The organism is Sulfurimonas sp. (assembly GCF_018698455.1).
In the GTDB taxonomy this organism is placed as follows: Bacteria; Campylobacterota; Campylobacteria; order Campylobacterales; family Sulfurimonadaceae; genus Sulfurimonas.
Genome location: NZ_JABIOQ010000006.1, coordinates 1 through 56,537, shown reverse-complemented (window position 1 = coordinate 56,537; position 56,537 = coordinate 1). Strand labels below are relative to the sequence as shown.

The window sequence follows — 56,537 nt, the reverse complement described above, 5'->3', positions numbered from 1 at the left end:
TTAAATTCAATAGTCCAAGTATGTCCATTAGTAGAAAGCTCTACTTTTTTAAATAGTGTTTTAGATTTATTATTAGTATCTGAGTTGTATAGAAGGGTCTCATCAGTAGTTATACTACCATCATAAATAGCAAAATCAACAGTATGTAACTCGCTTCCTAAAATACCATTCATTAGGTCATCTACACGAAATGGAGCACTGATAAGACCTTTAATGGCTAAGGTTCTTTGGGAAGGAGTATCTACTTTAAAATGTTTTTTATAGACTGGCAAATACATTAAAAATCCAGCTTGAATGTCTTTAGCATTTTCTTGAACAAGTTTTACTTTTTCGGTAATAGTGGCTTTAGCACTTAGAATAGCTTTCGTTATAGCTTTCTTACGTATTTTTTCCGAGAATACATCATATCCAAGCACTTTTTTATTGCGTTTATCAAATGGCTCAAGATATACTACAGGAGTATAAAACTCTCTTTTTCCTTCTGGTTTTATTCTATAGTTAGGAAAGCCTTCTTTTTGTATGCGTCTTTCATGCTTTGTCTTATTTTCTGGAAAAACCACTTCTGAATAACCAAAGCCTTGTATCCCTTGGAAGTTTTCATTGAGTTTATGTGCATCTACAAATATAGCCCATTCTTTACGAGATACATTATTAGAAGCCATAAATAAACCAACAGCACTTTTTAAAATTTGCTCATACCCTGCCATGCTTTTTTTTATGAGGATAACTACTTCACTACTTTTGAGTTCTGCATCAAGATTTTTTTCTTGATCATAGTAATTATATGTATACCAACCCGAAAAAATAGTTAAGAAAAAACCAATAAAGAGAATAAGATTTAATACTTTGTTGTTATGTGTCTTGAACATGGCCACCCTTGGATTAATTTAACTATTTGTTAATATAAGAATAAGTATAAGTATAGCTAATTTTTAAAAAAAATCAAAATATAATTTTAGATAATAAATTTATGGAATAATTAAGCTTATATTTTAATATAGGTATGTGCAGATTGGAAACCTATAGTTAACCCTTAAAAAAAGAAACTTTAATTAATTTTGACAGAGGATTGGCTGCTGTTTAATGGCTTATGGAAGTAGTCTGCATCAATTGATTGATAGGAGTTTAAAAGAGGAAGGAAAGTCTCGAGAAAAGTGTCACCGTAGAACAGTTGTATTTATAATAAAACTGTTACAAAAAGTACATAAAGCCCTATATTAGGGCTTATATGAAACCTATCTAAGGTTTTCGAATGGAGCAGTTACAACTGTTTTACGAGTTACAGTATATGGCACTAACGCAGCTGCACGAGCACGTTTGATCACTACTGAAATCATGTCCTGGTGACGTTTACAGTTACCTGTTAAACGACGTGGCATGATTTTATATCTTTCTGAAAGAGAGAAACGTAAAGCTCCTGCATCTTTATAATCCATGAAGTCAACTTTAGCTTCACAATACTTACAATATCTTTTTTTATATTTTCTTTTTTCTGCCATGTTAATACCTTTGTTGTATATTTTTTAAAATGGAATTTCGTCTTCGTCTATGTCAATCGTTGGGATTGACTCGCTACTCGGCATTTGGCGATTCTGTGGTGCTGCTTGATTATTGTTATAACTTGGCTGTTGCTGTTGTTGATAACTTGGAGCTTGCTTCTGCTCTTGCGCTGGAGCGTAATAGCTCTGTTGCTGTTGCGGTGCTTGATAACTCTGCTGTTGTCCTTGGGCAGGTGCATTATATCCACCTTGATTGTCCGCGGGAGCATTAGCTGGTGGAGTATATCCACCTTGGTTATCACCCTTTGAATCTAGCATTTGCATAGTTTCAGCCGTTACTGAGTGCTTAGAACGTTTCTGTCCATTTTGGTCTACCCATTGTTCAAAGTTTAATCTTCCCTCTACTAGGATTTTACTCCCTTTTCTGAGGTATTGGTTAGCAACTTCAGCACTTCTTCCGAAAAAAGTGATATCTACAAAACATACTTCTTCTTTCTTCTCACCATTACTAGTGAACTTACGGCTAGTAGCAAGTGCAGTTTTTGCAATTCCCATTCCAGCTTGAGAGTATCTGAGTTCGATATCACGTGTTAAGTTACCAACTAAAATTATTTTATTGAACATAAGTTTTCCTTAAATTTCTTAGCGCTAGCTAATTACTCTGCTGCTGCTTCAGTTGTTTCAACTGGAGTTACTGCTTCTGCTACTGGAGCTTCTGCTTCTGCTGGAGTTTCTTCAACTGCTGGAGTTTCAACTTTCGCTGGAACTTCGGCCGCTTTTAAAGCTTTTGCAACAAGACCGTTGTAAGCAAGTATTTCACGATTTGAATCGTATTTAATTGTTACAAAACGAAGTAAATCTTCGTTAATACGGAAACGTCTTTCAATTTCTGAAATTGCTGCTGGAGCAACTGAATAATATACAACATGGTAATAACCACGTTCGTTTTTATCTATTGGGTATGCTAATTTTCTCATTCCCATAGGACTTGTAGCTGCTATTTCGCCACCGTTTGAAGTAATAACTTCTTCGATTGCTTTAACGCTAGCTTGAATTTCCTCTGCTGTAAATGTAGGTTTTACGATTACTAAGTTTTCGTAGTTTCTCATATAGTATGATCTCCTCTTGGTATTTGCCTCTCGGCGTTTGTTTCCCCTTTGGATCTAAATATAGCATCACAATCGATGTTACAAAGAGAAAGGAACTCGGGATTATACAGAAATTTTACTTAAATAATGTTTTAACCTTTAAGCAGGTATAGTTACATAAAATATGAAAAGAGCAGAAATAGATGGCAAAAAGAAAGAGTTCTAAAAAGAAAAGTAATTCTAAAGTATTAGTATATATTGCTTGGGTACTTGCATTTATCGCATTTATACTCAGTACTTTAGTAGCTGGGTATTATTTTGGTTATAAAGATGCTAAAACTGATGTGTCTAAGACTATACATAGTGATAAAGAAAGAAGACTGGAACTTATAAAAAAGTTAGAAAAAACAGTACAAAAAAAACCAGAAAATATGACTAAAAGACTACAAGAGGTACTTAAAAAAGCCACTAAAACTGATGTTTCGGCTTTGCACGAACTCGATGATGTGAAATTAGTACAGGTGAAACGGAAAATAAAACGCAAACCAAAGCTTTCATCAAAGAAACCAAGACTTTCTATAATTATAGATGATGTAGGGACTCGTTCTCAAGTTGCTGCTATTAAAAATTTAAAATTACCTTTGACTATGTCTTTTTTGCCCCCAAGTAAAGCTAGACCAAACACACCAAAGTTGGCAGAAAAAGAAAATTTCTATATGATTCACCTTCCTATGGAAGCAAAAAACTTCAGTGCAGAAGAACCGAATACTTTGAGGGTTAGTGATTCTCAAAATACTATAAGTTGCCGGATAAAAGAGATAAAAAAACTTTTTCCTAAAGTGTCTTATATAAATAACCACACTGGAAGTAAATTCACATCAGATGAAGTTGCTATGAATAGACTGATTTTAGCCTTAAATGATAATAAAATACATTTTCTTGACAGCAGAACAACAGCTGAAACTAAAGCACCTAGAGTACTTAAAAACTTTGGGCTAGAATACATAGCCAGGGATGTTTTTTTAGACCATCATATGGAAAAAGAGTATGTGTTAGGACAGATAAAAAAAGCTATAAAAATAGCAAAAACTCATGGAACGGCAGTGGCGATTGGGCACCCTCATAAAAATACACTTCAGGCTATCTATGAGTCAAAAAAGCTCTTTAAAGATGTAGAGCTCATTTATATAAATAAAATCTTTTAATTACTATGATAGAAGAAGTAAATTTCCATATTGGCGAGTGTGAGTCTATGAAAAAATACCCTACAAAACTTTTCTATATTGGCAACACAAAACTTCTGACAAACAAAAAGATTTCTATTATAGGAAGTCGGAAACCAAACCAATATGCAAGACATAAAACACAAGAGTTAGCACAAAAACTCTCAAATGCAGGAGTTTGTATAGTTAGTGGTGGGGCAATAGGTGTAGATGCAATCTCTCATAAGGCTGCGGGCTCATCAAACACTATCCTTGTCTCTGCAACAGGGTTGGACAAACGCTATCCAGCTATTAATTCGACTCTTATAGCAGAAGTTGAAAGAAATGGTCTTGTCATGAGTCAGTTTGAAAAAGGCTCTCCTTCTACAAAGTATAATTTTGTGCTTCGAAATGAGCTTGTCGTAGCACTTGGAGATGTTTTAGTAGTTACTTATGCAGATTTGAACTCAGGAAGTATGAGAAGTGTTGAGTATGCTCTTAAGATGGGAAAAGAGATATATGTCTTAGCTCATAGAATAGGGGAAAGTGCGGCAACAAATAAACTTCTAGAAGAGGGTAAGGCAAAAGCTATTTATGACATTGACACTTTCGTATCAATGTTTGGCAAGAGTAGTATTATGGTAAATAAGAGTAGTGATGATTTTCTAGAGTTTTGTAAAACAAATCCTACTTATGATGAGGCACTTGCAAAATTTCCAAGTAGAGTTTTTGAGGCTGAACTGAGTGGAGAAATAGATGTGCGAAACGCGAGAATTTATTTAGTATAAATTACTATATAATCAACATTGCATCGCCATAAGAGTAAAAACGATACTCTTCTTTTATAGCCTCTGCATATAATTCCTGAGTTTTTTCTAGTCCTACAAATGAAGCAACTAACATAAGAAGTGTAGACTTTGGTAGGTGAAAATTTGTTAGTAGATGATTGACTCGACTAGGTTTGTTTTGTGGATGCAAAAAAAGATTTGCTTCGCCTTTTTGAATTTTTCCATGTTTATCATAAAATTCTACCGTTCTTGTAGACGTTGTCCCTATACTCAAAACTGGTATGTCTGAGTCAAGTACATCTTTGGCCGCGTTTGATATATCGTAATACTCTGAGTGCATTGGATGCTCAGTAATGACTTCGGCATCAACAGGTTTAAAAGTACCACTTCCAACATGAAGTGTTACATACGCATGCTCAAAATTTTCACATACTCTTTTATGTTGTTCCTCAGTAAAGTGAAGAGAAGCTGTTGGAGCAGCTACTGCACCTTCTTCTTTGGCAAATACACTTTGGTATTCACTAGCATCTTCGTCTTCGTCTTCTCTCTGGATATAAGGAGGAAGAGGTATGTGACCGATTTTATCTATTATAGGGAGTAAGTCTTCAAAACGTAGGTCTATACTATTTTGAGAAAAGTTTACATTGCGGCTTCCATCACTGTTTAAATCTTTCACTTTTGCAACTAAGCCCTCATCGAATAAGATAGTAGTCCCAACTTTGATTTTACCACGAATATATACATTGATATCTACTGCATTTAGGGCTCTATTTATAAGAAGTTCTAGTTTTCCACCACTGGGTTTCATTCCAAAAAGTCTTGCTTTTATAACCTTCGTATCGTTAAAAATAAGGGCACAGTCTTTGGGAATATACTTCTCAAAATCATAGAAAAAACTATGTGTTATAGTGTCTGTTTTTCTGTCATATACGAGAAGTTTTGCATGGTCACGAGGTGAGGCAGGATGGGTTGCTATGAGATTCTCTGGAAGAGTGAAATCATAGCTGGCAGTTAATAGTTCAGGATTTTCCATTTAAGAAGTCTGCTGCTCTTCTTCATCTAACTCATCTTCATCATCCTCTTCTTCTTTGTAAGGGTTAACAGCCTTTACTATAAGAATAGAAAATCCATAAAGTATGATAAGTGGACCGGCCATAAGAAGTTGAGTAAGAACATCTGGCGGTGTTAAGAGTGCTGCAACTATGAAGATTATAACAACGGCATATTTAAAAAAGTCACTCATCTGTTTATCGTTTACAAGACCTAACAGAGCGAGAAAGTAGGCAAATACTGGAAGCTCAAACGCGACACCAAAACCAAAAAGAATCTTTGTGAAAAAGCCCACATAATCTTCAATGTTTATAAGTGGGGTAAATTTAAAGCTACCAAAAGTAATAAGAAAGTCAAAACCAAAAGGTGTCACAATATAGTATGCAAATAAAACACCTAAGAGGAACATCAGTGTTCCTCCTATAACAAAGGGAATAATCATCTTCTTTTCACTAGCATATAGACCTGGCGCGATGAAAAGCCAGATTTGTGAAAGAACGATAGGAAGTGAGGCAATGATAGCCGCAAAGAACGAAACTTTGAGTGCGACAAAAAATGCACCACCTACTTGGGAAGTTGTTACCATTCCCTCTGCTGCATGAAGGGACTTTTTACCAACTTCTATAAGTGCTACATTTAGAGGTTCTACCATCCAGTTAAGAATGATTTCATGAAAGTAAAACATAGCAAAGAACATAACTATAAGACTTAAAACAGAAATCCCAAGTCTTTTTCTTAACTCTACAAGGTGTGGTTTTAGTTCATCAAACATCAGTTATCTCTTCTTGTTCTATATTCTTCTTTTTCTTCTTGAAGGTTACTTCTTGAGGTGTAGTATCAGCTTTTTTAACTGTATCTGTGGGTAATTCATTATTTGTTACACTCTGTGCCATACTTGTAATTTCTTTACTAACAGTTCCTTTGATATCTTTGAAATCATCTAGACCTGAAGCAGCTTTTTCTAGTTTGGCTTTGTATGCTAAAGCTTCTTGTTTGATGTCACTGACATTCATCTCTTGTTCAAGAGAGTCTTTGACCGATCCTACTGTACTTTTAACATTTTTGAAAAATTTTGCTATATCAACTAGGGTTCCCGGAAGTTTATCTGGACCGAGAAATAGTATGGCGATAACAGCGATGATAAGTATCTCAGTAAATCCCATACCAAACATAGTAAACCCTCATAATTATTTAATAAATGTGATTTTAGCTAAACAATACTTTTATGAGGTTAAAAAGAGAACAATTTCATCTGCTAAGAGATAGTCGTTATTGTAAAATATATTATTTTTAAACTCAAGTTTTTTTTCATCTAAAAGTAATTGTGCACGTTCTAATTCTTCTTTGCGAAGTAGTGATTCATTTACCCCTATGACTGAACGCAGACCTAATAGTAATTTTTCAACATGAATGTCTTCATCGCTTAACTCTTCAGTCTCCATAACGGTAGGATTTTTTATATACTCTTCAATAATGGGGTTTGGATAAAAACGCTGATTTGTTAGTTTTCCAACAGCTCCAGCCCCAGCCCCAATATAATCTTTGTATAACCAGTATCCTTTGTTATGAGAAGATTGGTATTTTCCAAAGTTGCTTATTTCGTATTGAGGAAGTCCTTTTTTCTCAATGGCCTCAAAAATCCACTCAGTAAGTTCTAGGTGTTCTGAACTCATATGTGGTTTGTTTTGAAATGCAGTTCCTTCTTCAATAGTAAGAGCATAAGCACTAAGGTGGTTAATAGGGAGAGTAAATGCAGTCTCAATGTCATTTTGGATAAGTTCTTTCGTGTCTCCAAGTGTCGCATATATAAGGTCAAGTGAAAGATTTTTAAAGCCGACTTTTTGAGCATTTAAAAGAGCTTCTTTTGCCATCTCTGGAGTATGGGCACGGTTAAGTACTTTTAGTTTATCAGCATTAAAACTTTGCACTCCAAAACTGATTCGATTTACACCAAGTTTATGCATTCCCTCTAGCCATGCGTAAGTGGCACTATTTGGGTTCGCTTCACTTGTTATTTCAATATCTTTTTTAAGATATGGCTGTAAAAGTTGGAAAATAGGTTCGTAAAGTTCGGGTGAAACGGTAGAAGGTGTTCCTCCACCTATAAAAACTGTTTCAATTGAATTTTCTTTAGTTTTAAAACGTTTAAGTTCGTATTCTAGTTGGCATTTAAGTGCAACCATGTAATCGCGTTTGAGATGGAACTTGTCTACATAAGAGTTAAATGCACAGTAAGAACATTTTGAGTCACAAAAAGGGATATGAATATATAATAGCATGGCCGAAGTATAGCTATATATTTTTAAATTATATTACTTTAATCACTATTTTTGTATAATCGCGATAATTAATAGACAGGTTTAATGAATGAATAAAAAAGATTCCTATCGTCCAAATGTGGCGATGATTATTGTTTCACATCACTACCCAGAGAAAAAAGAAATTTTTATTGCCCAGAGAAATGACTTAGCCGATATGTGGCAGTTTCCTCAAGGTGGGATTGATAAGGGTGAAGAAGTAGAAGAAGCACTTTTTCGTGAAATGGAAGAGGAAATTGGAACTGCTGATGCAAGTATAGTCGCTCAGTACCCAGAATGGATCTCTTATGACTTTCCCGCGAAAGTAGCAGAGAGAATGAAGCCTTTTAAAGGGCAAATACAACGCTATTTTTTAGTAAAACTTAGTGAAAACGCGAAGATTAACTTAGATACAGAGCACCCTGAGTTTATCTCACATAAATTTGTAAGTGTAGAAGATGCATTAAATGTAACAGCTCATTTTAAAAAACCTGTGTATGAAAAAGTGATAAAGTATTTTAAAGAAGAAGGATTATTGTAGATGTTAATAGTGCAAAAATTCGGTGGAACAAGTGTTGGGGATTTAGAACGAATCCAAAATGTGGCAAATCGTGTAAGTGAATCGAAAAAAGCTGGTAATGATGTCGTAGTTGTTGTTTCAGCAATGAGTGGAGAGACAAACAAACTTGTTGGATATGCAGAAAGTTTTTCTAAAAATCCAGCACAACCTGAAATGGATATGCTTTTAAGTGCGGGTGAACGTGTAACAGCTTCTCTTCTTGCTATTTCACTTCAAGAGATGGGACATAGTGCTACTGCAATGACTGGAAGAAAAGCAGGAATAGTAACAGACATGAACCATACAAAAGCTCGTATAGAAGAGATAAACCCTGTAAATATGCACAGCGCTCTTAAAGAGGGAAAGATAGTTGTAGTAGCTGGTTTTCAAGGTGTTAATGAAAAAGGGGATGTAACAACTCTCGGTCGTGGAGGAAGTGATCTCTCCGCTGTTGCAGTTGCTGGGGCACTCAAAGCAGACTTATGTGAAATATATACAGACGTAAGTGGTATTTACACTACAGATCCACGTATTGAACCAAAGGCTAAAAAACTAGATAAAATTTCTTATGATGAAATGTTAGAACTTGCTTCATTAGGGGCTAAAGTACTTCAAAATCGTTCTGTAGAGATGGCAAAAAAGTTAAATGTAAATTTAGTAACAAGAACAAGCTTTTCTCACGAAGAAGGCACATTAATTACCAAGGAAGAAAATATCATGGAAGCACCATTAGTAAGCGGAATAGCATTAGATAGAAATCAAGCACGTATCTCATTAATGGGTGTTAAAGACAGACCTGGAATTGCTTCTGATATTTTTAATAAATTAGCAACCGCTGAGGTAAATGTTGATATGATTATCCAAAATAAGGCACATGATGGAACTACTAACATCGACTTTACTGTTCCTGTAAGTGATCTTCATGATGCAAAATCTGTTGTAGATTCATTTGTTAAAAGTGGAGAAATCGAAGCTGACTCTTATAACGAAGACATTTGTAAAGTTTCTGTTGTTGGTGTTGGTATGAGAAGTCATGCCGGTGTTGCAGCAAAAGCATTTTCAACAATGGCAGAAAATAACATCAATATAAACATGATTTCTACATCTGAGATTAAAGTTTCTATGGTTATAGATGAGAAGTATGCAGAACTCGCTGTTCGTGGACTTCATGAAGCTTATGAGCTAGAGAAGTAGAACCTTATGCCAACAACTCAGACATCTAATTTTGCACATTGGAGTTTAGATGCTATACGTGATGAGGGTGCAAGTCTTTCTTGGTTGGAAGAGTATAGGTTTGAGTGGGCAAAAACTACTGCTCTTGCACTTGAACAAGTTCTTCAAGGTCGGACTATTATTCTCATTACAGATGAGAAAAGAAAATGGCTTGAAAACTATATAATTACCTCATTAAATGCTAGCACAATTGAGAGACCTCTTATTCCTATTATTAGCATTGACCATATTTATCCACATTATGACAATGTAAGTGGCGGAGAGATGATAGATACCGTGGATGATATAATCTCACTTTCATACAAAGAAGACTTTTTCTTTTGGTACATTGGCAAGGGAAATGATAAACGTGCAGATATTGCAAAGAGAAAAGGCGATAGTTACTTTTGGATGTTTGACGAAGAGTTTAACAATGCTTTTACTCTTAAATCATATGACCCAATCTTGGATATTAAGCTTTTACAACTTTATAGACTCTTTAATAGTTCTCTTAATGCTTGTATGTTCGGAGAAGTAGATGCAAGCTCTTAGTCAGATAAGAAGCCATATAATTATCTCAGACGAGATAGAAGCTGAATTTGAGCGTTTAGAGACTGAGCTGAAGCCAAGCAGAGTAGTAAAATTTTTACTTATAGATGAGAGCTTTAAAATTGAACATGCCAAAGCAGTTCTCGCAGAAGCATATATAAGTGAGTCTCAGACTAAGTACATTGTAATTGGGTCTAAGGACATTACAGATATTGCACAAAATTCTCTTTTAAAACTACTAGAAGAGCCTCCTGAAAATATAGAATTTATTATTATCAGTCCAACTAAATCAAACCTTTTAGCAACTGTACGTTCGCGTTTACCTATTTTAAAACAAGAAAACTCACATAAGGTTGAGTCTTTGGATATTAATCTTACGAGACTAGACTATAAAGAGGTATTTACCTTTTTAAAAGATAACGCAAGAGTAAAAAAAGAGGATGCAAAATCTTTAGTGGAGTCTATCTTTCACAGAGCAACAGTCACAGATATGCTTATTCTTTCTCCTCTTCAGCTTGACAATTTTGATAAAGCCTATAGACTCCTTACTCTAAACTCAAGACCTCAAAGTGTTTTAGCAATGCTTCTTATGAGCTTCGCGCAGGATAGATAATGATTGTAGAAAAACTATCTTCAAGTATAGATATAAAAAGATATCTCAAAGAATTAAATGTAGATGGTGGTGGAGTGAGTATTTTAGCTTCAAAAGCGAAGGTACATATAATCCGTATCAAAAATCTCAATGTTGGTGGGGCAAATATTCTTAAACAAGATGCTCTCTCCATCGGTGCGGACTTAGCTGTTCCTCGTGGTACAGTCTTAGCTAAAACTCCTTTTGTAGATACTCTTCTTATAGCAACAACATCTCAGCTCAAAACTTTAGCAAGAAAAGAGTTAGCACAGCCTTTTGGTTTAAAAGAGTTAGCTCATAAGCTTGGAGAGTTTGTTAAGGACTTAAAACCAAGTAAGATAGATGTTATGGGAATTATAAATGCAAATGATGATAGTTTCTTTAGTGGAAGTCGTTTTGTAAATAATGATGCTCTGCATAAAATTGAGAGAATGATAGAAGAGGGTGCTACCATTATAGATATAGGTGGTGTTTCATCCCGTCCAAATGCTGATAGTGTGAGTGCAAGGCAAGAACTTCAAAGAGTCAAGCCTATTATTGATCTTATCAAAGTGAAAAAGCTTTATGATAAAGTGAAATTTAGTATAGACAGTTATGAACCGAGTGTTATAGAATATGCACTTAGTTCAGGTTTCTCTATTGTAAATGATATCACTGGATTGCAAAATGATGAAGTGTGTGAGTTATGTGCAAAGCATAAAGCAACTGTTATTATTATGCATATGCAAGGAGGACCTCAGAGCATGCAAGATAACCCATTTTATAAAGATGTACTAAGTGAAGTCTATACCTTCTTACAAGAGCGAATAAAGAAAGCACAAAGCTTTGGTATAGACGGTATCGTTGTAGATGTTGGGATAGGATTTGGAAAAAGACTAGAAGATAATCTTAGCTTGATTAAAAACTTAGAACATTTTACTACTCTAGGAAAACCTATACTTATAGGTGCATCAAGAAAGTCAATGATAAACAGTATTATTGAAGCTGAGGTAGAAGATAGATTGAGTGGGACATTAGCTATTCACTTAGAAGCTCTTAGGAATGGAGCTTCTATAGTGAGAGTTCATGATGTGAAAGAACATGTTCAAGCACTTAAAGTTCAAAATGCTTTGGACATGGTTTAGAATTAAACCATTATTCCTCTAATCATGTAAAAGAGTATAGCTGATAATGTGGCTGCGGCAGGAACAGTTATAATCCAAGCTGCAATTATTTTCTTTACAGCATCGCGTTTAACATACTCAACTTTTTTAGTTTGTTTAATATGTTTCTTTGTTGTTCTTATGAGTTTTTCTTCATCAGAAATAAATTTATACAGCTGTACAACTCTCTCATACTCTACTGCATCTTTATCACTTTTTGCTTCTAGTTTCTTAAGCTCAGCCTTGTATGCATTGAGTGTTGATTTCTCATCTTTGATTGTTTCTTTATCTTCCTCTATCGTTGTTGTGTCATTTAAATGTAGGTACTCTCTTAAAAAACCAACACCAAAAACGCCACCGATGGCAATATGTGTAGAACTTACTGGAAGTCCAAGCTGAGAAGCGATAATAACAGTGATAGAAGCCGCCATTGCAATGGAAAAGGCTCTTATTTGGTTAAGCTCAGTAATCTCACTACCAACTGTTCGTATAAGTGCTGGACCATAAAGTGCAAGACCAATAGCAATACCGATAGCTCCGACACCCATTACCCATAAAGGAATACTTGCTTTAGATGAAATACCACCATTTACAACAGCATCGTTAATAGCCGCTAATGGACCAATAGCATTTGCAACATCATTTGCACCATGAGCAAAACTAAGAAGTGCTGCTGCAAAAATAAGGGGAATAGTAAAGAGTGTGTTTACTGATTCTCTTGAATTCGCCAGTTCTTTTTTATCTGAGTTGAGTCTATTTCTTACTATAAAATAAACAGCAAGAGCTACGACAAAGCCTAAAGTAAGAGCTGTAAGTAAAGATGGTTTTTTAGTCATCTCTAAAGATATAAAAGGAATGAAGTTTAACATTTCAACAATCTCTGGCCATATCTTTTTGAGACCCTTAAGTGTTAAGTATGTTACAAAGGCTAATGCCATAATAGAAACAAAAATAGGAACATATGTTTTTGCAGCCTTGACCTTGTCTTCTTTAAAAACTATAGATTTTTTGATAGAGTAAAGAAAAGCAGCTGCAATTAGTCCACCAAGAACAGGTGAAATAACCCATGAAGCTGCAATCTTTGCCATAGTTGTCCATGAAACTATACTAAAACCGGCTGCAGCAATACCTGCACCCATAACACCACCAACAATTGAGTGTGTCGTAGAAACCGGAGCTCGCATCATAGTTGCAAAGTTAAGCCATAGAGCAGCCGCAAGAAGAGCTGCCATCATTGCCCAGATAAAAGGATCAGCATTTCCACCAAATGCAGAGATATCAATAATACCTTTTTTAATAGTTTTCACAACTTCGCCACCAGCGATGAGTGCACCAGACGCTTCAAAAATAACAGCGATAACAATAGCCATTGTCATTGTCATTGCTTTGGAACCAACAGCAGGTCCTACATTGTTAGCTACATCGTTTGCACCTATATTCATTGCCATATATGCACCAACTAAGGCGGCCACGGCTAAGAACATGTTATTTGGTATACCACCATTACTTAAAAAACTAAATGCAAGAACACCTATCATAAAAAATAGAGCAAAACCTAAACGTGTAAAGTCTGTTCTACTCTTTTTTAAAGCTTCTTTTTCTAGTTTTTTCATAGTTTGTATTTCCATCTACTTACCTTCATCTTTAATATATGCTTTTATGATTTCTTGGCGTTTAAGAGGTTTGTCACCATAGCCCGTTTGTGTGTTGTTAAGTCTCATTAATATTGACATACTAGAGGGTGCAATTTTCCCAAAAATTGTATGTCTACCATTGAGCCAAGGTGTAGGAATTGTTGTGATGAAAAATTGACTGCCATTAGTATTTCTTCCAGCATTAGCCATTGCTAAGATTCCAGGTTTGTCAAAAACAAGATTTGTAAACTCATCTTTAAAAGCTTTTCCCCAGATACTCTCACCACCACGACCACTCTCAGTAGGGTCACCACCTTGAACCATAAAGTCTTTTATTATTCTATGAAAAGCAATGCCATTATAGTAACCATTTTTTACATGTGTCAAGAAATTTTCAACTGCTAAAGGAGCAACATCAGGATAAAGTTCAAGCTCAATATTTCCCTGAGTTGTTTCTACAACTACATGAGGATTTGCTGCAAAAAGAGTAGTAGATAGTGTTAGTAGTAAGATAAAATATAGTTTTTTCATTATGCTTCCTTAAAGTCTAAACAGACTGAGTTTATGCAGTATCTAAGACCTGTTGGTTCTGGTCCATCGGGAAAGATATGTCCAAGGTGTGCATCACATGAGGCACAGGTAACTTCAACTCTTATCATTCCATGTGTAACATCTTTGATTTCTGTGATAGAGTCTTCAATAGACTCATAGTAACTTGGCCAACCTGTTCCAGAGTTAAACTTAGTAGATGCTTCAAATAGTGGTGCATCACAGCAGATACAGTGGTAAGTACCATCTTCTTTATTATCATTATACATACCAGAAAAAGGTGCTTCTGTCCCATGCTGACGACATACATTAAATGCTTCAGGGCTAAGTTGTGCTTTCCACTGGGCATCAGTTTTAGTTATTTTCATATTTATTCCTTAAATCTTTAATCTCTTGAGAATTTTTTTCATATATAACAGTTACACTTTTAAGTGCTAAATTTAATGCATATTCTATCTCATTTACACTTGCAGAATATAAATCCATTATAATGATATGATGTGGAGATAAAGAATTTATATCTTGAGCATGACTGAGTAATACATTTGTAAAATTTTGATTCATGAGGCTAATGTGAGATTGAAGTACACTTACCTCTCTTTGCATCGTTCTCATCTCTGCAAGAAGTTTTTCTCTATTTTTTTCATTAGATATTATAAGTATTTTTTCTTCATTTTGATTGAGTAGTTTTTGGATTAGAGAAATGGACTTTTTTAAAGGAGTTGATTTTATAAAGGTAACTCTCTTTTTTTGATTTTTAAATGTTTGAAGGGGAGTATCATCTTTTATATTTTCATCGTTTACTAGAAGAAGTTTAGACTTGTTACACTTTTCTTTGAGTGAAAAGATAAATTCTTTTTCAAATAAATGAGCATCGTCACACATAACTATTTCAAAAGTATTAATCTTTTTTGGATTCATTCCTTTTAGTTGACTCTTAGAAATGATGTTAATTGAGGTTAAATCTATACTTAAGATGGAGTGCTCTAAAATACTTAGTAGTCTTTTCTTTAATATATCTGCACTTAAAATTGTTGGTTTGATAATTAAAATATTGCGAGCTTCTTTTTCTATGATTAAGAAGATAGATTTTAGTAATAAAAGAGTACTTTTCCCACTTCTTGGTAAACCTTGAAGATGTGTAATATTTAGTAATTTTTGATCTAGAAATAAAATTTGTTCTGGAGTACAGAGAGTAGTTGTTAAATCTTCTTTGAGAAAAGAGTACTGAACAAAGATACTACTTGCAACTATATTTACATCATTGTAACTAACTGGGGTATTTGTGGCACCTGAAAGTTTTTTCAGTATTTCATTTTCATTTGAATCGCAAAAGATAATTTTTTGATTAGGCAGTAAATCTTGAAGGGAAGCATTAAGATGAGAGTACTCATCTGTACTTAAATACTCCATTATAAGATAGTTAAATATCCCAACTTTTATTTCTCTAATAGATTGGAGCTTTCTTTTGAGAATTTCTTGAACATTATCGAAAGAAAGAGTCTTTGAAGAATATTCTTGTTGATATGCTTTTTGTGCTGCGGCATTCCTTAGTTCCTTGAAGGTCCACTCTTTAGTTTCAAAGACATAAATACCAGTACTATTAATTAATATAAGTTTTGTATGATAAATATTTGAATTATGATAAATATTTGTATTTACAAAGATGAGAAAATTATTTTTTAGGGAAAGTTCTTTTAATTTTTTGATAAGTATTGAATTAGGAGTTTGCAAAAGTGTAGATTTTTTTTTGAAAAGTGAGTTAAGTAAAGAAAGTTTCATTGAAAATAAAATATTATCACCTGTGAGGGTGACAATATATTAGTTGTTACTTACCAGCTGCAACACGGTCTTTAAGACCTTTACCAGCTTTAAATTTAGGAACCATTTTATCTTGAGTTGTATAAGCCTTGTCAGTACCTGGTACTTTGCCACTTTTACCTTTTTGAAGTGCAGCGTTAAAACTACCAAAACCTACTAAAGAAACATCTTCTTTTTTAACTAGAGCAGTTGTAACTGCTTCTGTAAATGCTTTAATTGCAGCTTCTGCTTCTACTTTAGTCTTGTAGTTACCACTTTCTTGTACTAATTCAACGAATTGTGCTTTATTCATAAATTTACCCTTAGATTTAAAATATTTCCGAACTTTCATCAAAAATGTGAATCATTCAGCTAGAGACACTTTATAGTTTATTTGCTTAATTTTTTCTTCTTTTTAGTATGTTTTATAATAAAAGTGGACAAACTGTTCTCTTTGAATCCATAAGTAGCCACTTTGAAGAGGTTTTTAAATTCACAACCGGTCTGTTGATTCATTATCAATGCAGATAAGTCTTTTATTTTTTGGTACTTATTTGCATGTGAATGTATAGATGAAAATACTTCATCAAGACCATCTCTTTCATTTTTTGTAAGTGCACTCATCAACTTATTCCTCTAGTGAATTAATTTTTCGAACAGTTCTTATTATCTCTGAATCATCTAACATTCCTAACATTTGCATCACAGTAGCTGCAGCTTGTGGTTTAGCACGTCCAAGCTTCCAGTCTTGATATGTACGCATAGAGAGACCAAAACGTTGGGACATATCTTTAAGAGATATTTTCTTGCCATTATTTTGAGACTCTAGAGAGTTATGAAGGATGTTAAATAGGTCATTAATTTGCATAAGAAAGATTATACGGATTAAATACTTTAAAATACATTAATAACATATATATATACATTAAAATTTGTATTATAGTATATAAAGTAACAATAATATAAATTATACTATATATTATCATATATAAATACAATATTATATACGGTATTCCGTGTATATTTACTATAAAATGAATATAATGCTAAGATGTTATATAAATATATTAGATAATAAGGAAGTTTTTGATTGTTTTAAAGATTAACTGGATTGTTTATGCAAGATTTATATCTGTATTGAGCTGTACTATTTAAATACTTTCATAATTTATTTCTAAGTCTGATTTTATTTTTATCAGCATAGGTTTCGGACAACTATCCTGACACAGAGGGGGTCTCCCCAATATCACTAGTCTTTAATGTCAACTCTTGTCCTTCACTCAGGGCTATTCCAACAAATCACTATAATCGTATTTAGAAAAATCAAGATAAATTTTTCCATTTTGTTTAATGACACGAACATCTTTTCCATAAGATGCTAAAAATCTGCTTTTGATTTGCTTTCTTTGGTTGGATTTGAGGTCTAGACTTTTAAGATAGTACTTGAGTTCTACTATCTCTTCTTGCTGCGTTTGTTGTTCTATAGTCTGAACTTCATGGACAGTTGTGGATTGTTCTTGTTTAAACTTTGCATTAATTATCTCGACGATGCTTTTAAGTTGTTCATCTTTTGAGTTATAAAGATTTTCAATTTTATTCATTTCATCACGAAGCATCTGTTCTTTATCATCAATGAGTTTATCTATTTTCTCTTCTAGTTCTACTATTTTTTCTTTGAGTTGTTGATTCTCTTTTTGATAAAGAGAAATTACCATGGCAACAGTAGTTTTTTGTTTTACTGGAACAAGTAATTTAGGTGTTTTTAGTATAGGAGTATCGAGTAAGATATAAGTTATGTCATTCTCTATGGTATGTGATAACTTTTTTGTAGTTATCTTAGAAATCACCATCTCTTTAGACATTTTAAATTTATGTGAGTATTCATCTATTGTAAGTTTCATTGTGTCCTTGTATTCCTAGCTTTAATTTTATATCATTGAGTTAAAGTTTATATCTGGTGGATTAATGATTCCAGATTGTCTTAACCAGACTAAACAACCTTTTTTCTCATTTGCATGTTTATCGCTAAATGTTTGCATACTCGCATATTTAAACTCTCTACTGAGTAAGAGTCGACTAAAGTCTTTATGTATATCTAAAAACTTTTTTAAACTCTCAAAAGCATAGTCTGAAACCATTACCGTAGAGATAGTAAAGTTTTTAATTTCTAAGTATCTCGCACAATCATTAAGTCCATCACCAATAAAGTTTTTACTTCCTAAAATATCGGTAAACTCATTTACTTCACCTGTATGAACAGCTATCCTAATGCCTTCAAAGTAAGGATAGCGTTTAGAAATATGCTCAGAAAAGTGATTAAAACTAAGACCAAGCATAGTTCCAAAACCTTTAAGTCTTGGGTTTAAAAGGCAGTAGAAACCATCACCAGTTGAAACAAAACCTAAAATAAATTTTGACAATGTCATATTTGAATTTACTAACATTTTTTCTATAATTTTTTTGAAGCTTTTAGTTAAAAATTTTACTATTTCTAACTGTTCACTTGAATTGAGCTTTGAAAAATTGATGATATCAATAAGAACAATATCTGTTGTTATTGCTTGTGTTTTTTCTCTAATCATTTTCTCTTTTCTGTGTTACATAATTAGCCAAGTTTACCATAAAGTTCTTTTAAATGAACTTTTTAATATAATAACAAAATTAAAATTTTAAGGTGAGTCATATGAGTAAAGGCATTTTAGATATAGTAAAACCAGGGGTACTTTTTGGAGAAGATGTTCAAAAAGTATATGCACATGCTAAAGAGGTTGGATTTGCTATCCCTGCTGTAAATGTAGTGAGTACAGACTCAATAAATGCTGTTTTAGAAGCTGCTGCAAAGGTTAACTCACCGGTTATCATTCAGTTTAGTAATGGTGGAGCATCGTACTATGCAGGTAAAGGACTTTCAAATGAAAATGAGAAATCTGCAATCGCAGGTGCAGTGTCAGGAGCAATACATACACATATGATGGCTGAAGCTTATGGTGTAGCAGTTATCCTTCATACTGACCATGCTGCAAAAAAACTTCTTCCTTGGATAGATGCACTTTTAACTGCGAGTGAAAATTATTATAAGGCAAATGGAACTCCTCTTTTCTCATCACATATGCTTGACCTTTCAGAAGAGCCTTTGGAAGAAAATATTCATACTTGTAAGGCATATCTTAAACGTATGAGTGCTATTGAAATGAGTATAGAAATAGAGCTTGGTGTTACAGGCGGAGAAGAAGATGGTGTGGATAACACAAACATTGATAATGCTCTTTTATATACTCAACCAGAAGAGGTTGCATTTGCTTATAAAGAGTTAAGTGAAGTTTCTTCCCACTTTACTATTGCCGCTTCATTTGGTAATGTTCATGGCGTTTATAAACCAGGAAATGTCTCTTTAACTCCTAAAATATTAGATAACTCACAAGACTTTATAGCAAAAGAGTTTGGTACAGATGCAAAACCCGTAAACTTTGTGTTTCACGGTGGTTCAGGTTCAGAGCCAAGCGAGATAAAAGAAGCTATCGGTTACGGTGTTATAAAAATGAACATCGATACAGATACACAATGGGCAACTTGGATAGGGACAAAAAATTATATTGAGAAGTATACTGACTACTTACAAGCTCAAATAGGAAACCCAGAAGGTGACGATAAGCCTAACAAAAAGTACTACGATCCAAGAAAGTGGTTACGTGCAGGACAAGAAACTCTAGTAGATAGAGTTGTAGTTGCGTTTAATGACTTAAACGCGATGGATAGAAACTAAACTAACCCTTTCTCTTTTTAACCTATTTTCCGAAGATACTTTAGGTGTTGTGGAAAATAGGTGGAATATTGTAATGTTACTTTATAAAATAACAATTTACATATTGACCTTAGCATTATTTCCCAGGTATCTGATCTTTGTCAATAACTAAGTTATCCATATTATTTTCAGCCGCATATACTAATAGATTAAATAAAGAGTGTATCATTGCATTATCATCAGTATAATCACTCGCAGTTACCACTGCTATAAATATTTTTTTATTAAAATTTTCTAATTGAAATTGATTGTGTAATTTTGATGTGGCTCTTATCGCAGAATCTGAATCTGTTCCTTCAAGGATTAAGCAAGCAAGATGATCTTCTAAAACTATGAATTTGTCGCTTTTTCTTTTGTAGCCAGAAAAACTATTAAGATTAATTTGACCACTAACTAAAGCTATTGCAATTGAAAAATTTAAACTATACCTTTTATTTCTATAAGAACAAGATTTAATTTCTTGAACTATATCCGTATAATATTTTTGACGATTGACTTTGAATGAATCTAACATATATATCCTTTACTTTAGAAACTTAAGTAATTATAGTATGAATTTAATTAGAATTAGTAGATATACTCGATAATTCTGAATTTTTAACTTTTAAAATTAAGATTATAACATAAGACTTAAAAGTAAAGAGTATAGTTTATCGCAGTTTGGTAGTGTTCTTTTATATCAATATTATATGAAAAACTAAAATTAATTGTGTTGTTTTTAAATACTTTAATGTGGCTATTTAGATCTAATCTATGTGCTTTGATTTGGCTATTAGAAGATTCGAAGTCATAGAAATATCTATGTTTATACACTATGTCAAATATGTATTTATGTACTTCTTGATACTCTAATGAAAATTCTGCTGAAGCCATATAAATATCTTCTTTATGATAGTAAGCCCCTGTTTGAGCTGATATATGATATGTCAAGTTCTTGTTTAACCTATATCTATATCCTAGGCCATAATTTATATACGCATAAAGATGGTCATCATAAAAAAGCCTCTGGGCACCTACCTGCATTCTTTTTGTATTTTGAGTAAAGAATATACTCGATATTGGTAAGGCTTCAAGGTTTATAAGGGTAAGCTTTTCTAGGTCAATCTTGTCATCTTGTAATCTAAACATAAAATCCATAACTTCAACACTTCCATTTTTCTCAATCTTATCCATGAGGTCAAATCTATTTCTATATAAGTATCGATAACCAAGATAAGCATAATTCACTTTGTCCATTTTGTAACCATGACCGACTACAAATTTATGAAATTTATTCGAAAGAGGGATATCATCATAACTAGTATTTTCATCTAGCTGCTCCAAGCTATTCTTATTTTTTATTTTTATTAGTTTCATGAGTGGATAGAGTAGTTTAGTATCAAAATCACTTTTTGTAGACTCTATCTCTATGAAATTGATTGCTGCTAAAACTATATTTTTTTTATCTTTTTTGGTTATTCTCTTATCATTGTAAAAATTATATACACTTCTTTTTCTTGTAATTATCTTTTTTAATATGTTTATATTGTTGTCATCCATCTTAAAGATCACATTGTTGAATTGTTTAAATTTTGATGCACTTGAATTTATGTTTTTAATATATCCGGAATTTTTTAAAATATGCACAATATCTATGGGCACTGTGATATGAGATAATTTTGAAGTGAGTTCCATATCATCCCTTGCGAAATCAATAAGTTTAATAAGCTCTGAACTACAGTTCCTACTCATAAAATAATAGTCTTGGTCTGTGTCTAAAATTTCATAAAGATGTAATAAAATATTTTCAATTTCATCTTCTTTAAAGAGGAGATCAAAACTGATTAAATCACGAAACTCTTCATTTCTATATTCATGTTCTTTTGCTAAAAATGGCAAAAATTTATATTTACTTTTATAGCCGCCAAATATTCCTTTATAGGCATATACTGGAGAGCTAACCTTTATTGGTACCTTGGCAGTATAATCGATCACATACTTAGCATCATCCGACTCTACTTTAATAAATGTATGCCCAAATACAGATGCCGGAGAGTTATAGCGTTCAGAGGTGAAAACTAAACTTATCTTATTAAAATTTGGTTTGAGAAAATCTTTTAATTTCTTGCACTCAGCATGCTTAAGATTTAAATGCAGTTTTGAGTTTATCCATTTATATCTTGCGGGGTATTTACAAATTGAAGAGGAGTTGTTTTGGAATGCTTTTATAGTTTCGAGAAGTTCATCTTTTAAATCTATATTTTCTTTTTTAGATAAAAAAAAATCTTTATTATTTATGAGAGTTGTTTTATCATAGTGAAGTAGTTTAGCCCAATATGGATGAACAGAGAGTTCATCCAAAATCAAGTTATCGTAAGCGAATAGTGAAGTGCTTAAAAAGAGCAAGAAGAGAAATCTGCATATAAGTTTTCTCATTTAGTACTTTTGACTAATTATTTGCAGTGTCTAAAAGGATGTTTAATATACCTTTTTTCTTTATCTCATTTTCAAATTTAGGAGTCTTAATGGCTGCCGCCGCATACCCGTCCTTTGAAATGTTTAATACTTGAATTCTATTCTGAGCAATAACCTTATTTGTACTGTTTAGAGTCGTTAATGTAACTATTACATCTGCGAATGAAGCACCCTTAAGTCTTGGATCAGAAGTTTTAACATTTTTAGGCTTATCTGTTTTTCTAACCTTTACGATGATTAGATTATTTTTATTTTTCACAGACTTTGGATTATCTACCAAGGTCATTCCATATGAAGATATGTATTGTTTTACAACTTCTGCGAATGCAGGTACCTTGCTATGAGTTACATGTACCATGGCATTTGGTATAGAATCTCTTAAGCCTTTACTTATCGCATCTAACTTGGATTGATATTGAGCTTGTTTGAAATCTGCATTTATTGCTTTTAAAATTGGCAATTTAGATGCTACCGTACTAACAAGTTTTTCAATTTTTGACTTTTGATTTATTAAAACAAAAATATTGTTTAATTTAGCACTATCAAACAGAGAATTTAATTTGTCATACTCTACGAGCATAGCATTCTTTTGTGCTGAAAATAAAACATCTCTGTCGACTTTAACATAACTATAAAAGTTACCAGCATTATATGCATTTTGCATAACTTCAGCACCAGAGAATTTAATCTTTTCTATTGATGACTTCGTTTGAGATTTCATATATTCATCAATTTGGCCATTAGTTTCGGTTGTAGTCATATCTAAATCAGCGGATACACTAATAGAAATTTCACCACCTATCTGAGATAGAGCATTAGCTTTGGCAGTATCTTTACTAGAACCTTCACCAACACCATAATAAAATATTGAATTTGAGTGATTAGGATTTAGGAACCATTGTGGTAAATTACCAGCGGATGGAGTGGGCTGAGTGCCCGCTCCACATCCAACTATTAAAGTACTTATAGCTATAAGTAAAATACTTTTAGAGATGTTTAGCATTATTTAGTAGCTTCATCAGCACTTGATTTAGCTGCCTCTGCACCATCTAACACTGCATTTACAATGTCCTGATATTTTCCTATTTTACTTGACTGTGAACCTGCATAGTAGCTACCAATAAATATATTTGGAAGAGCTAATAAAGTACCTACTCCAAGTCTTGATAATCTTTCACCTATAAATTCTTTTTGATTACCAACTAAACTAGTTAAGCCTTGTGCTATTGTCATTGCCTTTAATTCCTTTTCTATCATTCCGGAACCTCTTGCCATACCTGCAGTTGCTGATGCGAACATACTGACTGCACCAAATGCGTTATTATCAACTGCATCTAATAAATTTACAAGTTTTTTAGCTAAAGGAACCTTAGATTCATCAAAATTAGATTCGATAGCTTCTGCTCCACTCGTAATTAATTCAAAATAAACATTTTCTTTCTCTTCAAAAGCAGCTCCTCTCTCTTCTTCTAGTACTGTCGCTGTCTCAAGTTCTGCTTCTTTATCAGCTCTTTCACCGCTTTGTGCATTAGCATCATCATCTAACCAAGCATCGATTGTTTTTACATCTGATGTAGCACTACCTAGTTCATCTCTTGCTGTAATATATTCAGACTTTGCAGAACTAACCGCTTCTTGTAAATCTTCTGGAAGTAATGATATAACAGCATCTTCAACATTGTTATATAAATTTCCACTAGCAGCTTCAACATCTATGAATGAAACTTTTGAATCTGATTTAAATGAAGTGTATGTCTTTGTGTCTGAAATATCAGGAAAAACATTCATATTAGGTATATTAAAACCTTTATTTCCATTTGTTTTATTTTTGTATAGTACAGATGCTTGCCAAAATAGTCTAGCTTCAAGAGGACTCATTCTAATAGAAACTGCTTTACCAAGAAGGGCATTAGTAACGTTTACAGTAGAGTAATATGCATCGTACTTCACTGCATCTAAATTATTTACAGTAGCATAGTCTACCGCTGAAACAACTTTATCAACCCATTCACTATCTTGTGAAACAGGCATACTCTCTAAGATGTCAGTATTGATTCTTACTAAGTTTATACCAACATTAATTCTTACTATCTGCTTTTCAAAACTTGGGTCTTCTAGCATAGCACTTGAAGACTCTGAAGAACCTTCAATCATTCCTCCAGCAGAAGCTGCATATAATGAAAACGGACTTACAGCTAATGCTGCAACTATACTTAACTTGATTGATGAACTTTTAATCTTTTTTAACATTCATTTTCCTTGTTGTTTTATAGAATTTGAAACATGCTGTTGTCGTCTTGCACAGCATTTTTGGCTTTTTGATCAGCAACTTTTTTTATTATCTTATAGTACTTGTCGAACTTAGATTTCCCTTTTGTAATGATTTCATTTGATCCTTCACTCAGTTGCATTGCTTTTTCATAATACTCATCCGCTTTTGTCAACAGTGCTAAATCATCAGTTTTAGAAGCTAATGCTTCATAATATACAGCAAGGTTAAAATAATACTCATATGTTTTTTCACCATCGTACTTCTTCATACCCTTTATAGCACCCTCGTAATTCTTGTCTTTTGCATATTTCTGTGTATATTCAAGTTCACTTGGAAGTGACATAATCTCAACAAGTTTACGTGTCTGCATAGGAGAGATGTCTTTAATGAGTTTTTTAGCTAAATAGTCCGATGCTTCAGAAAGTAGTTGCGCTCTAGAAGGTAAACCTTGTTTTCCAGCTTTTGAGTATCTTTTAATATTATGTTTATAATTTTGTGAATAAAAAACTGTTCCATCTTTTCGAATGTTAAACTCTACACCTACTAAACCTGTTATAGTATTTGAAGTAGTTTTATATTCAAATACTAAAACTTTCATGTCAAGAGAAAGACTTCCCTTATCTTCAACCTCACTAATAGAAATGAAATTAGTTTGTGTAATGAATTTTTTCAAACTTGAAAGAAGTTTACTATCAAAAGATTTATCCGACTTTATTCCATCGGCTTTTAAAATATTTTTCACTATTTCTATTTCTAAAAAACCTGCAGATGATGTGCTTTGATCAAGCATTTGAGTAACTTCTTTAGGCTTTTTAGGAGCTACATATGTATTTAGAAGGAGTTGTTTTTTAGCACAACCTCCTAAAATCATTGTAAGACCTAAGAAAAATAGAGCTGTTCTGATAACATTTGTAAACATTATTAATTCCCTTTGTCAATTATAAGATAAATACATAATATGTAAAGATTATTTAACTAATGCTTAATTTTTCTTAAAAAAAGAATATTACTTAGAAATTTTCTATTTTTCTACACAAGTGTGGTTTTATTTTTCCAAGGTGGTATAACTTACTTTAATATACTAATTATTAGTAAAGTGTTCCCGGTCATGAGCTTTAATAAGGTGGTTTAAACGATTTTGATTAAAACGCCAAAAGAGTTTACTGTCAAAATCCTTATCTTCTTTCATTTTCAAAAAGAGTTCCTCTCTTTTTAAATCTTCATTATTTTCTTTTATGATTTTTAACATTAACTCTTTTAATTGCATCTGGGCTTCATCCGTTTTATCATTATCTTTGAGCGTTTTTGTTTGTAAAAAAGGATAAACCTTCCAGAGACTTGTAGTTAAAGCAAATAGAAAAAATAACATCATTAAGTTTGAGACAGAAAGTTCCATTTGACCCCTTTTTGTTTAATTATATGCTAATTTAGATAAAATTACATTATGAATGATACAGTATTTACAAAACCGATAAAAAAGCAGTTTGAGTTTGATGAAGAAGTTGCCGCTGTCTTTGATGATATGCTTGAACGCAGTGTCCCTTTTTATAAAGAGAGTCAAAAAATAACTCAGTTTTTTGCACTTAAAAATTTAGAAGAGGGTGGTGTGTTATATGACCTTGGTTGTTCCACCGCTTCATTACTCTTAAATATTCACAGAGGGCTAGAAGTAAATGCAGAACTTATTGGTCTGGATAACTCAGAAGCTATGCTTGCACAAGCTCGCCGAAAATGTGAAGCATATGGTGTGAAAATAGATGTGAAAAATGCAGATATCTTGGAATACGAGTATAAAAAAGCAGATGTATTTATAAGTAACTATACACTTCAGTTTATTCGTCCTTTAGTTCGTGAAGAACTTGTAAAGAAGATAGCTGATTCTATGAGGGAAAAAGGTGTTTTTATTTTTAGTGAAAAGGTTATTTCTCATCAAACAAAACTCAACAAAGATTTGATAGAATGCTATTATGACTTTAAAAAGACTCAAGGTTATTCTGAGTATGAAATTATGCAAAAACGCGAGGCTTTGGAGAATGTATTAGTTCCCTATAGTGAAGAAGAAAACATTAAAATGGCGCTTAATTGTGGATTTTCTCATTGTGAAGTTGTTTTTCGTTGGGCAAATTTTGCGACCTTTATAGCTATAAAGTAGTCGCTTACTTTTTTCCTCTGTCGTCAGCTCCAAAAATTTTAGCACTTATGCTGTCAACACTAAAAATAACAACCACACCAATACCTATAATGGTAGTAATCACAAAAAATACTATTAGTCCTGTACTCATTTTTCTCTTCCTTTAATAAACGTTACCCTTAGGTGTCGTATCTTTCTTTTTTAAAAATTCACCAGCTTCTTTATATGTAAAAATGTCATCTTCTCCACACTCTTTATGATAGTAACCCTGTAAGTCATAATATTCTTTACAGCCACTATAGTATTTTGCTGAGACACCATGCTTGTTGATACATGCAGTGAATAAAATACTCATAAAAACAAGTAAAAAGAATAATATAATTTTTTTAATCATAATCAAATTATATCTAAACTTTGAAAGTTTCTTTTGTTTTACAATACTCGGTTAAAAAACACTCATCACAGCTAGGATTTTTTGCCTTACATATATAACGACCAAAAAGAACCATTCCTTGATGCAAGGCATGAAGGTTGTTTTTGAACTTTTTAGCTAGTGTGGCTTCTGTTTTAATTGCTGTTTTATCATCACTTAAACCAAGTCTATGTGCTACACGAAAGACATGAGTGTCTACAGCCATAAGGTTTGCACCCGTATATTCTATCATTACAACATTTGCTGTTTTTTGACCGACCCCAGCAAGTGTCTGGAGTTCTTTACTATCTAAAGGTATCTCACCATCATATACTTCCACAACTCTTTGTGCCATAGCTATAATATTTTTAGCCTTGTTATTGAAAAATGAGCAAGAGTTGATAAACTTCTTGACATCATCAAGCTCTGCAATAGCTAATGACTGAGGAGAAGGGTAATTCTCAAATAATGGTGGAGTTAGAATATTTACTCGTTTGTCCGTGCATTGTGCTGAAAGTGCTACGGCTACAACAAGTTCATAAGCATTTTTATAAGTAAGCTCTGTAACCGCATCATCATATCTATCAATAAAAAGCTGATGTATTTCAGCTATCTCTTTTCTTGTGGCTTTTTTCATAACTGTATTCTAGCAATATTTTGTGTTATAATCAAAGTATATTTTTCACTTAGGAGATATCTTATGGGTATGTTATCATTATTTTCATCAGATAAAAATACAAATAAAACACGGCGAGTAAAGAGCTCAGAGTTAGATGAGCAGCTAGATAAAGATTTTTATCTTGACATAGTTAACAATAGTCGTTTAATGATACTTTATTTCATGGATGGTCCTGGTTGGATAGGCTCTAACCAAAGATTCCTCGATGTGATGGGCTATGATGATATTAATATGTTTAGGGAACAAAATGCAAGTGTTCGAGACCTTTTTTTAGATGAATATGAAGAAATATTTACCGAATCAGATAAGAGCTGGTTAGACTATATTAGGAAGCATCAGCAAGGTGGCTATCGAGTTAGTATAGCAAGTAAAGATGGTTCGATAATGACTATAAGTGCAGTGGCCCATAAGTCCCAAAAAAACTCTAAAGTTTATATTTTAGAGTTTGAAGATATTTCTAAAGTCTACGAGTCTGAACTAAAAATTCATGAAGTGGAACAACTAAAACAAAATTTCTTATCTAATATAGGGCATGAGTTTAGAACACCAATGAACTCTATACTCGGGTTTATTGAGCTTCTTGATAAAACACAACTAACAGAGAGCCAACAAGAATATCTGAGTCTCATAAACCGTTCTTCAAAAAATTTGATGACAAACATTGAAACTCTTTTAGACCTTTCTCAACTGCAAGCAGGTCGTTTAAAGCTTCAGTTAAGTGAATTTAATTTTATCCATGTTGTTGAAGAGCTTTTTTCGGGTATTTATTTTGGTGCATATGAAAAAGGTATTAAAGTCATTACTTTTATAGATCCCAAAATTCCAAAAGTACTTCTTGGTGATCCAAAGAAAATTTCTCAAGTTTTATACTCTATCGCAGAAAACGCAGTAAAGTACACAGCTAAAGGCTCCCGAGTAAACATAGAAATAAAGCTTTTGAAGCGCTTGAGTAGTGGAGAATGCACTATTGGCTTTACTGTAAGAGATAAAGGGAAAGGTATCTCTAGTGAGCAGGTAGCCATTCTTAATGAACCTTTTACTTCAACAAATCAGGCAGATGAAAGACTGGGTGTTGGACTGAGTCTCTCTTGTGGTTTAGTTAACCTTCTTAACTCTGAACTTAAGATTAAAAGTCAGGATGATGGAACAAGAGTGCATTTTGTTTTAGACTTTAAAGAGTCCAAAGATCAAAGTTTTGAGCCAATACCTAAGAAAAAAGTCAAAGTTCTGTTACTGGATAATAAACTACTAGACGAAGCAAATCTTTTAACACTCTACCTACGTTCATTTGGCATTGACGTTGTAAAATCAAATATGTTGGATGAAAATATATATGATGGTGTTGATGCACTCTATCTGTTGGCAGATCAAAGTGAGCCATCATGGATAAATGAGTTTGAAACTTATGCAAAAGGTACTCCTATAATTTTAGTATTAGCAACTGGACAAGATATCGTAACTAAGCTTGAACATAAAGTAAACTACACGATAAATCTTCCTCTTCACCCAAGTATCATAGCACAACAACTATACTTTATTTACCATGTTCATGGGTTCAAAGAAAAGAGGGAAATGGAACTTAAAAGTAGAACTCATGCACTTGTCGTGGAAGATAACGTTATAAATCAAAAGCTAATAAAAATACTTTTAGAGACATATAACATTAAAGTATCAATGGCTTCTGATGGGAATGAAGCAGTTGACGCATCAGCAGAAACTAAGTATGACATTATATTTATGGATATAGATATGCCACATAAAAATGGTATTATCGCAACACATGAGATAAAAGAATCTTTTGGACAAAATATAAAGACTCCAATAGTCGCACTTACTGCAATGGCAATGGAAGGTGATAGAGAAATGCTTCTTGGAGAGGGATTCGATGATTACTTAAGTAAACCACTAACAAAAGAAAAGTTAGAGAGTATTTTAAGTAGATACTTATAGCAAAGTATATTCGTTTGTTTAATAAGTGTTAGTTAATAAAGATTACACTTCCTAATAACAATAAATGAAGGAATATAAATGAACACAGCTACAAAACTTCTCTCAACTCTTTTACTAAGTGGTATTGCACTCTCTGCAACTACTTTAGTAACTGTTAATGGCAAAGCAATCACTCAAAGTGAAGTGGATAATGAACTTATGAATGCGACTCAAGGTCGTCTTAATGAAGTTCCAGCAAACAGAATTAACGAATTAAGACAGCAAGTTCTTCAGCAGTTAGTTGGCAAAGAACTAATATATGGCGATGCTAAAAATACTGGTATTCTTAAAACAAAAGAGTATGAGGCTGAATATAAAAAGCAAGAAGAGAGAATGAAAAAAGAGTTGGCTGTTCAAGTGTGGCAAAAGAAGCAACTCAATAGTATTAAAATTTCAGATAAAGACCTCAAGAGTTACTATGACAAGAATAAAGAAGAGTTTAACCAAAAAGAGACACTTCATGCACGTCATATCTTAGTTAAAACCGAGGACGAAGCAAAAAATATAATTGCACAGATTAAACCACTAAGTGGAGAAAAACTAATGTCGAAGTTTATAGAGCTTGCTAAAGAAAAGTCAACAGGACCTAGTGGACCAAAAGGTGGAGATTTAGGTTATTTCGCTGATGGACAGATGGTACCTGCATTTAACAAAAAAGTATTTAGTATGAAAGTTGGAACAGCAACATTGTCTCCAGTGGAAACAAACTTTGGTTTTCATGTTATTTATCTTGAAGACAAAAAAGCAGCAGCAACAAGAACATACAAGGAAGTAAAAGCATTTATCGAACAGCGTTTAAAAATGGAAAAATTTAAATCATACATGAAAGATGTAATGAAAAAACTTCATGAAAAAGCAACTATAAAATAAATCTAGTATAGATATGACTATGTCCCCTCTCTCTAAAATCACTTTAGATGGACGGGATTTTTTAGTTAAACGCGATGACAAAATAGACAAATACCTCTCCGGAAATAAGTACAGAAAACTGTACACTCTTTTAAATACTCCAAAAAACAGATATAAAACGATCATCTCTTATGGTGGAATGCAGTCAAACGCCATGCTTGCTATAGCTGCTATATGTAAGGTAAAAGGATGGGAGTTTCTCTACTATACTAAGCCTCTAAGTAAAAAACTCCATAGTGAAATAGAAGATAACCTTTTTCATTCGCTTAGCCTAGGAATGAAACATACTGAGATAGAGTTTGAACTCTATAGAAGTTTTGTAGCTTCTCTTTCATTAAGTAATGATGAATATACATTAGTAGTAGATCAAGGTGGAGCTCATAGAAGTGCAAAAGAAGGTCTCGAAGTTTTAGCTGATGAAATTAGAGCCCAAAACTTAGAGGTTAAGAGTGTGGCTACTCCTTCTGGAACCGGGACAACAGCTCTTTACCTAGCATTAGCTCTCCCTGAGTACAAAGTTTACACTACTCCCTGTGTTGGAGATGTAACTTATCTTCGAGAACAGATGAGTGCATTAGCAGAGATTCCAAGTAACCTTATAATCTTAGAGCCCCAAAAGAAGTATCATTTTGCAAAACTTTATGATGAGTTTTATGAAATTTATGAGAAGTTAAAAAGTGCTGGAATAGAGTTTGACTTACTGTATGCACCAGCTATGTGGATGGCACTTATGTCCCAAACAGAGGAGTCGGTGTTATATATTCATAGCGGGGGAGTAACCGGAAATGTTAGTATGTGTGAGAGGTATAAACGAAGAAGATAAACTTCTTCGAGTTTCTTAGTCTATGAAAGTAACAGACTCTCCTAGTTTTACCTTTTCTGGTTGATATGCATTGATTTTTGAAGATTTATCTTCATAACCTAACACAACACTATATAAAAGTGCAAGATTTTCAGGAATATCTAATGTACGAGCGATTACTTTACCAAATTCAGTTGTAGATCCTTGAGGACAAGATTCTATTCCAAAATCTTGAGCTGCAAGCATAATACTTTGCATATAAGCACCACAATCTATAAATGCACCTTGTGCTTCATCAATATTTGCTTTTGCTGTAAATACAAAAATTACTGTGTTTGCACCAAACCATCTGAAGTTATCTTTCCACATTTGGACACGAGTTATATCATCTTTTCTATCTACATCCATATGTTTATAAAGGCCAGCACCTGTAACGATACGACGTTTTTTATATGGATTTGTCCACTTTATTGGATAGTACTGAATAAACTGGTCGTTTAAAACACCTTCATCCATTTTTTTGATTACTGCATCACCAACATTTTTTAGAACTTCTTCATTTGTAATAGCATAAGTAACCCATGGTTGCATGTTGGCCCCACTTGGAGTAAGTGCAGCTGCATTGAGTATCTTCTCTAAAGTTTCTTTAGGAATTTTCTCATTAGTATATGCTCTTTTTGAAGAACGGTTCTGTAAAGCTTCTAAAACTGTTGGCATTCGCAATCCTTTAAGGAAATTATAGTAAAAATTTATTAAGAAAATAATAAAAGTAGATATGAATTAAATAACTAAACAAACTTGACAAAGATAGACTCAAGTTGCTATAATGAGTGTAACTATAAATTAAAGGATTAACAATGAGTCAAAATATATTTGAAAAACTAACACATAATATGACAGAAGCAATAGAAAGTGCCATTTCACTGGCACTACATAATAAAAATCAAGAAGTAGAAATAGAACATTTTTTATGGGGACTACTTACAAATTCAGATTCTATTTTAAATCAAATGTTCAATAAAATGAATATTGACAAGATTACTATAGAATTAGATATAAAAAGTTTAAGTGAAAAGTTTCCAAAATCTTCTGCTATAACTAAAGAGAATATACGTTTATCAAAAAACTTTGCACAGACTTTAGAAAATGGTGCTGGACTAATGACTCAAAATGGAGATAGTTTTCTTGCGGTAGATACATATATACTTAGCAACTTGAAAACTCCTCCATTTTCTACAATACTTCCAAAATACATAGATATGCTAGAGTTTACTAAAAACCTTGAATCATCTCGTGGGGGAGTTAAGATAGACTCTCAAAGTGCAGATGAGAAGCTCGAAGCACTTTCGAAATATGGAATAGACTTAACAAAAGAAGCGGCAGAAGGAAAACTAGCTCCCGTTATCGGTCGTGATGAAGAGATAAGCAGAATGATGCAGATTCTTATTCGTAAAACAAAAAACAACCCTATCCTATTAGGAGAGCCTGGAGTTGGTAAAACAGCTTTAGTAGAAGGTTTAGCTCAGAGAATCTATAATGGAGATGTTCCTACCTCTTTACAGAATAAAAAAGTAATAGCTCTTGATATGTCCGCTTTAATTGCAGGGGCTAAGTATCGTGGAGAGTTTGAAGATAGACTTAAAGCAGTTATAGACGAAGTAAAGGAAAATGGAAATATCATTCTTTTCATAGATGAGATTCATACAATAGTTGGTGCAGGTGCATCAGAGGGAAGTATGGATGCTGCAAATATCTTAAAACCCGCTCTAGCTCGTGGAGAGCTTCATACTATTGGAGCAACTACACTTAAAGAGTATAGAAAGTACTTTGAAAAAGATACAGCACTGCAGCGTCGATTTTTGTCTATTAATCTTGATGAGCCAACAGTAAATCAGTCTTTACAAATCCTTCGTGGCATAAAAGAACGCTTAGAGTCTCATCATAATGTGACCATTACAGATAGTGCTCTTGTCGCGGCTGCAAAACTCTCAGATAGATATATAGCAGATAGATTTCTTCCAGATAAAGCGATTGACCTTATAGATGAAGCTGCAGCAGAGTTAAAAATGCAAATAGAGTCAGAACCAAATATCCTCTCCGCGGCTAAACGCAGACACTCTGAACTCATGGTAGAAAAAGAGGCTCTTAAAATGGAGAAGACACCTTCAAATGAGAAACGTTTAGTGGAGATAGAAAAAGAATTAGCCGATGTTGTAGAGACTGTTCAAAAACTAAAAGCACAGTTTGAAACTGAAAAAGAGGTTTTTGAAAAGATAGCAACTATTAAACATGAGATAGAATCTAAACGCCATGATGCACAGAGTGCAAAAAGTAGTTCAGACTTTAACCGTGCCGCTGAGATAGAGTATGGAGACATACCAAAACTCATCGAAGAAGAAAAAGCCATTAATGAGAATTGGGAAAGATTGCAAGAAGAAGGAACACTACTTAAAAATTGTGTAGATGAAGATTCTATAGCTTCGGTAGTGTCCCGTTGGACGAAAATCCCCGTTGCAAAAATGCTTCAGACTGAACAAACAAAAATTCTTAATGTGCAAGCTGAGTTAGAAAAAGATGTTATAGGGCAGAGTAGAGCAACTCATACAGTTGCACGTGCCATTAAACGCAACAAAGCAGGTCTTAGTGATAGTAATTCACCAATTGGAAGTTTTTTATTCCTAGGACCAACAGGGGTCGGAAAAACGCAAACAGCTAAAACACTGGCTAAGTTTCTTTTTGACAGCGAAGATGCACTTATACGAATAGATATGAGTGAGTATATGGAAAAACATGCAGTCTCTCGTTTAGTTGGAGCGGCACCTGGATATGTAGGATACGATGAGGGGGGACAACTAACAGAAGCAGTCCGTAGAAAACCTTACAGTGTAATACTCTTTGATGAGGTTGAAAAAGCACATCCAGATGTCTTTAATATACTATTGCAGGTTTTAGATGATGGAAGATTAACTGATAACAAAGGTGTAACAGTAGACTTTACAAATACCATTATAATTCTTACTTCAAATACACCTAGCGATGAACTTAAACAGACTTTTAAACCAGAATTCCTAAATAGACTTGATGATATAGTAACTTTTGATGCATTAGGTCAAGAAGAGATAGTAAGTATTATAGATATCTTCTTTAATGAAATTGTTAAGAAACTTGAGTCAAGAAACATTGAACTTACTCTGAGTGAAGATACGAAGAAATTTATTGCTGAAGCTGGATTTGACCCTGTGTATGGTGCTCGTCCACTTAAACGTGCTCTTTATCAAATAGTAGAAGATAGACTAGCTGATCTTATACTAGAAGGAAAGGTGTCCGAAGGATCAAAGGCGGAGTTTACGATGGAAGATGGTGAAGTTAAGGTATTGGTCTCATAACCTTAATGACATTTTAAGTAATATTTTTGTATTATTTCGAACTTAAATTTATATAAGGATATGTCAAATGAAAAGAACATACCAACCACATTCAACACCTAGAAAGAGAACACATGGTTTCAGATTACGTATGTCCACTAAAAATGGTCGTAGAATAATAAACCGTCGTAGAGCTAAAGGTCGTAAAAGATTGTCAGTTTAGGCGGATTTAACACACTGAAACTCCATAAGGAGTTTCAGTATGTTTACAATAGAGGCAAAAATCAACATTCAAGTAGTGTTGTCCTTTTTTTTCTTCCTCAAAATGGAATTCATAAAGTAGGCTTTACCGCAACTAAAAAGTTAGGTAATGCCGTAAAACGCAATCGTGCTAAACGTAGAATGCGAGCTATCTTTACTGAATACTCCAGCACACTCAAAGATGGATCTTATGTTTTCGTTGCAAAAGTTGGACTCTTCGAATCTTCACATGAAAAATTAACACATGACTTCAAAAAAATACTCACTAATGCAAAAACTCTTACTTAAACTTTTATGGCTCTACCAGAAGTTTTTTACCCTTATTGGCTTCGGTTCTTGTCGTTATTATCCATCTTGTAGTGAATTTGCACGATTAAATTTTGAAAATAACTCAATTTCAAGTGCGTTTTACCACTCTTTAACTAGAATACTACGTTGTAATCAATTATTTGATGGAGGAATTGAGTATCCATTACTCGATGAACTCCGATGTAAACCCGTAAAATTAAGGGTTGAGACTATAAAGTATTGGCTGGTTCCAGATTCTAGGAACCGCTATTACATAATAAAAAATTTTTCATATAAAGGCTAGCCCGTGTTAGACCAAATGTCACCAAATCAGAGACTAATAGTAGCAGTACTATTATCAGTAATTTTTTTCGTAGGATACACTGCGATATTTCCACCCGTTGAACATGAGGTAGCAGAAAATGCTCAAAGTACTATAAACAAATCTACTAATTCAGCTACTGTTAAAGACACAGTGGATACAGAGGCCGGACATGTGGTTTCCTCAGTAGAAAGTCTACCAGTAGATGCTGGGAATACAATTCTAACTGTTACGAGTAAGGATTTCATTTTAAAAATGGACACACTTGGTCGTATATCTTCAAAAGAGTTACTCGATGCAAGATATAGAAATAAAGATGATGGGCATGCACAGCTAATACCATCTACTGGTACTAAACCTCTTTATTTGAGATTTATGGATGAGGCACTTAACAAAGAAGCATCTTCAGTAGCATACACAGCAAATTCAAGTGAAGTTACTTTAGTGGGTGAAGCAAAGAAAGTAGTTTTAACACAAAACTTAACAAACTTAACCATCACAAAAACATTAACATTTTTTACTGATGGACATTATGATGTAGAGATAGCTGTTTCCCAAGATAAAAGATACTATGTGTATCTAGGTCAGAGACCTCGTGTAAATGAGTCTGAGCAGATGATGACAGTTGTTGGTGCTATGGTTTATACTACTACTAATGAAGATGAGTTAGTTACTATAATCGAAGATGGTGATGCTGAGGGGAGAAAAGCTTTTTCAGCTGTAGCGTTGATCTCTGCGTTTGATCAGTATACCGCTTCAATCATGTACGGTTTTGATAAAGAAAGAAACATTATTGTTGAACGTGACCGTGAAGATAATCCTGTTGTATATTTTGATGGTTTACAAAATATTAAATTTAATGGATATGTTGGACAGAAGAATTATAAAACATTGAAAGCTATTAATCCTGTTTTAACAAATGCGATTGAATATGGTTGGTTTACATTTGCGGCCAAACCACTCTTCGCACTTCTTTCATGGTTGTATAGTATCTTTGGAAACTGGGGTTGGTCGATTATTGCACTAACGGCTATTATCCGATTTGTTCTGTACCCTCTTACTTATAAGGGTATGGTTTCTATGCAGAAGATGAAACAACTTACTCCTAAGATGAAAGAGCTTAAAGAGAAGTATAAGGGCGATCCAGCAAGACTAAACAAAGCAACTATGGACATGTACAAAAAGAATGGTGCGAACCCTCTTGGTGGCTGTCTTCCTATGTTAATGCAAATTCCTGTTTTCTTCGCGATTTACCGTGTTTTACTAAATGCTGAAGAACTTCAAGGTGCAGAGTGGATTTTATGGGTAAATGACCTTTCACGTATGGACCCTTACTATGTTTTACCACTTCTTATGGGTGCATCTATGTTTTTTCAACAAAAACTTACACCTACTACTTTTACAGATCCAATGCAAGAAAAAGTTATGAAATTTTTACCTGTAATATTTACATTTTTCTTCATAACTTTTCCATCAGGTCTTGTTCTTTACTGGTTCGTAAATAATCTTTTCTCAATTCTTCAGCAGTTTATTGTTAATCAACAATTTAAGAATGCTAAAGATGCTAAAGAAGCGATAGCGATAAAAAGCGAGAAGTAGATATGATTAAAATAGAAGCACAAACATTAGAAATCGCATATAAAGATGCAGCTACTAAGTTTAACTGTTCAGTAACTGAACTTATCATAGAAGTTGTACAAACTCCAAGAAGTGGTATTTTAGGTATGTTTAAAAGAACAGCAATTATTGTTGCTGTTCGTGAAACACAAGTAGCAGAGACGGTTAAAGAGAGTACTCCTGCAAAGATAAAAGAGAAACCTACTATGGCAGCAGAACAATATTTAAAAAAAGAAGAACCCAAAGCATCTAAACCTCCAAGAAGTAAGAAACCTTTTAAACAACAAGAGAAGCAAGTAAAAGTAGAAAAAATAGAAGAGCCCGAAGTAATTCTTAATGATGCTATTGGGCCTATCTCTTTTGTAAGTGATCAAGATGATGATGACTTAGGAAGTGGACTTGACTATACTGCTGACTATGACGATGAGTTTGATGAAACACAAGACGATGGACAAGAAACTTCTTCTGAATCTCTTAATATAAATGGAATCGTTAAAGAAGTCGAAGTTGAAATTAATGCTCTTTTTAAATTTGCATGTTTTAGTATCGATAAAATCGAAGTAAGTAAGTATGATGACCAGACTCTTCTTGTTGAGTTTAAAGGTGATGATGCTGCTTTACTCATAGGAAAAGAGGGTTACAGATATAAGGCACTCTCTTATATGATTTTTAACTGGATAAATACTAAGTATGATATACAGTTACGTTTAGAAATAGCAGAGTTTTTAAAAAATCAAGAAGAATCTGTAGGACGTTACCTTCAAAATGTTTATGAAAACATAGAAAAAGATGGACGAGCTCAAACAAAGATTCTTGATGGTGTTTTAGTACAAATTGCTCTAAAAGAACTTCGTGAAAAGTACCCTCAAAAATATGTAGTAATTCGTACTACTAAAGATGGACTGAAATATATAATCGTAAACGATTATCACAATAATTAAACTCTCATGACAGATACTATATGTTCAGTAGCAACGGCTAATGGCATAGGCTCTATCGCCATTATAAGAATTAGTGGTGATAAAGCTCTAACGATTGCAAAGACCCTCACAAAAAAAGACACCCTGAAAACTAGATATGCTACATTGAGTGATGTATATAACTCTTCGGATGAACTCATCGATGAAGCAATTATAATCTACTTTGAAGCTCCGTATTCTTTTACTGCTGAACATGTTGTAGAGATACAGTGTCATGGAGGATATGTTGTAGCTCAGAGTATACTCAAGGCGACACTAAACGCAGGGGCAAGACTTGCCGAAGCTGGAGAGTTTTCTAAAAGAGCTTTTTTTAATGGTCGTATAGATTTAAGTGAAGCAGAGGCAATATCACAGCTCATAGAGGCTAAAAGTGAAGATGCCGCAAAGATACTTGCCTTACAAATGAAAGGCTCTTTAAAAGAGTTTATAGAATCTGTTCGTGATGAGATTATACATATACTTGCATACTCTGAAGTGACTATTGATTATGCTGAAGAAGATTTACCAGAAGATTTAGTCTTACAAATAAGAGCTAAGCTTGATGAGTTGTATGTACTTCTTAAAAAAACTTTGAGTGCTTCAAAAGCGAGAGAAGGTCTTATGCAAGGCTTTCGTGTAGCTATCATTGGAAAACCAAATGTTGGAAAGAGTTCACTCTTAAATGCACTACTAAATTATAACCGAGCCATAGTCAGTGAGATAGCAGGTACTACTCGAGATACTATTGAAGAACAAGTAAAAATAGGAACACATCTCATAAAAATTGTAGATACGGCTGGTATACGTGATGCTAATGATGAGATAGAACGCATAGGAATACAAAGAAGTTTAGAAGCAATAGAAGAGAGTGATATCGTGGTTGTTCTGTTTGATGGTTCTCGTGAAGCAGACAGTGAAGACTTAGAAATAGCAAGACTTGTAGAAAACTACAGAGAAACAAAAAATATTATTATTATAAAAAATAAAATAGATTTACAAAATAAATTTAACTTAGATAACATCGCATATGATTTAGAGCTAAACTCAAAAAATGATGTGAGTTCGCTTATTGATTCTCTTGAAGAGATTATGAATGTTAGTAATGTCTCTGATGAAGTTATGTTGATATCACAGCGTCAAATTTCAGCAGTTGAAATGACAATGCAAAATATTAAAGAGGCTTTCATACCACTTGAAGATCAAGAATTAGAGATTTTTTCTTTTCACTTAAATGAGGCGGTAAAAGAGATGGCTGGAATAACAAGACCATTTGAAAATGACGAAATGCTGGACAAAATGTTCGGTTCATTCTGTTTAGGAAAATAACATGAAATATATAGCGATTGACTTAGGCTTAAAACGCATAGGTTTAGCTTACTCTGCACATAAAGATTTGGTAACACCACTCCCAGCAGTTATCCGTACAAATCGTGACCAAGCTTCGCACGAAGTACGAAAGGTCATAGCCGAATGGGAAATTGATACTGTTGTTATCGGTATTCCCCTTGGTGGAAGTAGTGAAGATGAAATGCGACGAAGAATCGCACACTTTATGGGGCTTGTCGCATTTGAAGGCGAAGTTATTTATCAAGATGAAGCAGGAAGCTCACTTGAAGCTGAAAACCTTATGAAAGGTGAAATAAAATACATAAGAGATGGCAGAATAGATTCTATCTCTGCAATGATTATTTTACAAAGATACCTCTATAAAATGAAACAAAAAAAGAAATAATGAGACTTGTCGGACTAGATGTATTTCGTGGCCATGCAATTTTCTTGATGATAATTTTTCATCTATTTTTTGATTTAAATAATTTTCATATTTTAGATATAGATATTCTTCATGGTGCTTTTTGGAAATATTTTAGATACTTTATCGTGTGTATGTTTCTGTTTTCTGCTGGAATCAGTATAAAGCTAGCAAATGAAAATGGTTTAAATTTTACTAAATTAAAAAAGAGAATTTTAATCTTAGCACTTGCTTCACTTTTTGTAAGTATTGGAAGTTACACTCAGTTTCCAAACTCTTGGATATATTTTGGCATACTTCATTTTTTTCTTTTTGCTTCTATCTTTGGACTCTTATTTTTACATATACCCAAAACTTCACTGATTGTTGCAATCCTAATCATAACAGCTTACAACATTGGTACACCAAATATGCACTGGCTTTTTAACATACTCCAAGAGCCTCTAAACTTACCTATAAAGTACACAGAAGACCTAGTTGGACTGTTTCCTTGGTTTGGTGTTTTTTTACTAGGAATGGTATTTAGTAGTTATAATCTTCATTTGAAATTCTTTGATAATAGTTTTTATAAGAGTGATTCTAAAATAAATATTGTCTTTGCATATATGGGAAAAAACTCTCTACTTATTTATCTTCTTCATCAACCTCTGCTATTTGGAGTTTTTTTTGCTATAACTTAATCATTAAGTATTGAAATTGTTTAAAATATGGGTATAATTCCCGACCGAAACACCATAAGCTCGATTAACTCAGCGGTAGAGTGCCTCCATGACATGGAGGTGGTCACTGGTTCAAATCCAGTATCGAGCACCATCCATAAACCATTTCCAGCCCTTACTTTCAATATGTTTAACGAAATTGTAAAATACTTTAAGAATACTGAGTTATGTAGTTCGAACCTCTTCAAATCACTGCTAAATACCTTATTTTATCTTTTTTTTGTCGTTGTTTAGATCGCCACTTATCTACTTCTTCAACATAATAAGTGATTTTTTCACCTCGTGCTTCCTGATAATAGGGCAATGGATCTTTGATCCGATTTCTGCAATGTCCTTGTAGCTTTACTGATAAATTATATATTTCAGTGTATTGTTTTGGTGTAATAATTGTTTTAGCTTGGATTTTATTCATCTCTATCTCGATATCTAATACTTCTTGATACTTTGAGTCAGCTTTACCCATAAACCATAAGTGAGTTTTTCTTATTTCTAATAAATTTTCTATTACATCTTTGATATTTTCATAGAAACAAGATTTTCAGCTAAAATAGTCCCTATTTTTAGTATATTTTTTACTTAGGTTAAAAGTTATCTCAAGGATAGCAACTAATAACAAAATTTAGAACTTTAAAGATAAAAAAGAAAACTCTCAATGCTATTTATGAAAAACATAAAATGCAGGTAAAATTACTCTCTCATTTTTGCTTATACTATTGTCAGCTTCATTAACAGAATGAGCAATGAACCTAAAACCATAGGTGGACTCTTTAAAGATTTGTAGTGTGAACTTCAAAATTTATCTATTACTTTGCAAGCATTTATTGAAATCATGGTCAAAATAGCACAGATTGATGAGATTGTAAAGAACAATAAAGATTTTACAAGTATAATCACTACATAACGAGCACTACTTAAGATTTACTTGGATTTGGGTGCAAAAGTCGCCATGCTTAAGTTGAGTATGATAGTTACAGGATTTGAAGTTAGTATTTCAATCTCAACAGAGTAATGCATCTTTGATTTAAAGTCAAAAAAACTTTAAAAAAAGATGTGTTATTAATAAAAGTATTTATACGAGGTTAAAAGATGATTGCTAGGGAATAATCGCTCTCTTAAATATCTATTTGTATGTATGTAACAGAAATTTTTGCTAGAGGAACAAAAAATATGACTAAGTTGGAAGTTTGTGATTTACTCCCTAATGGGATTATAATCTTTAAAAACAAAAAAATAGACCTTATTAACCGGTACATGTTGAGAATCTTAAACATTGAATCTCTTAGTAAGAAAAATGCCATTGAAGTTTTTCTCAAAACAATTAATATAGAAAATGAAGAAAATCTATTCTTGCTTTTTACGAATAATGAATATTTTAAATGCAAAGATGCAACAATTTTAATCTCAAAAAATCAACATGACGATTTATATATATTTTCCTTTACTACACTTACAGCATCTCTGTGTGGCTCAATCGCGAGTGATGGAAGAGAGCACACGAGAGTCATCTCGAAGAATGTTGATACGGAGGTCGCAAATTTTTTTAAAATTAATCAAATTTCTAAGGTAAATGTATTAACTTTCTATAAAGGTCTTCCCTTAAATAAATTTGGTAAGATTCTCAGACTTAGTGAAAATTTCATAGAGGTATTAGTAGACCGTAAGCATCATATCTCACTTCTAGAAAGTACAAGTATCCTACTTATTTCAAATACCAAAAAAGGAAGGCTTACTCTACGTGGGAATGTTGCCAATACAAATGAAAATATCTTTAAGATTAATAATTTTGTTTTTGCAAAAGAAGATATGCACAAGAGACAATCAATTCGCATTGAACCTACAGTAAAAGTTATTGCACATGTGGAAGACTCAAATGCTAAAGTTTTTGAATTCAATGTATGTGACTTATCAGAAAAAAGTATTAGTATATTTATAAATAGTCCTCAAGAAGAAGAATTTTTAAAGAAGCAAACTTCAATATACATTACTCTGAATGACGATATAATCCTTGTACAAACCAAATATCTTAAAACAGATTATAAGGAAGAAGAAACATTAAAAGTAATATTTTTGATAGTTAGTTCAGGAAAAAGCAGTAAAAAAATTATTGAATACCTTTTTAAAGAGCAAAACATGATTATTAGAGAAATACATAACTATCAGAGTTAGGACTATCCACTACAAAGTTACTTATCTCTAAAATAAGTCCATATAAAATGAAGGTTAAGAGTAGTATTAATTTAAATGTATAAAGATTTGTGGTGTTAACTTGATTGACATACACTCAACTCTTATGATATAATCACACTAATAATTAATATAAAAAATTTATCAGGAAAAACAGTGGCAAAATCCCTTTACAAAACTTTAGAAATAAACGAAAGTGCGAACGAATCAGAAATAAAAAAAGCGTATAGAAAACTAGCTCGTCAGTATCATCCAGATGTAAATAAAGATCCAGATTCAGAGGAGAAGTTTAAAGAAATAAACTCTGCGTATGAAATTCTCAGTGACAAAGAAAAGAAACAGCAGTATGACATGCAGGGCGATTCTATGTTCGGTGGACAGAATTTTCATGATTTCTCACGTAGTCATGGTGGTGCAGGCGCTGGAAGTATGGAAGATATACTTCGTGAAATGTTTTCAAATGGTGGCGGCGGTGGCGGTAATCCATTCGGTGGCGGCTTTGGTGGAGGTGGCTTTCAACAAGAAGTTAATCTTGATATTGAAACAAATGTAACGATTCCTTTTATCGTGTCTATATTAGGAGGAAGTCATCCTGTTTCTGTTCAAGGCGATAGATTTGACATTAAGATTCCTGCTGGTGTGAACTCTGGTGAAAAGATGCGTGTTAAAGGTAAAGGTCATGCTCAGTCTGGTCGAGTTGGAGACCTGTTCCTTAAAATCACAGTAGCATCTAGCCCAGATTATGTGAGAGAAGGTGATGATTTAGTTAAAAGTTTTGATGTACCTCTTTTTGCAGCACTTTTTGGAGAGAAAATTGCTATAGAAACTTTAGAGAAAGAGATAAAACTTAAAGTACCTCAAAATACAAAGAATGGACAACGTTTTCGTGTTAAAGAAATGGGTGCAATGAACCGTAAGTTGAAAACACGAGGAAACCTCTATCTAGAAGCAAATATAGTTTTGCCAAATGTTGAGACTCTCGATGAAGACTTAGTTGAAATAATGAAAGAAAAACTACCAAAAGACTAGAAGGGTTTAGCAAGTGATACACAAATATGATGAGCCAGTTTATTTAATAAGTATCGTTGCTAAAATTTTAGATATACACCCACAGACTTTACGTCAGTATGAACGTGAAAACCTCATATGTCCTTCGCGATCTAATGGTCGCATAAGACTTTACTCTGAACGCGACGTAGATAAAATAAAACTAATACTTCGTTTAACTCGTGAGTTAGGGGTAAACCTTGCCGGGGTAGATATAATACTTCGCTTAAAAATAAATGTTGATGAAATGGAAAAAGAGATAGCAGAACTTCGTCATGAGGTAAACTGTGCTCAAAACTCACACTCCGTTTCACCAGATAAGGCTCTTGTTACAACTAGATCAGTTTACGAAATGATTATATTTAAAGATTAAAGAGTTACTCTTTTAATCTTTGTATTTTTGCTCCAACATTCCCTAATTTTTTTTCTAAAGAATCATATCCACGGTCAAGATGGTATATACGGTGAATATTGGTCTCACCATTTGCAACTAGTGCTGCTAAAACAAGTGCAGAAGAGGCTCTAAGGTCTGTCGCCATAACATCCGTACCACATAACTTTGTTTTTCCGCAGACTGTTGCTGTATGACCATTGAGTGTTATATCTGCACCCATACGTTGAAGTTCACTCACATGCATAAAACGATTTTCGAAAAGTCTTTCTTCTATAATTGAAACACCATTTGCTTGAGTTGCTAATGTTAGAAATTGAGCTTGCATATCTGTTGGAAATGCAGGGTATTCTTGAGTGACAATCTTTACAGGTTTTATTTCTTGGGCAGGATGAATGGTTATAGTGTAATCAGTAATGGTAAAACTATTACCCATCTCTTCGAGTTTTGCTAAAACTGCTCCAAGGTGTTTAGGCTCTACACTTGTTAGTGTGATTTGTGATTTTGTAATAGCTCCAGCACAAAGGTATGTTCCTGCTTCTATTCTATCAGGAATAACAGAAAATTCTTTTATGGCGATAAGCTTTCCAGCTGTTCCTTTGATAGTTAGAATAGCAGTACCAATACCTTCTATCTCTATTCCGCTTGCACTTAAAACCTCACAAAGTTGTACTACTTCAGGTTCTCTCGCTGCGTTTGTAATAGTAGTCTCACCTTTCGCAAGGGCAGCAGCCATTACAATATTGGCAGTTCCAGTTACAGTTATTTTATCAAAAATAATATTACAGCCCGTTAGACCATCAGGTGCAGTTGCTTCGATATAACCAGCTTTAATTGCTATTTTAGCACCCATCTGCTCTAACGCTTTTAGATGTAAATTAATAGGACGCTGACCAATTGCACAGCCTCCTGGTAGAGAAACTTCACAATGTCCGAAGCGTGCAAGGATTGGACCTAAAACAAGGATTGATGCTCTCATCGTTTTAACGATGTCGTAAGTTGCCTTTGTTTCATGTAGGGATCTGGTGTCAACAGTAACTCTATCTTCATGAAATTTACAAATAGCACCAAGGTTACTAAGAAGCTTCAGAAGTGTTTTTATATCCGCAACATTAGGGAGATTCTTTAAAGAGACAATTTCACTTGAGAGTATTGTCAAGGCAATAAGAGGAAGGGATGCATTCTTCGCACCAGAAATTTTTATTATACCATTGAGTGATTTTACACTTTGTGCTTTTAAGTAGTCCATAAGTCTCTTTATTTAGTAATTTATGACATTATATCTAATTATTTTTTGATATACTTTGATGAAAGGAAATAGGTATGAGTTCAGCATTAGAGCGATTAAAAAACTTAACAAATAAAATCTCTAGTTATGAACTAGCGAGAAAAAATAACCTAAAAATTTTAGAAGAACTATATCTAGAAGTTGGTGTCGATCAAAAGGTACCCAAGTTTAAAAATATTTTTATATTTAAAGCTATAAATCTTTCTGGTGCTTCACTTTTAAATGAAAATTTAGGAGAGATAAAAGAAGGAAAATACCTTCAAGTTCTAGCAATACAATATGATAAGAATACAGATGTCAAAAGTAAAAATATTTCTTTAGCCTATTTTGGAAGAGTGGAAAATGTTGAGACTGAGTTCAAAGATAAGGTTGTTGAGTTTATTATTCGTTATAGATTTGAGAAGAGCTTTATGACACTTGAGCATTATCATACTATGTTAGATAGATTTAGTAAATAAAGATGAGTAAGTTTTACTTTTTCATTTGGTTAAGATGGGCTCTCTTCGTTTCATTTTCTAGTATCTTTTTCGCATCAATTTTCAGTGCTATTGTAAGCTTGTACCTTTATGTAAAACAGGGTTTACCCTCTTTAAACACAGAGCTGATAAGTGCACTGTTTGAAATTTTTAGTTTTTGGTTTGTTCTACTTTGGAGTATTACACTTTTACTTTCACTTTTTTTATCACTGAAGTATATTTTTAATATATGTTACGGGGAGTATAAAATAGAACTTTTGTCTTGTCTTAAAAATGATAAACAGGAGCTTATAGAGTTTATAGGTTATGGAGATTTAGTGAAGGTATGGAGAAAATGGTTTATGCTTCTAATATGGATAGTTGCTTCAGAGATAATAATTGCACTTGCACTTGTATATTTATTTTCATCGTCAGTCTCACTTTTCTCATGGTTTAATACTTATATACTTTATGGATTTATTCTTTTAGCGGGCTACTTTTCCTTTATGATTCTTACGATGAAATGTAAACGCATAAGGCTGACGAAATGTTAATTTTTTTAGACATGGAAACAACTGGGGTGGAGGTAAATGATAAAATCTGTTCTATCGCGCTTTTAAATGAGGAGCATTATATATATGAACTTCTTAATGAGGGTAAAAAAATATCTCCACAAGCATCAAGTGTACATCATATCACGAATGAAATGATAAAAGAGAAAGGTTCATTCCTTGATAGTAAAGCTTATCATTTTTTGTCAGATAATAACAATGAAGAAAGTATTCTCATCTCACATAATGCAAACTTCTTTTTAGAAAAACTTGTAGGAAGTGGACTATTATGGAAAGGAAGTGTTATTGATTCCTCTAGAGTCACTAAACATCTTATACCAGAGTGTGAACTGTTTTCCTTACAAGTGTTACGTTATGAACTCAAGCTATATCGTAATGAAGAAAAACAAAAAGAGTGCTATGGAATTAAAGATGCTTTATATGCGAACAACGCACTTAGTGATGTTATAGTGACAGAGCTACTTTTACACTACCTCGAAGATATGGCATCCATTGAAAAAATGATAGAGCTTAGTTCCCAAAATGTGCTAATTTGTAAGTTTAATTTTGGAAAACATAAGGGTCAGTTTATAGAAGAGGTTTGTCATGTTGATAGGGCTTATGCCGAGTGGCTTTTAAATAAAGCCGATGATTTAGATGAAGATATAAAGTATAGTATAAACTACTACTTACAAGGATAGTTATGAAAATTGCAGTAGAGTGTAAGTCTCCCTTATTACAAAAGTCATTGGAACTTTTTTTAGAGAAGTATCTTAGTAGTACAAAAAAATGTGACATAGTGGTAAGAGATCAGGAGTGCCTTAATGATGATAGGTGCTTTTATATTGGAAGTGGTGAGAATGTTGACTTACTAAAACCATTTTCAAAATCACAGCTGATTCTTGCACTTGAAAGTAGATATAAAGAGTTAGGTGGAAGTGAATCAGAAGAAGAGCCTTATAGTCATACTGAATGTATGGATTTTAGTATTTTAGAAAAACGGATAGAACTTTTAACACAAGAGTATCAGTCTAATATTATAAGAGCGGTAAAAGCATTTTATGAAAAATAATAGTAATAAGTTTACAAAAAAGATTATCTCTGGAAAGTATAAGGGTAAGGTTCTCAATATACCCAGTAAAGTGACAACAAGAAGTTCAAAAACCATAGTCCTTGAATCTTTTTTTAATACTCTTCAGTTTGACATAGTTGATTCAGTTTTTGTTGAGGTTTTCTCTGGAAGTGGTTCCATTGGTCTTGAAGCTTTGAGTCGCGGAGCAAAAGAGATCTATTTTATGGAAAAAGACAGAGATGCACTTCGTATTTTAAAAAGTAATATAGCTTCTCTTGGTGCTTCGGATTGCTATGTTTATAGTGGGGATAGTTTTACAAATATAAAAGAAGTTGTTGCCAAACTCAAAAAGACACAGCAGAGAGCTTATGTTTATGTTGACCCACCTTTTAGCATACGAGAAGGAATGGAAGATATCTATGATAAAACAATGGCTCTTATAGCCGCTCTTCCAAGTGAATATGTCGAAATGGTTATAATTGAGCATATGACAGGTTTAGAAATTCCTAATAAATTAGGAAACTTTGAACTTAAAAAATCTAAAAAGTTTGGAAACACTACTCTTAGCTATCTTATCGAAGAGTAAAGTGGAATAGTAATTGCTTTTTTCTTGTAAATGCAAGGAATTTAATGAAACTCTTTATCCTTTTTATACTTCTTCTTAGTACTCTCAACGCGACAAAGATTAATGATATATCAAATATCATTGGTGTTCGAGAAAATCAGATTATTGGTTATTCTCTTGTTGTCGGTCTTAAAAAGACTGGTGATGGGACAACTTCAAAATTTACCCTCCAATCTATTTCAAATATGCTCAAAGCAATGAATATAGATATGAATCCCATAGACATAAAATCTAAAAATGTTGCAGCAGTGGTTGTAACAGCTACAATAAAACCTTTTGCGAGACAGGGTGATAAGTTTAGTGTAAATGTTTCCTCAATTGGTGATGCTAAATCTCTAGAAGGCGGAACACTTCTTATGACTCCTCTTAAAGGGGTTGATGGGAAGATTTATGCATTAGCACAAGGTTCAGTAAGTATAGGTGGAAGAAATCTAAGAGGATCGGGTGCAGAGTCACACCCTACAGCGGGTATGGTTTTCGATGGTGGTTTTATAGAACGTGAAATAAATATAGATCTATTTCACCAAGAGTATGCAACACTCTCTTTAAAAGAGTCAGACTTTAAAAACGCGGTGGCAGTACAAAAGGCTGTGAATAGTTTTTATAATACACAAATAGCTGTTGCAATGGACTCTAGAAGTATAAAACTAAAACGCCCAGAGAATCGTTCTATGATAGAGTTTTTGGCAGAGGTTCAAGAAATTGATATGGACTATACGACTAAAAACAGAATTATTATTAATGAAAGAACGGGTACGATCGTTGCAGGTGTTGATATAACACTAAAGCCAATTATTATCACGCATGGTGATATCACAATTAAAATAGTTGAACAAAAAAGTGTTATATCTCCTGATGGAGCAATGGAAGTCGATGAAAACCTTGTAATAGGACTGAACCAAAATGAAGTGTATACAAAAGAAGGAACGACTACAGTTGCAAACTTAGTCCGCTCTCTTCAAAAGCTAGGGTCTACACCTAAAGATATCATTGCGATATTAGAAGCTATGAAAACAGCAGGTAGTATATCTGCAGACTTAAAGGTGATTTAATGAGCTATCCAATAAATACTTCGCAAATACTTTCACAGCAAAACAGTGTTCCAGCAATAAATAAGAATGTTGAAGATAAAGAACTACGAGATCAAACTGATGCTTTTGAGGCTGTTATCATTAAAATGCTTATGGATAACGCAGCCAAAGATGAAAAAAATATATTTTCTCAAGAGAACGATCCTGGTGATAAAATCTATAAGTCAATGTACAGAGATGAACTCTCGCGTGCAAGTGCAGGAGGCTTTGGATTTTCACAGATGTTATATGAATATCTTAGTAGAAAAAATTGATAAAACACTAAAGAATATCTATCCTTTGTCGATATAGTTATATATAAAAAAACCAAGAAAATGTTAAAGGATAGATTATGATTTCAAATCTCAATAGTGCAGCGGTACAGTCGGCTTATGCAAGTAAGATGAATGACTCAAATACAACAAAACAAGATGTCGTAGCTACAAAGCAGGATGATATGAGTGGTGTTGAAAAACTCAAAGAGTCGATAAACTCTGGAGAGTATAAAGTTAACTTAGATGTATTATCTCAAAAGATAGCGGACGAGTTACTTTAAAACTAAGTAATCAACAGGAGTAAATTATGTTATCTCATCATTTACAAAATGCCTTAAATGATTTAAGGGATATAATTAAAATTACAGAGTCTGACATGGAAGACATCAAAGTTGCAAAACATGATGCACAGTTCCAAAGACTATCTTTAAAAGAAGAAAAACTTAAAAGTTTTGAAGCAAAAAAAGCAATAATTGATCACGAAATATCATCTTTAATGACAAATAATTCAGGTGTAGAACTGACAAACCTAATTAATCAAGAACAACATAAACTTCTAGATGAACTTAAAATAGAACTTGCTACACTTAGAGATGTAAACAAAAAATATGCTAAACAAGTACTCGTTGTAAGCAATTTATACAATACTTTCCTAGAAAGACTTATTCCTACAGAGATGCAAGGCTATACAAAAACTGCATCAAAAAATCCAACAATATTAGAAGTTAGGGTATAAGATGTCTTCTATATTTAGTACATTAGGCATAGGGTATAGTGCTTTAAATGCGGCACAGGTTGGAATAAGTACAACAGGTCATAATATAGCTAATGCTGAAACAGAAGGTTATACAAGACAAAGAGTAGTTTCAACATCCGCTACTCCGATTCCTTTAGCTGCAGGAAATGTGGGTAATGGTGTGGAAATTCAAGACATAAAAAGAATTTTCGATAATTTTGTTTTTGATAGATACTCAGCAGTATCTGCAGATAAAGAGTATAGCGACTTTGAGCAACAAACTCTTGATCAACTCTCTACCTATTTTCCTGAAATAGATGGGGTAGGTATTAAATCTGATATGGCAACATACTATGGCATGTGGCAAACATTTGCAGATAATCCAGAAAATGATTCGATTAAAATAGCTTTAGTAGAGCAGACTCAAACACTTTCCCAGCATATTTCACAAACTGTTGAACTTGTTGAAAACTTACAGTCGCAAATGAATGAGCAGTTAGTAGTTAATGTAAATCAGGTGAATGAATTAGCAGAAGAGTTGGCTGGTTTAAATATTCAGATAGAAGTTTCTGAAACTACAAGTGGATATAGTGCTAATGATTTAAGAGATAAACGTAATGTAATTGAAAGAAACCTTTCAAAACTGATTGGTGCAGATGTGACGAACTCTAAACTTACAGCAAATATGAATATACATAGTAACTCGAATACTACCGAAGGGAGCTATACTCTTTCCATAAATGGATTTAATATTGTTGATGGAAGTAGTTTTCATCCTCTTTTTATCACAAACAAAGAGAACCCCTCTGGTTTTTATGAGGTTTCTTATGACAGACAAGATGGACAAAAGATTCCGCTAGAAGAAATTATTAGCGACGGGAAGATTGGTGCTATATTTGATTTACGGGGTGGTACAATAGACACAACAAGTGGAGTACCTTCAGATGGAATCTTACAAAATGTAATTAGCCAATTAGATGCACTTGCACAAGGTATGATAGAAGGTACAAATAATCTTTATGCCCAGAATGCAACTGGGAAGATGGAGTCAAATGTAATTGATGTAAATGCAGGAGATGCTCTGATTACATCTGGATTAAACATTAATAAAGGTTCTTTTGACATTTTAATTTATGACATTGATGGAAATGAAGTAGCCAAAAGAAATATTAAGATTGATGACTTTACTTCGATGAATAGTATTGAAGTCCAAATCGCAGCAAATTTAGATGATAATGCAGATAATTCGGCAAACAATGATATAGATGACTTTATATTGTTTAGTTATACTCCTTCGGCAGCAGGTGAAAAAAGCTTGAGTATGAATATGAGGCCTGAATTTATTTCAAATGGGTATACATTTTCAGTCGCAGATAATCTTACAACTAACGAGTTTGCAACTGGGAGTAATTTTGCAGGGGCTATTGGACTAGGAAGGTTTTTTGATGGAGATAGTGCAAAAAATATGAATTTGGCAGTTGATATAAGAAATAATCCAACAGATCTTAGATCTGGATATTCTACTAATATTGGGGATAATAGAGTCGCTTTAGATATGGTTCAGCAGCAGTTTGAAACTTATAGCTTTCAAGCAGCAGATAAATCATATGATTCAACGATATACGGCATGTATGATATTACAGCAACTTATGTAGGTATTTCAACAAATTCGGCAATAACTAGAAATGAAACTGTTTCAACGCTATTTAATTCAACACAGATGGAATATGACTCTACATCTAAGGTTAGTATGGACGAAGAATTGACAAATCTTATTAAGTATCAAACATCATATGGTGCAGCTGCTAAAATTATTACAACAGTAGATCAGATGATGCAAACACTCTTAGGTATTAAACAGTAATTTTTATGCCTAAATTCAGTATATTTGTTATTTCGTTTATCTTTATATTCTCTTTTTTTGGAGTTTTTATATATGCTGATGATGCAGGAACATTACACAAAGATGCTATACTTATTCCTCCCTCATTAGAATATATTTTAGGAACAGATAGATTAGGTCGAGATATTTTAGCTCGTCTTATCGAAGGGGGAAAAACTTCTTTAATTATTGGTGTTGGCAGTGCTTTTATTGCCTCCTTCATAGGACTTATTGTAGGGTCAACAGCTGGATACTTTCGAGGAAAAGTTGACAAGGCACTTATAATTACAGTAGATTTATTTTTAACTTTTCCAACATTCTTTTTGCTTTTAGCTTTAGTGAGTTACATATCAGCTTCTATATTAGTCCTAATCATTATAATTTCTGTTACAGGTTGGATGACAACAGCTAGATTAATCAGATCTGAGAGCTTTAAAGTGAGCTCTCAACCTTATATTAAAATCTTGAATATAGCAAAGGTAAATAAATTGAAAATATTATTGAAATATTATGCTCCAATTTTAGCTCCAATTTATTTTGTAAGCTTTACTTTTGGTGTGGGAGGAGCCATCTTAGCAGAATCAGGACTCAGCTTTTTAGGCTTGGGGATTGTTTCTCCACAGATGAGTTGGGGAACTATTTTAAGTGGAGGAAAAGATGTCATTGAAATAGCATGGTGGGTAAGCTTTTTTCCTGGACTCATGATTTTTCTTGTAACATTTTCATTAATTAATATATCAAATTATTTACAAAAATTGACAAACAAAAAAAAGGTTCAAAATAGTATCTAATAATTCTAACAAGATAATAAAGATATAATTCTATACATAAAGAATAGAGGAAAATAGAATTGATTTTAATGATAGATAATTATGATAGTTTTACTTATAATATAGTTCAGTACTGCCGAGAGCTAGGAGCTAATCTTAAAATAATTAGAAATGATGAGATGAGTGTAGAAGAAATAGAAGCACTTTGTCCTGAAAAAATAATAATATCTCCTGGTCCTGCTTCTCCTGATGAAGCAGGAATTACTCTAGATGTTATTAGGTACTTTGAAGACAAACTACCTATTTTAGGTATTTGCTTAGGTCATCAAAGTATAGCTCAAGTGTTTGGTGCTGATGTAGTACGTGCAGAAAAAATGATGCATGGAAAAACATCTCTAATGAAACAGAGTGCTAGTTGTGATTTATTTAAGGATTTACCACAAGAATTTATTGCTACGCGCTACCATTCTTTGATAGTAGATAAAGCTAATTTGCCTAAAGAGATAGAGGTAACTGCATTTAGTGAAGATGATCACGAAATAATGGCATTAAAGATTAAAGATAAAGAGATTTATGGTGTTCAGTTTCATCCAGAATCAATAATGAGTGAGTATGGACATAAAATAATTGGAAATTTTTTACGGTTATGATACATAGGTACATCTTCTTTCTTATATTAGGAGTAGATGCTTGTATACTCTTCTTTCAAACATATAATGTTTCTATATCTTTCGATGAAGCTGCTCTGGTATATGATGATTTCTCATTTCTCCAGTTTTTAGTTCAAAAATCTTTAAATATATTTGGACAAAATGACTTTGGTCTACGTTTTGTAATGATATTTTTTCATTTGATGAGTGTCTTACTTATGTACGATATTTCAAAAAGATATATTAATCTAGGGCGAGATCGAATATGGTTAGTTTTAGTATTTATCTTATTGCCGGGAGTAGTTAGTTCTGCTATTGTAATTAATAGTGCAGGAATGGTTATTTTTGGATTACTCCTTTTTATATATTTAGAGCAAAAGTTCCCAGAACCTTTTATAATAATATTACTCCTTGTTTATTCAATAATTGACATTGGGTTTGCATATTTATTTTTAGGATTATTTTTTTACTATATATTGGCAAAAAGAAAATATTTAGTTCTATATAGTATCTTCCTTTATTCGCTTACAAGCTACCTCTACGGTTTTGGTGCATCTGGTTCACCAACCGGACATTTTTTGGATACGATCGGTATATATAGTGCTGTATTTAGCCCAATCATTTTTATATATATCTGCTATATCCTTCACAGAAGATATATGACTGGTAAGATAGATTTGATTTGGTACATAGCAGTTACTGGCCTTATTCTCTCATTAGCTCTTTCATTTAGACAAAGAATTGCAATAGAACATTTTGCACCATACTTAATTATATCACTACCTCTTGTAGCACAATCTTTTATTAGCTCATATAAAGTAAGACTAAAGATATTTAGAAAAGGATATAAACTCATTTTTGTGAGTTCATTTGTTATTTTAATTTTTAATTCAATTATTGTTTCTTTCAATAAGGAGTTATATAACTTTATAGATGAGCCCAAAAATCATTTTGCTTATAATATGCATGTAGCAAAAGATTTATCTCGTGAATTAAGAATAAAGGGTATTAATTGTGTTGAAACAAATGCGAATATGCAAAAAAGATTAAAATTTTATAATATCTCTTATTGCAAAAAAAATGTTTTAAGAGAGAGTAATAATAGCGAAAACAATACATCATTTGTAACAATAAGTTACAAAAATAAGACTCTATACAGAGCAAATGTTACAAAAATAAACACACTATAAACTACTTTTATACTAAAGATAAACACAGCATATTAAATTAATAACTTTACGCTAAAATACTGTACAAATATTAAAATAGGGAATTTCACATGGCTCAAAAAGCGATACGCGAATATGATGCTAAGTCTATCTTAGCAAAACATTGGGATAAATACTTTCCAGACTTTACTTATGCATATGAAACAGTAATGGTTCAAAATGGATCAGAACTTAAAGAGGCTGCAAAAACTGCATCTTGGATTAAAGATAAAAAGTTAGTTGCAAAACCAGATATGTTATTTGGTAAACGCGGCATGAATGACTTAGTTCTTTTTAGAGATAAAAAACCAGGTGATGTGTCTTTATCTAAAGCTGCTTCATGGATAGATGAAAAAGCTTCTGGTAATCAGAGTGTTTATTTCTCATTTGATGGCGACAAGCCTACAGGTGAACCATCAGTAGATAAACTTACTAACTTTATTGTTGAACCGTTTACTCCACATACTGATGCTGAAGAGTATTATGTTTCTGCTACTTGTGTTGGTGATGATGATGTTATCTATATGTCTGCAGAAGGTGGTATTGCTATTGAAGAGAACTGGGATGAGAAAGTTATTGAAGTAGCATTCCCGATTACTGCAACAGAAGATGAAATTGCTAAAAAGATTAGAGCAAGTGTTCCTAAAGATGTAGCTGATAAAGATAAAGCAAACTTTGCTGAATTTTGTATTGGTTTCTTTAAAGCATACCGTGAGTTAAACTTTGCATATCTTGAAATTAACCCATTTGTAATGCAAGACACTAAGGTTGAACTTCTTGATATGGTTGCAAAACTTGATGATACTGCTGGATTCATGATGGTAGAAGAGTGGGGTGATGTTGAATATCCTACTGCGTTTGGTATGGAAGCTAAATCTCCAGAAGTTGAAGCTATTGAAGAAGCTGATGCTAAAACTGGTGCTTCACTTAAACTTACTTTACTTAAACCAGAAGCTAGAATTTGGACTATGGTTGCCGGTGGTGGTGCTTCAGTTGTTTATGCTGATACTATCGCTGATATGGCTGGAATTGATGATCTTGCAAACTATGGTGAGTACTCTGGTGGTCCAACTACAGGTGAAACAAAGTTTTATGCAGAAACATTACTTGATTTAATGACTAGAGAAAAAGATCCTCAAGGTCGTGGTAAAGTTATGATTATCGGTGGAGCCATTGCTAACTTTACTGATGTAGCAAAAACTTTTACAGGTATCATTCAAGCATTTGAAATATATGCTGAGAAAATGAAAGCTGTTGATCTTAAAATCTACGTTCGTCGTGGAGGACCTAACTATGAAAAAGGTCTTAAAGATATCAAAGAAGCTGCAGATAAATTAGGTCTTTACATTGAAGTTTATGGACCAGAAACACACGTGACTGACATAGTTCGTATGGCACTAGCGTAGACTAAGGAGAAAATATGGAAAAATTATATACTAAAGATACACAAGCAATTTTTTGGAACAACAACAAAACTGCTATCCAAAGAATGTTAGACTATGATTACACTATTCAAAGAAAAACTCCATCAGTAGCTGCTATAGTTGCACCTACAAGTGGAAATAAGTTTGAAAAATTCTTCTTCGGACCAGATGAAGTTAT

Annotated in this window: 67 protein-coding genes, 1 tRNA gene and 1 pseudogene (1 of these 69 running past the window's edge); 40 read left to right on the top strand and 29 right to left on the bottom strand. The window is 33.2% G+C overall.

The window, feature by feature from the left end:
- The 4 genes from HOG88_RS00985 to rpsF form a co-directional block, all read right to left on the bottom strand.
- Positions 1–869, bottom strand: partial view of a CHASE domain-containing protein gene (locus HOG88_RS00985; protein WP_295002197.1) — the start only. Its footprint begins 1,993 nt before the window's first position; 869 of the gene's 2,862 nt are visible here — the first part of the coding sequence; the start codon lies at positions 867–869; its stop codon lies off the left edge, out of view.
- A 366-nt stretch (positions 870–1,235) separates the two neighbouring features.
- Positions 1,236–1,499 (bottom strand): 30S ribosomal protein S18, encoded by a 264-nt coding sequence (gene rpsR, locus HOG88_RS00980; RefSeq protein ID WP_295002195.1) that lies wholly within the window; start codon positions 1,497–1,499, stop codon positions 1,236–1,238.
- A 24-nt stretch (positions 1,500–1,523) separates the two neighbouring features.
- On the bottom strand, positions 1,524–2,123 hold the full coding sequence (locus tag HOG88_RS00975; RefSeq protein ID WP_295002193.1) for a single-stranded DNA-binding protein: 600 nt from the start codon (positions 2,121–2,123) through the stop codon (positions 1,524–1,526).
- Between the two features lie 32 nt (positions 2,124–2,155).
- A complete protein-coding gene (rpsF, locus tag HOG88_RS00970) occupies positions 2,156–2,608 on the bottom strand; it encodes a 30S ribosomal protein S6 (RefSeq protein ID WP_295002192.1) in 453 nt (150 codons plus the stop codon).
- Between the two features lie 182 nt (positions 2,609–2,790).
- Here rpsF and HOG88_RS00965 point away from each other — a divergent pair, with 182 nt between their 5' ends.
- Together HOG88_RS00965 and HOG88_RS00960 are read left to right on the top strand one after the other, a co-directional pair.
- Positions 2,791–3,792, top strand: a complete 1,002-nt coding sequence (locus HOG88_RS00965; RefSeq protein WP_295002191.1) for a divergent polysaccharide deacetylase family protein — start codon at positions 2,791–2,793, stop codon at positions 3,790–3,792.
- A gap of 5 nt (positions 3,793–3,797) precedes the next feature.
- Complete coding sequence (locus HOG88_RS00960; RefSeq protein ID WP_295002189.1) at positions 3,798–4,577, top strand: DNA-processing protein DprA; 780 nt, start codon at positions 3,798–3,800, stop codon at positions 4,575–4,577.
- A 4-nt stretch (positions 4,578–4,581) separates the two neighbouring features.
- On the opposite strand, the gene queA is transcribed toward HOG88_RS00960, so the two are convergent.
- The 4 genes from queA to hemW are packed head-to-tail and all read right to left on the bottom strand — an operon-like array spanning position 4,582 to position 7,906.
- The gene (gene queA, locus HOG88_RS00955) at positions 4,582–5,610 is read right to left on the bottom strand and encodes a tRNA preQ1(34) S-adenosylmethionine ribosyltransferase-isomerase QueA (protein ID WP_295002187.1); all 1,029 of its coding nucleotides are present in this window, start codon (positions 5,608–5,610) and stop codon (positions 4,582–4,584) included.
- Positions 5,611–6,399 (bottom strand): twin-arginine translocase subunit TatC, encoded by a 789-nt coding sequence (gene tatC, locus HOG88_RS00950; protein ID WP_295002185.1) that lies wholly within the window; start codon positions 6,397–6,399, stop codon positions 5,611–5,613.
- Positions 6,392–6,799, bottom strand: a complete 408-nt coding sequence (gene tatB / locus HOG88_RS00945; RefSeq protein ID WP_295002183.1) for a Sec-independent protein translocase protein TatB — start codon at positions 6,797–6,799, stop codon at positions 6,392–6,394. The genes tatC and tatB overlap by 8 nt, the downstream gene beginning before the upstream one ends.
- Positions 6,800–6,850: 51 nt before the next feature.
- A complete protein-coding gene (gene hemW / locus HOG88_RS00940; RefSeq protein WP_295002181.1) occupies positions 6,851–7,906 on the bottom strand; it encodes a radical SAM family heme chaperone HemW in 1,056 nt (351 codons plus the stop codon).
- An 88-nt stretch (positions 7,907–7,994) separates the two neighbouring features.
- Between hemW and HOG88_RS00935 the strand changes: the two genes are divergently transcribed.
- Genes HOG88_RS00935 through folP form a run of 5 tightly spaced genes read left to right on the top strand, consistent with a single transcriptional unit; the run spans position 7,995 to position 11,999 of the window.
- Positions 7,995–8,465 carry an RNA pyrophosphohydrolase gene (locus HOG88_RS00935; protein ID WP_295002179.1) on the top strand — a complete coding sequence of 157 codons (471 nt, stop codon included), beginning with the start codon at positions 7,995–7,997 and terminating at the stop codon, positions 8,463–8,465.
- Entirely contained in the window at positions 8,466–9,677 is a 1,212-nt protein-coding gene (locus HOG88_RS00930; RefSeq protein ID WP_295002177.1) for an aspartate kinase, read from the top strand.
- 6 nt (positions 9,678–9,683) lie between these two features.
- Positions 9,684–10,247: a HobA family DNA replication regulator gene (locus HOG88_RS00925; protein WP_295002175.1), complete on the top strand. Its 564-nt coding sequence runs from the start codon at positions 9,684–9,686 to the stop codon at positions 10,245–10,247.
- Positions 10,234–10,857 (top strand): DNA polymerase III subunit delta', encoded by a 624-nt coding sequence (locus tag HOG88_RS00920; RefSeq protein WP_295002173.1) that lies wholly within the window; start codon positions 10,234–10,236, stop codon positions 10,855–10,857. The genes HOG88_RS00925 and HOG88_RS00920 overlap by 14 nt, the downstream gene beginning before the upstream one ends.
- Positions 10,857–11,999 (top strand): dihydropteroate synthase, encoded by a 1,143-nt coding sequence (gene folP, locus HOG88_RS00915; protein ID WP_295002172.1) that lies wholly within the window; start codon positions 10,857–10,859, stop codon positions 11,997–11,999. Before HOG88_RS00920 ends, folP begins: the two co-directional genes overlap by 1 nt.
- A 2-nt stretch (positions 12,000–12,001) precedes the next feature.
- Here the strand turns inward: folP and HOG88_RS00910 are convergent, their stop codons facing one another.
- The 9 genes from HOG88_RS00910 to HOG88_RS00870 form a co-directional block, all read right to left on the bottom strand.
- Entirely contained in the window at positions 12,002–13,645 is a 1,644-nt protein-coding gene (locus HOG88_RS00910) for an inorganic phosphate transporter (RefSeq protein ID WP_295002171.1), read from the bottom strand.
- Positions 13,646–14,182 (bottom strand): peptidylprolyl isomerase, encoded by a 537-nt coding sequence (locus HOG88_RS00905; RefSeq protein WP_295002170.1) that lies wholly within the window; start codon positions 14,180–14,182, stop codon positions 13,646–13,648.
- Positions 14,182–14,568, bottom strand: coding sequence for a peptide-methionine (R)-S-oxide reductase MsrB (msrB, locus tag HOG88_RS00900; RefSeq protein WP_295002169.1), 387 nt, complete (start codon positions 14,566–14,568; stop codon positions 14,182–14,184). Before msrB ends, HOG88_RS00905 begins: the two co-directional genes overlap by 1 nt.
- Complete coding sequence (locus HOG88_RS00895) at positions 14,555–15,982, bottom strand: NERD domain-containing protein (RefSeq protein ID WP_295002168.1); 1,428 nt, start codon at positions 15,980–15,982, stop codon at positions 14,555–14,557. Before HOG88_RS00895 ends, msrB begins: the two co-directional genes overlap by 14 nt.
- Positions 15,983–16,028: 46 nt before the next feature.
- Positions 16,029–16,313 (bottom strand): HU family DNA-binding protein, encoded by a 285-nt coding sequence (locus HOG88_RS00890; protein WP_295002167.1) that lies wholly within the window; start codon positions 16,311–16,313, stop codon positions 16,029–16,031.
- Between the two features lie 77 nt (positions 16,314–16,390).
- Positions 16,391–16,624, bottom strand: coding sequence for a hypothetical protein (locus HOG88_RS00885; protein WP_295002166.1), 234 nt, complete (start codon positions 16,622–16,624; stop codon positions 16,391–16,393).
- Between the two features lie 4 nt (positions 16,625–16,628).
- Positions 16,629–16,868 (bottom strand): XRE family transcriptional regulator, encoded by a 240-nt coding sequence (locus HOG88_RS00880; RefSeq protein ID WP_295002165.1) that lies wholly within the window; start codon positions 16,866–16,868, stop codon positions 16,629–16,631.
- A gap of 418 nt (positions 16,869–17,286) precedes the next feature.
- Entirely contained in the window at positions 17,287–17,901 is a 615-nt protein-coding gene (locus HOG88_RS00875; protein ID WP_295002164.1) for a hypothetical protein, read from the bottom strand.
- 27 nt (positions 17,902–17,928) lie between these two features.
- A complete protein-coding gene (locus HOG88_RS00870) occupies positions 17,929–18,582 on the bottom strand; it encodes a hypothetical protein (protein WP_295002163.1) in 654 nt (217 codons plus the stop codon).
- 101 nt (positions 18,583–18,683) lie between these two features.
- Here HOG88_RS00870 and fbaA point away from each other — a divergent pair, with 101 nt between their 5' ends.
- Positions 18,684–19,763 carry a class II fructose-bisphosphate aldolase gene (gene fbaA / locus HOG88_RS00865; protein ID WP_295002162.1) on the top strand — a complete coding sequence of 360 codons (1,080 nt, stop codon included), beginning with the start codon at positions 18,684–18,686 and terminating at the stop codon, positions 19,761–19,763.
- Positions 19,764–19,878: 115 nt separating this feature from the next.
- Here fbaA and HOG88_RS00860 read toward each other — a convergent pair whose 3' ends face one another.
- From HOG88_RS00860 to HOG88_RS00835, 6 genes are all read right to left on the bottom strand, one after another.
- Positions 19,879–20,316 (bottom strand): hypothetical protein, encoded by a 438-nt coding sequence (locus HOG88_RS00860; protein WP_295002161.1) that lies wholly within the window; start codon positions 20,314–20,316, stop codon positions 19,879–19,881.
- A 116-nt stretch (positions 20,317–20,432) separates the two neighbouring features.
- Positions 20,433–22,217, bottom strand: a complete 1,785-nt coding sequence (locus tag HOG88_RS00855; protein WP_295002160.1) for a DUF4105 domain-containing protein — start codon at positions 22,215–22,217, stop codon at positions 20,433–20,435.
- 13 nt (positions 22,218–22,230) lie between these two features.
- Positions 22,231–23,259 carry an LPP20 family lipoprotein gene (locus tag HOG88_RS00850; protein WP_295002159.1) on the bottom strand — a complete coding sequence of 343 codons (1,029 nt, stop codon included), beginning with the start codon at positions 23,257–23,259 and terminating at the stop codon, positions 22,231–22,233.
- Positions 23,259–24,506: a hypothetical protein gene (locus HOG88_RS00845; RefSeq protein WP_295002158.1), complete on the bottom strand. Its 1,248-nt coding sequence runs from the start codon at positions 24,504–24,506 to the stop codon at positions 23,259–23,261. The genes HOG88_RS00850 and HOG88_RS00845 overlap by 1 nt, the downstream gene beginning before the upstream one ends.
- Positions 24,507–24,523: 17 nt before the next feature.
- The gene (locus HOG88_RS00840; RefSeq protein WP_295002157.1) at positions 24,524–25,447 is read right to left on the bottom strand and encodes a hypothetical protein; all 924 of its coding nucleotides are present in this window, start codon (positions 25,445–25,447) and stop codon (positions 24,524–24,526) included.
- A 162-nt stretch (positions 25,448–25,609) separates the two neighbouring features.
- Positions 25,610–25,924 (bottom strand): hypothetical protein, encoded by a 315-nt coding sequence (locus HOG88_RS00835; protein WP_295002156.1) that lies wholly within the window; start codon positions 25,922–25,924, stop codon positions 25,610–25,612.
- A 48-nt stretch (positions 25,925–25,972) separates the two neighbouring features.
- Between HOG88_RS00835 and cmoA the strand changes: the two genes are divergently transcribed.
- Positions 25,973–26,680, top strand: a complete 708-nt coding sequence (gene cmoA / locus HOG88_RS00830; protein ID WP_295002155.1) for a carboxy-S-adenosyl-L-methionine synthase CmoA — start codon at positions 25,973–25,975, stop codon at positions 26,678–26,680.
- Positions 26,681–26,684: 4 nt separating this feature from the next.
- Here cmoA and HOG88_RS00825 read toward each other — a convergent pair whose 3' ends face one another.
- The 3 genes from HOG88_RS00825 to nth are packed head-to-tail and all read right to left on the bottom strand — an operon-like array spanning position 26,685 to position 27,708.
- Positions 26,685–26,810: a hypothetical protein gene (locus tag HOG88_RS00825; protein ID WP_295002154.1), complete on the bottom strand. Its 126-nt coding sequence runs from the start codon at positions 26,808–26,810 to the stop codon at positions 26,685–26,687.
- Positions 26,811–26,822: 12 nt separating this feature from the next.
- Positions 26,823–27,053, bottom strand: a complete 231-nt coding sequence (locus tag HOG88_RS00820) for a hypothetical protein (protein WP_295002153.1) — start codon at positions 27,051–27,053, stop codon at positions 26,823–26,825.
- A gap of 13 nt (positions 27,054–27,066) precedes the next feature.
- Complete coding sequence (gene nth / locus HOG88_RS00815) at positions 27,067–27,708, bottom strand: endonuclease III (RefSeq protein ID WP_295002152.1); 642 nt, start codon at positions 27,706–27,708, stop codon at positions 27,067–27,069.
- 63 nt (positions 27,709–27,771) lie between these two features.
- Here nth and HOG88_RS00810 point away from each other — a divergent pair, with 63 nt between their 5' ends.
- The 3 genes from HOG88_RS00810 (at position 27,772) to HOG88_RS00800 (ending at position 31,471) form a co-directional block, all read left to right on the top strand.
- Positions 27,772–29,700 (top strand): response regulator, encoded by a 1,929-nt coding sequence (locus HOG88_RS00810; RefSeq protein ID WP_295002151.1) that lies wholly within the window; start codon positions 27,772–27,774, stop codon positions 29,698–29,700.
- A gap of 78 nt (positions 29,701–29,778) precedes the next feature.
- Positions 29,779–30,609 carry a peptidyl-prolyl cis-trans isomerase gene (locus tag HOG88_RS00805; RefSeq protein ID WP_295002150.1) on the top strand — a complete coding sequence of 277 codons (831 nt, stop codon included), beginning with the start codon at positions 29,779–29,781 and terminating at the stop codon, positions 30,607–30,609.
- Positions 30,610–30,622: 13 nt separating this feature from the next.
- Positions 30,623–31,471 carry a 1-aminocyclopropane-1-carboxylate deaminase gene (locus tag HOG88_RS00800; protein WP_295002149.1) on the top strand — a complete coding sequence of 283 codons (849 nt, stop codon included), beginning with the start codon at positions 30,623–30,625 and terminating at the stop codon, positions 31,469–31,471.
- A gap of 15 nt (positions 31,472–31,486) precedes the next feature.
- Here the strand turns inward: HOG88_RS00800 and HOG88_RS00795 are convergent, their stop codons facing one another.
- The gene (locus tag HOG88_RS00795) at positions 31,487–32,167 is read right to left on the bottom strand and encodes a nitroreductase (RefSeq protein ID WP_295002148.1); all 681 of its coding nucleotides are present in this window, start codon (positions 32,165–32,167) and stop codon (positions 31,487–31,489) included.
- A gap of 140 nt (positions 32,168–32,307) precedes the next feature.
- Between HOG88_RS00795 and HOG88_RS00790 the strand changes: the two genes are divergently transcribed.
- The 10 genes from HOG88_RS00790 to HOG88_RS00745 all read left to right on the top strand — a co-directional run bounded on the left by HOG88_RS00790 (position 32,308) and on the right by HOG88_RS00745 (position 40,825).
- Positions 32,308–34,836, top strand: a complete 2,529-nt coding sequence (locus HOG88_RS00790) for an AAA family ATPase (protein ID WP_295002147.1) — start codon at positions 32,308–32,310, stop codon at positions 34,834–34,836.
- Positions 34,837–34,903: 67 nt separating this feature from the next.
- Positions 34,904–35,038, top strand: a complete 135-nt coding sequence (rpmH, locus tag HOG88_RS00785) for a 50S ribosomal protein L34 (RefSeq protein WP_008335456.1) — start codon at positions 34,904–34,906, stop codon at positions 35,036–35,038.
- The gene (gene rnpA / locus HOG88_RS00780; protein WP_348652964.1) at positions 35,026–35,364 is read left to right on the top strand and encodes a ribonuclease P protein component; all 339 of its coding nucleotides are present in this window, start codon (positions 35,026–35,028) and stop codon (positions 35,362–35,364) included. The genes rpmH and rnpA overlap by 13 nt, the downstream gene beginning before the upstream one ends.
- The gene (gene yidD / locus HOG88_RS00775) at positions 35,345–35,668 is read left to right on the top strand and encodes a membrane protein insertion efficiency factor YidD (protein WP_295002146.1); all 324 of its coding nucleotides are present in this window, start codon (positions 35,345–35,347) and stop codon (positions 35,666–35,668) included. Before rnpA ends, yidD begins: the two co-directional genes overlap by 20 nt.
- A gap of 3 nt (positions 35,669–35,671) precedes the next feature.
- On the top strand, positions 35,672–37,285 hold the full coding sequence (gene yidC, locus HOG88_RS00770; protein WP_295002145.1) for a membrane protein insertase YidC: 1,614 nt from the start codon (positions 35,672–35,674) through the stop codon (positions 37,283–37,285).
- Between the two features lie 2 nt (positions 37,286–37,287).
- Positions 37,288–38,244 carry a Jag N-terminal domain-containing protein gene (locus HOG88_RS00765; RefSeq protein ID WP_295002144.1) on the top strand — a complete coding sequence of 319 codons (957 nt, stop codon included), beginning with the start codon at positions 37,288–37,290 and terminating at the stop codon, positions 38,242–38,244.
- Positions 38,245–38,250: 6 nt separating this feature from the next.
- The gene (gene mnmE, locus HOG88_RS00760; protein WP_295002143.1) at positions 38,251–39,588 is read left to right on the top strand and encodes a tRNA uridine-5-carboxymethylaminomethyl(34) synthesis GTPase MnmE; all 1,338 of its coding nucleotides are present in this window, start codon (positions 38,251–38,253) and stop codon (positions 39,586–39,588) included.
- Position 39,589: 1 nt separating this feature from the next.
- Complete coding sequence (gene ruvX, locus HOG88_RS00755; RefSeq protein ID WP_295002142.1) at positions 39,590–39,994, top strand: Holliday junction resolvase RuvX; 405 nt, start codon at positions 39,590–39,592, stop codon at positions 39,992–39,994.
- The gene (locus tag HOG88_RS00750) at positions 39,994–40,692 is read left to right on the top strand and encodes a heparan-alpha-glucosaminide N-acetyltransferase (protein ID WP_295002141.1); all 699 of its coding nucleotides are present in this window, start codon (positions 39,994–39,996) and stop codon (positions 40,690–40,692) included. Before ruvX ends, HOG88_RS00750 begins: the two co-directional genes overlap by 1 nt.
- Before the next feature lie 58 nt (positions 40,693–40,750).
- Positions 40,751–40,825 (top strand) — tRNA-Val (locus tag HOG88_RS00745).
- 90 nt (positions 40,826–40,915) lie between these two features.
- On the opposite strand, the gene HOG88_RS00740 is transcribed toward HOG88_RS00745, so the two are convergent.
- A complete protein-coding gene (locus HOG88_RS00740) occupies positions 40,916–41,194 on the bottom strand; it encodes a hypothetical protein (protein ID WP_295002140.1) in 279 nt (92 codons plus the stop codon).
- Positions 41,195–41,898: 704 nt separating this feature from the next.
- Between HOG88_RS00740 and HOG88_RS00735 the strand changes: the two genes are divergently transcribed.
- The 3 genes from HOG88_RS00735 (at position 41,899) to HOG88_RS00725 (ending at position 44,335) form a co-directional block, all read left to right on the top strand.
- A complete protein-coding gene (locus HOG88_RS00735; RefSeq protein WP_295002139.1) occupies positions 41,899–42,897 on the top strand; it encodes a hypothetical protein in 999 nt (332 codons plus the stop codon).
- Between the two features lie 174 nt (positions 42,898–43,071).
- Positions 43,072–43,944: a DnaJ C-terminal domain-containing protein gene (locus HOG88_RS00730; protein ID WP_295002138.1), complete on the top strand. Its 873-nt coding sequence runs from the start codon at positions 43,072–43,074 to the stop codon at positions 43,942–43,944.
- Positions 43,945–43,957: 13 nt separating this feature from the next.
- A complete protein-coding gene (locus HOG88_RS00725) occupies positions 43,958–44,335 on the top strand; it encodes a helix-turn-helix transcriptional regulator (RefSeq protein ID WP_295002137.1) in 378 nt (125 codons plus the stop codon).
- Between the two features lie 4 nt (positions 44,336–44,339).
- Here the strand turns inward: HOG88_RS00725 and murA are convergent, their stop codons facing one another.
- A complete protein-coding gene (gene murA, locus HOG88_RS00720) occupies positions 44,340–45,602 on the bottom strand; it encodes a UDP-N-acetylglucosamine 1-carboxyvinyltransferase (protein WP_295002136.1) in 1,263 nt (420 codons plus the stop codon).
- A gap of 74 nt (positions 45,603–45,676) precedes the next feature.
- Here murA and HOG88_RS00715 point away from each other — a divergent pair, with 74 nt between their 5' ends.
- The 15 genes and pseudogenes from HOG88_RS00715 to HOG88_RS00645 form a co-directional block, all read left to right on the top strand.
- Positions 45,677–46,099 (top strand): hypothetical protein, encoded by a 423-nt coding sequence (locus tag HOG88_RS00715; RefSeq protein WP_295002135.1) that lies wholly within the window; start codon positions 45,677–45,679, stop codon positions 46,097–46,099.
- 2 nt (positions 46,100–46,101) lie between these two features.
- The gene (locus tag HOG88_RS00710; RefSeq protein WP_295002134.1) at positions 46,102–46,650 is read left to right on the top strand and encodes a hypothetical protein; all 549 of its coding nucleotides are present in this window, start codon (positions 46,102–46,104) and stop codon (positions 46,648–46,650) included.
- Positions 46,644–47,348: an exonuclease domain-containing protein gene (locus HOG88_RS00705; protein WP_295002133.1), complete on the top strand. Its 705-nt coding sequence runs from the start codon at positions 46,644–46,646 to the stop codon at positions 47,346–47,348. The genes HOG88_RS00710 and HOG88_RS00705 overlap by 7 nt, the downstream gene beginning before the upstream one ends.
- A 2-nt stretch (positions 47,349–47,350) precedes the next feature.
- Positions 47,351–47,719 carry a hypothetical protein gene (locus HOG88_RS00700; RefSeq protein ID WP_295002132.1) on the top strand — a complete coding sequence of 123 codons (369 nt, stop codon included), beginning with the start codon at positions 47,351–47,353 and terminating at the stop codon, positions 47,717–47,719.
- Entirely contained in the window at positions 47,709–48,305 is a 597-nt protein-coding gene (gene rsmD, locus HOG88_RS00695; protein ID WP_295002131.1) for a 16S rRNA (guanine(966)-N(2))-methyltransferase RsmD, read from the top strand. The genes HOG88_RS00700 and rsmD overlap by 11 nt, the downstream gene beginning before the upstream one ends.
- A gap of 44 nt (positions 48,306–48,349) precedes the next feature.
- On the top strand, positions 48,350–49,396 hold the full coding sequence (locus HOG88_RS00690; RefSeq protein WP_295002130.1) for a flagellar basal body P-ring protein FlgI: 1,047 nt from the start codon (positions 48,350–48,352) through the stop codon (positions 49,394–49,396).
- A complete protein-coding gene (locus HOG88_RS00685) occupies positions 49,396–49,689 on the top strand; it encodes a rod-binding protein (RefSeq protein ID WP_295002129.1) in 294 nt (97 codons plus the stop codon). The genes HOG88_RS00690 and HOG88_RS00685 overlap by 1 nt, the downstream gene beginning before the upstream one ends.
- 77 nt (positions 49,690–49,766) lie before the next feature.
- Positions 49,767–49,970: a flagellar biosynthesis anti-sigma factor FlgM gene (locus HOG88_RS00680; RefSeq protein ID WP_295002128.1), complete on the top strand. Its 204-nt coding sequence runs from the start codon at positions 49,767–49,769 to the stop codon at positions 49,968–49,970.
- 26 nt (positions 49,971–49,996) lie between these two features.
- Positions 49,997–50,425 (top strand): hypothetical protein, encoded by a 429-nt coding sequence (locus tag HOG88_RS00675; protein ID WP_295002127.1) that lies wholly within the window; start codon positions 49,997–49,999, stop codon positions 50,423–50,425.
- 1 nt (position 50,426) lies between these two features.
- Positions 50,427–52,289, top strand: coding sequence for a flagellar hook-associated protein FlgK (flgK, locus tag HOG88_RS00670; RefSeq protein ID WP_295002126.1), 1,863 nt, complete (start codon positions 50,427–50,429; stop codon positions 52,287–52,289).
- 5 nt (positions 52,290–52,294) lie between these two features.
- Entirely contained in the window at positions 52,295–53,098 is an 804-nt protein-coding gene (locus HOG88_RS00665; RefSeq protein ID WP_295002125.1) for an ABC transporter permease, read from the top strand.
- Positions 53,099–53,157: 59 nt separating this feature from the next.
- A complete protein-coding gene (locus HOG88_RS00660; RefSeq protein ID WP_295002124.1) occupies positions 53,158–53,727 on the top strand; it encodes an aminodeoxychorismate/anthranilate synthase component II in 570 nt (189 codons plus the stop codon).
- 218 nt (positions 53,728–53,945) lie between these two features.
- On the top strand, positions 53,946–54,917 hold the full coding sequence (locus HOG88_RS00655) for a hypothetical protein (protein ID WP_295002123.1): 972 nt from the start codon (positions 53,946–53,948) through the stop codon (positions 54,915–54,917).
- A gap of 89 nt (positions 54,918–55,006) precedes the next feature.
- Positions 55,007–56,341 (top strand): ATP citrate lyase citrate-binding domain-containing protein, encoded by a 1,335-nt coding sequence (locus tag HOG88_RS00650; protein WP_295002122.1) that lies wholly within the window; start codon positions 55,007–55,009, stop codon positions 56,339–56,341.
- A gap of 14 nt (positions 56,342–56,355) precedes the next feature.
- Positions 56,356–56,537, top strand: a pseudogene (locus HOG88_RS00645) (ATP citrate synthase); the annotation flags it as partial.

Bases quoted from the DNA above. Each gene is read 5' to 3' on its own strand.
- rpsR (WP_295002195.1), bottom strand. From the start codon at position 1,499: ATGGCAGAAAAAAGAAAATATAAAAAAAGATATTGTAAGTATTGTGAA.
- HOG88_RS00975 (WP_295002193.1), bottom strand. From the start codon at position 2,123: ATGTTCAATAAAATAATTTTAGTTGGTAACTTAACACGTGATATCGAA.
- rpsF (WP_295002192.1), bottom strand. From the start codon at position 2,608: ATGAGAAACTACGAAAACTTAGTAATCGTAAAACCTACATTTACAGCA.
- HOG88_RS00965 (WP_295002191.1), top strand. From the start codon at position 2,791: ATGGCAAAAAGAAAGAGTTCTAAAAAGAAAAGTAATTCTAAAGTATTA.
- HOG88_RS00960 (WP_295002189.1), top strand. From the start codon at position 3,798: ATGATAGAAGAAGTAAATTTCCATATTGGCGAGTGTGAGTCTATGAAA.
- queA (WP_295002187.1), bottom strand. From the start codon at position 5,610: ATGGAAAATCCTGAACTATTAACTGCCAGCTATGATTTCACTCTTCCA.
- tatC (WP_295002185.1), bottom strand. From the start codon at position 6,399: ATGTTTGATGAACTAAAACCACACCTTGTAGAGTTAAGAAAAAGACTT.
- tatB (WP_295002183.1), bottom strand. From the start codon at position 6,799: ATGTTTGGTATGGGATTTACTGAGATACTTATCATCGCTGTTATCGCC.
- hemW (WP_295002181.1), bottom strand. From the start codon at position 7,906: ATGCTATTATATATTCATATCCCTTTTTGTGACTCAAAATGTTCTTAC.
- HOG88_RS00935 (WP_295002179.1), top strand. From the start codon at position 7,995: ATGAATAAAAAAGATTCCTATCGTCCAAATGTGGCGATGATTATTGTT.
- HOG88_RS00930 (WP_295002177.1), top strand. From the start codon at position 8,466: ATGTTAATAGTGCAAAAATTCGGTGGAACAAGTGTTGGGGATTTAGAA.
- HOG88_RS00925 (WP_295002175.1), top strand. From the start codon at position 9,684: ATGCCAACAACTCAGACATCTAATTTTGCACATTGGAGTTTAGATGCT.
- HOG88_RS00920 (WP_295002173.1), top strand. From the start codon at position 10,234: ATGCAAGCTCTTAGTCAGATAAGAAGCCATATAATTATCTCAGACGAG.
- folP (WP_295002172.1), top strand. From the start codon at position 10,857: ATGATTGTAGAAAAACTATCTTCAAGTATAGATATAAAAAGATATCTC.
- HOG88_RS00910 (WP_295002171.1), bottom strand. From the start codon at position 13,645: ATGGAAATACAAACTATGAAAAAACTAGAAAAAGAAGCTTTAAAAAAG.
- HOG88_RS00905 (WP_295002170.1), bottom strand. From the start codon at position 14,182: ATGAAAAAACTATATTTTATCTTACTACTAACACTATCTACTACTCTT.
- msrB (WP_295002169.1), bottom strand. From the start codon at position 14,568: ATGAAAATAACTAAAACTGATGCCCAGTGGAAAGCACAACTTAGCCCT.
- HOG88_RS00895 (WP_295002168.1), bottom strand. From the start codon at position 15,982: ATGAAACTTTCTTTACTTAACTCACTTTTCAAAAAAAAATCTACACTT.
- HOG88_RS00890 (WP_295002167.1), bottom strand. From the start codon at position 16,313: ATGAATAAAGCACAATTCGTTGAATTAGTACAAGAAAGTGGTAACTAC.
- HOG88_RS00885 (WP_295002166.1), bottom strand. From the start codon at position 16,624: ATGAGTGCACTTACAAAAAATGAAAGAGATGGTCTTGATGAAGTATTT.
- HOG88_RS00880 (WP_295002165.1), bottom strand. From the start codon at position 16,868: ATGCAAATTAATGACCTATTTAACATCCTTCATAACTCTCTAGAGTCT.
- HOG88_RS00875 (WP_295002164.1), bottom strand. From the start codon at position 17,901: ATGAAACTTACAATAGATGAATACTCACATAAATTTAAAATGTCTAAA.
- HOG88_RS00870 (WP_295002163.1), bottom strand. From the start codon at position 18,582: ATGATTAGAGAAAAAACACAAGCAATAACAACAGATATTGTTCTTATT.
- fbaA (WP_295002162.1), top strand. From the start codon at position 18,684: ATGAGTAAAGGCATTTTAGATATAGTAAAACCAGGGGTACTTTTTGGA.
- HOG88_RS00860 (WP_295002161.1), bottom strand. From the start codon at position 20,316: ATGTTAGATTCATTCAAAGTCAATCGTCAAAAATATTATACGGATATA.
- HOG88_RS00855 (WP_295002160.1), bottom strand. From the start codon at position 22,217: ATGAGAAAACTTATATGCAGATTTCTCTTCTTGCTCTTTTTAAGCACT.
- HOG88_RS00850 (WP_295002159.1), bottom strand. From the start codon at position 23,259: ATGCTAAACATCTCTAAAAGTATTTTACTTATAGCTATAAGTACTTTA.
- HOG88_RS00845 (WP_295002158.1), bottom strand. From the start codon at position 24,506: ATGTTAAAAAAGATTAAAAGTTCATCAATCAAGTTAAGTATAGTTGCA.
- HOG88_RS00840 (WP_295002157.1), bottom strand. From the start codon at position 25,447: ATGTTTACAAATGTTATCAGAACAGCTCTATTTTTCTTAGGTCTTACA.
- HOG88_RS00835 (WP_295002156.1), bottom strand. From the start codon at position 25,924: ATGGAACTTTCTGTCTCAAACTTAATGATGTTATTTTTTCTATTTGCT.
- cmoA (WP_295002155.1), top strand. From the start codon at position 25,973: ATGAATGATACAGTATTTACAAAACCGATAAAAAAGCAGTTTGAGTTT.
- HOG88_RS00825 (WP_295002154.1), bottom strand. From the start codon at position 26,810: ATGAGTACAGGACTAATAGTATTTTTTGTGATTACTACCATTATAGGT.
- HOG88_RS00820 (WP_295002153.1), bottom strand. From the start codon at position 27,053: ATGATTAAAAAAATTATATTATTCTTTTTACTTGTTTTTATGAGTATT.
- nth (WP_295002152.1), bottom strand. From the start codon at position 27,708: ATGAAAAAAGCCACAAGAAAAGAGATAGCTGAAATACATCAGCTTTTT.
- HOG88_RS00810 (WP_295002151.1), top strand. From the start codon at position 27,772: ATGGGTATGTTATCATTATTTTCATCAGATAAAAATACAAATAAAACA.
- HOG88_RS00805 (WP_295002150.1), top strand. From the start codon at position 29,779: ATGAACACAGCTACAAAACTTCTCTCAACTCTTTTACTAAGTGGTATT.
- HOG88_RS00800 (WP_295002149.1), top strand. From the start codon at position 30,623: ATGACTATGTCCCCTCTCTCTAAAATCACTTTAGATGGACGGGATTTT.
- HOG88_RS00795 (WP_295002148.1), bottom strand. From the start codon at position 32,167: ATGCCAACAGTTTTAGAAGCTTTACAGAACCGTTCTTCAAAAAGAGCA.
- HOG88_RS00790 (WP_295002147.1), top strand. From the start codon at position 32,308: ATGAGTCAAAATATATTTGAAAAACTAACACATAATATGACAGAAGCA.
- rpmH (WP_008335456.1), top strand. From the start codon at position 34,904: ATGAAAAGAACATACCAACCACATTCAACACCTAGAAAGAGAACACAT.
- yidD (WP_295002146.1), top strand. From the start codon at position 35,345: ATGCAAAAACTCTTACTTAAACTTTTATGGCTCTACCAGAAGTTTTTT.
- HOG88_RS00765 (WP_295002144.1), top strand. From the start codon at position 37,288: ATGATTAAAATAGAAGCACAAACATTAGAAATCGCATATAAAGATGCA.
- mnmE (WP_295002143.1), top strand. From the start codon at position 38,251: ATGACAGATACTATATGTTCAGTAGCAACGGCTAATGGCATAGGCTCT.
- ruvX (WP_295002142.1), top strand. From the start codon at position 39,590: ATGAAATATATAGCGATTGACTTAGGCTTAAAACGCATAGGTTTAGCT.
- HOG88_RS00750 (WP_295002141.1), top strand. From the start codon at position 39,994: ATGAGACTTGTCGGACTAGATGTATTTCGTGGCCATGCAATTTTCTTG.
- HOG88_RS00740 (WP_295002140.1), bottom strand. From the start codon at position 41,194: ATGGGTAAAGCTGACTCAAAGTATCAAGAAGTATTAGATATCGAGATA.
- HOG88_RS00735 (WP_295002139.1), top strand. From the start codon at position 41,899: ATGACTAAGTTGGAAGTTTGTGATTTACTCCCTAATGGGATTATAATC.
- murA (WP_295002136.1), bottom strand. From the start codon at position 45,602: ATGGACTACTTAAAAGCACAAAGTGTAAAATCACTCAATGGTATAATA.
- HOG88_RS00715 (WP_295002135.1), top strand. From the start codon at position 45,677: ATGAGTTCAGCATTAGAGCGATTAAAAAACTTAACAAATAAAATCTCT.
- HOG88_RS00710 (WP_295002134.1), top strand. From the start codon at position 46,102: ATGAGTAAGTTTTACTTTTTCATTTGGTTAAGATGGGCTCTCTTCGTT.
- HOG88_RS00705 (WP_295002133.1), top strand. From the start codon at position 46,644: ATGTTAATTTTTTTAGACATGGAAACAACTGGGGTGGAGGTAAATGAT.
- HOG88_RS00700 (WP_295002132.1), top strand. From the start codon at position 47,351: ATGAAAATTGCAGTAGAGTGTAAGTCTCCCTTATTACAAAAGTCATTG.
- rsmD (WP_295002131.1), top strand. From the start codon at position 47,709: ATGAAAAATAATAGTAATAAGTTTACAAAAAAGATTATCTCTGGAAAG.
- HOG88_RS00690 (WP_295002130.1), top strand. From the start codon at position 48,350: ATGAAACTCTTTATCCTTTTTATACTTCTTCTTAGTACTCTCAACGCG.
- HOG88_RS00685 (WP_295002129.1), top strand. From the start codon at position 49,396: ATGAGCTATCCAATAAATACTTCGCAAATACTTTCACAGCAAAACAGT.
- HOG88_RS00680 (WP_295002128.1), top strand. From the start codon at position 49,767: ATGATTTCAAATCTCAATAGTGCAGCGGTACAGTCGGCTTATGCAAGT.
- HOG88_RS00675 (WP_295002127.1), top strand. From the start codon at position 49,997: ATGTTATCTCATCATTTACAAAATGCCTTAAATGATTTAAGGGATATA.
- flgK (WP_295002126.1), top strand. From the start codon at position 50,427: ATGTCTTCTATATTTAGTACATTAGGCATAGGGTATAGTGCTTTAAAT.
- HOG88_RS00665 (WP_295002125.1), top strand. From the start codon at position 52,295: ATGCCTAAATTCAGTATATTTGTTATTTCGTTTATCTTTATATTCTCT.
- HOG88_RS00655 (WP_295002123.1), top strand. From the start codon at position 53,946: ATGTACGATATTTCAAAAAGATATATTAATCTAGGGCGAGATCGAATA.
- HOG88_RS00650 (WP_295002122.1), top strand. From the start codon at position 55,007: ATGGCTCAAAAAGCGATACGCGAATATGATGCTAAGTCTATCTTAGCA.